The sequence below is a fragment of the Microbacterium sp. B35-30 genome (assembly GCF_010634855.1).
In the GTDB taxonomy this organism is placed as follows: domain Bacteria; phylum Actinomycetota; class Actinomycetes; order Actinomycetales; family Microbacteriaceae; genus Microbacterium.
Map to the genome: position 1 here is coordinate 1 of NZ_MWLQ01000004.1, position 48,940 is coordinate 48,940.

General features: G+C 71.2%; 49 protein-coding genes, 1 tRNA gene and 1 riboswitch. Of the genes, 31 read left to right on the plus strand and 19 right to left on the minus strand.

Annotation, left to right across the window (positions count from 1 at the left end; all coding sequences use genetic code 11):
* Positions 1-59 precede the first annotated feature (59 nt).
* Positions 60-1,124 (minus strand): NADH:flavin oxidoreductase/NADH oxidase, encoded by a 1,065-nt coding sequence (locus B2K11_RS02155; RefSeq protein WP_163616390.1) that lies wholly within the window; start codon positions 1,122-1,124, stop codon positions 60-62.
* A gap of 43 nt (positions 1,125-1,167) precedes the next feature.
* Here B2K11_RS02155 and B2K11_RS02160 point away from each other — a divergent pair, with 43 nt between their 5' ends.
* The 5 genes from B2K11_RS02160 to B2K11_RS02180 all read left to right on the plus strand — a co-directional run bounded on the left by B2K11_RS02160 (position 1,168) and on the right by B2K11_RS02180 (position 5,931).
* Complete coding sequence (locus tag B2K11_RS02160) at positions 1,168-2,031, plus strand: ADP/ATP-dependent (S)-NAD(P)H-hydrate dehydratase (RefSeq protein ID WP_163616392.1); 864 nt, start codon at positions 1,168-1,170, stop codon at positions 2,029-2,031.
* Positions 2,032-2,173: 142 nt separating this feature from the next.
* A complete protein-coding gene (locus B2K11_RS02165; protein ID WP_163616393.1) occupies positions 2,174-3,385 on the plus strand; it encodes a glycosyltransferase 87 family protein in 1,212 nt (403 codons plus the stop codon).
* A gap of 56 nt (positions 3,386-3,441) precedes the next feature.
* The gene (locus B2K11_RS02170; protein WP_163616395.1) at positions 3,442-3,783 is read left to right on the plus strand and encodes a thiamine-binding protein; all 342 of its coding nucleotides are present in this window, start codon (positions 3,442-3,444) and stop codon (positions 3,781-3,783) included.
* A gap of 131 nt (positions 3,784-3,914) precedes the next feature.
* Complete coding sequence (locus tag B2K11_RS02175) at positions 3,915-5,099, plus strand: MFS transporter (protein ID WP_163616468.1); 1,185 nt, start codon at positions 3,915-3,917, stop codon at positions 5,097-5,099.
* A 55-nt stretch (positions 5,100-5,154) separates the two neighbouring features.
* Positions 5,155-5,931, plus strand: coding sequence for an NUDIX hydrolase (locus tag B2K11_RS02180; RefSeq protein WP_163616396.1), 777 nt, complete (start codon positions 5,155-5,157; stop codon positions 5,929-5,931).
* On the opposite strand, the gene B2K11_RS02185 is transcribed toward B2K11_RS02180, so the two are convergent.
* Positions 5,918-7,573: a heme peroxidase family protein gene (locus tag B2K11_RS02185; RefSeq protein WP_163616398.1), complete on the minus strand. Its 1,656-nt coding sequence runs from the start codon at positions 7,571-7,573 to the stop codon at positions 5,918-5,920. The genes B2K11_RS02180 and B2K11_RS02185 overlap by 14 nt on opposite strands.
* Before the next feature lie 69 nt (positions 7,574-7,642).
* A complete protein-coding gene (locus B2K11_RS02190; RefSeq protein WP_163616399.1) occupies positions 7,643-8,848 on the minus strand; it encodes a homoserine O-acetyltransferase in 1,206 nt (401 codons plus the stop codon).
* A gap of 98 nt (positions 8,849-8,946) precedes the next feature.
* On the opposite strand from B2K11_RS02190, the gene B2K11_RS02195 reads away from it, so the two are divergent.
* Complete coding sequence (locus tag B2K11_RS02195; protein WP_163616401.1) at positions 8,947-9,192, plus strand: hypothetical protein; 246 nt, start codon at positions 8,947-8,949, stop codon at positions 9,190-9,192.
* A gap of 64 nt (positions 9,193-9,256) precedes the next feature.
* On the opposite strand, the gene B2K11_RS02200 is transcribed toward B2K11_RS02195, so the two are convergent.
* The gene (locus B2K11_RS02200; protein ID WP_163616403.1) at positions 9,257-10,579 is read right to left on the minus strand and encodes a bifunctional o-acetylhomoserine/o-acetylserine sulfhydrylase; all 1,323 of its coding nucleotides are present in this window, start codon (positions 10,577-10,579) and stop codon (positions 9,257-9,259) included.
* A gap of 249 nt (positions 10,580-10,828) precedes the next feature.
* Between B2K11_RS02200 and B2K11_RS02205 the strand changes: the two genes are divergently transcribed.
* From B2K11_RS02205 to B2K11_RS02215, 3 genes are all read left to right on the plus strand, one after another.
* Complete coding sequence (locus B2K11_RS02205) at positions 10,829-11,617, plus strand: SDR family oxidoreductase (RefSeq protein WP_204259977.1); 789 nt, start codon at positions 10,829-10,831, stop codon at positions 11,615-11,617.
* Positions 11,618-11,687: 70 nt separating this feature from the next.
* A complete protein-coding gene (locus tag B2K11_RS02210; RefSeq protein WP_163616405.1) occupies positions 11,688-12,380 on the plus strand; it encodes a uracil-DNA glycosylase in 693 nt (230 codons plus the stop codon).
* A gap of 30 nt (positions 12,381-12,410) precedes the next feature.
* On the plus strand, positions 12,411-13,022 hold the full coding sequence (locus tag B2K11_RS02215; RefSeq protein ID WP_163616407.1) for a GNAT family N-acetyltransferase: 612 nt from the start codon (positions 12,411-12,413) through the stop codon (positions 13,020-13,022).
* Between the two features lie 3 nt (positions 13,023-13,025).
* Here the strand turns inward: B2K11_RS02215 and B2K11_RS02220 are convergent, their stop codons facing one another.
* The 8 genes from B2K11_RS02220 to B2K11_RS02255 all read right to left on the minus strand — a co-directional run bounded on the left by B2K11_RS02220 (position 13,026) and on the right by B2K11_RS02255 (position 21,030).
* Entirely contained in the window at positions 13,026-13,520 is a 495-nt protein-coding gene (locus tag B2K11_RS02220) for a hypothetical protein (RefSeq protein ID WP_239525609.1), read from the minus strand.
* Positions 13,498-14,568, minus strand: coding sequence for a M4 family metallopeptidase (locus B2K11_RS02225; RefSeq protein WP_163616409.1), 1,071 nt, complete (start codon positions 14,566-14,568; stop codon positions 13,498-13,500). Before B2K11_RS02225 ends, B2K11_RS02220 begins: the two co-directional genes overlap by 23 nt.
* 73 nt (positions 14,569-14,641) lie before the next feature.
* Positions 14,642-15,445 (minus strand): ATP-binding cassette domain-containing protein, encoded by an 804-nt coding sequence (locus B2K11_RS02230; RefSeq protein ID WP_204259978.1) that lies wholly within the window; start codon positions 15,443-15,445, stop codon positions 14,642-14,644.
* Positions 15,442-16,272: an ABC transporter ATP-binding protein gene (locus B2K11_RS02235; RefSeq protein ID WP_163616418.1), complete on the minus strand. Its 831-nt coding sequence runs from the start codon at positions 16,270-16,272 to the stop codon at positions 15,442-15,444. Before B2K11_RS02235 ends, B2K11_RS02230 begins: the two co-directional genes overlap by 4 nt.
* Positions 16,269-17,096, minus strand: a complete 828-nt coding sequence (locus B2K11_RS02240) for an ABC transporter permease (RefSeq protein ID WP_163616474.1) — start codon at positions 17,094-17,096, stop codon at positions 16,269-16,271. Before B2K11_RS02240 ends, B2K11_RS02235 begins: the two co-directional genes overlap by 4 nt.
* 221 nt (positions 17,097-17,317) lie before the next feature.
* Positions 17,318-18,268 carry an ABC transporter permease gene (locus tag B2K11_RS02245; RefSeq protein ID WP_163616420.1) on the minus strand — a complete coding sequence of 317 codons (951 nt, stop codon included), beginning with the start codon at positions 18,266-18,268 and terminating at the stop codon, positions 17,318-17,320.
* Positions 18,265-19,776, minus strand: a complete 1,512-nt coding sequence (locus B2K11_RS02250) for an ABC transporter substrate-binding protein (protein ID WP_163616422.1) — start codon at positions 19,774-19,776, stop codon at positions 18,265-18,267. Before B2K11_RS02250 ends, B2K11_RS02245 begins: the two co-directional genes overlap by 4 nt.
* Positions 19,777-20,091: 315 nt before the next feature.
* A complete protein-coding gene (locus B2K11_RS02255) occupies positions 20,092-21,030 on the minus strand; it encodes an alpha/beta hydrolase (protein ID WP_239525611.1) in 939 nt (312 codons plus the stop codon).
* A gap of 67 nt (positions 21,031-21,097) precedes the next feature.
* On the opposite strand from B2K11_RS02255, the gene B2K11_RS02260 reads away from it, so the two are divergent.
* The 3 genes from B2K11_RS02260 to B2K11_RS02270 all read left to right on the plus strand — a co-directional run bounded on the left by B2K11_RS02260 (position 21,098) and on the right by B2K11_RS02270 (position 22,932).
* Positions 21,098-21,607, plus strand: a complete 510-nt coding sequence (locus B2K11_RS02260) for a carboxymuconolactone decarboxylase family protein (protein ID WP_163616426.1) — start codon at positions 21,098-21,100, stop codon at positions 21,605-21,607.
* Positions 21,604-22,362 carry a tyrosine-protein phosphatase gene (locus B2K11_RS02265; protein ID WP_239525613.1) on the plus strand — a complete coding sequence of 253 codons (759 nt, stop codon included), beginning with the start codon at positions 21,604-21,606 and terminating at the stop codon, positions 22,360-22,362. The genes B2K11_RS02260 and B2K11_RS02265 overlap by 4 nt, the downstream gene beginning before the upstream one ends.
* Positions 22,363-22,455: 93 nt before the next feature.
* The gene (locus tag B2K11_RS02270) at positions 22,456-22,932 is read left to right on the plus strand and encodes an SIP domain-containing protein (protein ID WP_163616428.1); all 477 of its coding nucleotides are present in this window, start codon (positions 22,456-22,458) and stop codon (positions 22,930-22,932) included.
* A gap of 88 nt (positions 22,933-23,020) precedes the next feature.
* Here B2K11_RS02270 and B2K11_RS02275 read toward each other — a convergent pair whose 3' ends face one another.
* From B2K11_RS02275 to B2K11_RS20740, 4 genes are all read right to left on the minus strand, one after another.
* A complete protein-coding gene (locus tag B2K11_RS02275) occupies positions 23,021-23,479 on the minus strand; it encodes a Fe-S oxidoreductase (protein ID WP_204259979.1) in 459 nt (152 codons plus the stop codon).
* Positions 23,476-24,309: an arginase family protein gene (locus B2K11_RS02280; protein WP_163616430.1), complete on the minus strand. Its 834-nt coding sequence runs from the start codon at positions 24,307-24,309 to the stop codon at positions 23,476-23,478. Before B2K11_RS02280 ends, B2K11_RS02275 begins: the two co-directional genes overlap by 4 nt.
* A 144-nt stretch (positions 24,310-24,453) precedes the next feature.
* On the minus strand, positions 24,454-25,194 hold the full coding sequence (locus tag B2K11_RS02285) for a PspA/IM30 family protein (RefSeq protein ID WP_163616432.1): 741 nt from the start codon (positions 25,192-25,194) through the stop codon (positions 24,454-24,456).
* A gap of 174 nt (positions 25,195-25,368) precedes the next feature.
* Positions 25,369-27,405: a TPM domain-containing protein gene (locus tag B2K11_RS20740; RefSeq protein ID WP_163616433.1), complete on the minus strand. Its 2,037-nt coding sequence runs from the start codon at positions 27,403-27,405 to the stop codon at positions 25,369-25,371.
* Between the two features lie 202 nt (positions 27,406-27,607).
* Here B2K11_RS20740 and B2K11_RS02295 point away from each other — a divergent pair, with 202 nt between their 5' ends.
* The 10 genes from B2K11_RS02295 (at position 27,608) to B2K11_RS02340 (ending at position 38,543) form a co-directional block, all read left to right on the plus strand.
* Positions 27,608-28,450 (plus strand): DUF3097 family protein, encoded by an 843-nt coding sequence (locus tag B2K11_RS02295; protein ID WP_163616435.1) that lies wholly within the window; start codon positions 27,608-27,610, stop codon positions 28,448-28,450.
* Positions 28,451-28,578: 128 nt separating this feature from the next.
* Positions 28,579-29,319 (plus strand): tRNA (guanosine(46)-N7)-methyltransferase TrmB, encoded by a 741-nt coding sequence (gene trmB, locus B2K11_RS02300; RefSeq protein ID WP_163616437.1) that lies wholly within the window; start codon positions 28,579-28,581, stop codon positions 29,317-29,319.
* Positions 29,316-30,644, plus strand: coding sequence for an MFS transporter (locus B2K11_RS02305; protein ID WP_204259980.1), 1,329 nt, complete (start codon positions 29,316-29,318; stop codon positions 30,642-30,644). The genes trmB and B2K11_RS02305 overlap by 4 nt, the downstream gene beginning before the upstream one ends.
* Before the next feature lie 28 nt (positions 30,645-30,672).
* Positions 30,673-31,665: a CPBP family intramembrane glutamic endopeptidase gene (locus tag B2K11_RS02310; protein ID WP_204259981.1), complete on the plus strand. Its 993-nt coding sequence runs from the start codon at positions 30,673-30,675 to the stop codon at positions 31,663-31,665.
* A 94-nt stretch (positions 31,666-31,759) separates the two neighbouring features.
* A riboswitch (guanidine-III (ykkC-III) riboswitch) is annotated at positions 31,760-31,825 on the plus strand.
* Positions 31,826-31,834: 9 nt separating this feature from the next.
* A complete protein-coding gene (locus tag B2K11_RS02315) occupies positions 31,835-32,155 on the plus strand; it encodes a multidrug efflux SMR transporter (protein WP_163616439.1) in 321 nt (106 codons plus the stop codon).
* 314 nt (positions 32,156-32,469) lie between these two features.
* Positions 32,470-33,303, plus strand: a complete 834-nt coding sequence (locus B2K11_RS02320) for a mechanosensitive ion channel domain-containing protein (protein WP_163616441.1) — start codon at positions 32,470-32,472, stop codon at positions 33,301-33,303.
* Positions 33,304-33,365: 62 nt separating this feature from the next.
* A complete protein-coding gene (locus B2K11_RS02325) occupies positions 33,366-35,018 on the plus strand; it encodes a SulP family inorganic anion transporter (protein WP_163616443.1) in 1,653 nt (550 codons plus the stop codon).
* Between the two features lie 45 nt (positions 35,019-35,063).
* Complete coding sequence (locus B2K11_RS02330) at positions 35,064-36,935, plus strand: alkyl sulfatase dimerization domain-containing protein (RefSeq protein WP_163616445.1); 1,872 nt, start codon at positions 35,064-35,066, stop codon at positions 36,933-36,935.
* A 151-nt stretch (positions 36,936-37,086) separates the two neighbouring features.
* A complete protein-coding gene (locus tag B2K11_RS02335; RefSeq protein ID WP_163616447.1) occupies positions 37,087-37,557 on the plus strand; it encodes a hypothetical protein in 471 nt (156 codons plus the stop codon).
* A gap of 5 nt (positions 37,558-37,562) precedes the next feature.
* Complete coding sequence (locus B2K11_RS02340) at positions 37,563-38,543, plus strand: cation diffusion facilitator family transporter (RefSeq protein ID WP_163616486.1); 981 nt, start codon at positions 37,563-37,565, stop codon at positions 38,541-38,543.
* A 38-nt stretch (positions 38,544-38,581) separates the two neighbouring features.
* Here the strand turns inward: B2K11_RS02340 and B2K11_RS02345 are convergent, their stop codons facing one another.
* Both B2K11_RS02345 and B2K11_RS02350 read right to left on the minus strand, forming a co-directional pair.
* Complete coding sequence (locus B2K11_RS02345) at positions 38,582-38,845, minus strand: hypothetical protein (protein ID WP_204259982.1); 264 nt, start codon at positions 38,843-38,845, stop codon at positions 38,582-38,584.
* Between the two features lie 88 nt (positions 38,846-38,933).
* The gene (locus B2K11_RS02350; protein WP_163616449.1) at positions 38,934-39,272 is read right to left on the minus strand and encodes an ATP-dependent DNA ligase; all 339 of its coding nucleotides are present in this window, start codon (positions 39,270-39,272) and stop codon (positions 38,934-38,936) included.
* A gap of 253 nt (positions 39,273-39,525) precedes the next feature.
* Between B2K11_RS02350 and B2K11_RS02355 the strand changes: the two genes are divergently transcribed.
* A tRNA-Arg gene (locus B2K11_RS02355) sits at positions 39,526-39,598 on the plus strand.
* 64 nt (positions 39,599-39,662) lie between these two features.
* Here B2K11_RS02355 and B2K11_RS02360 read toward each other — a convergent pair.
* Positions 39,663-40,544, minus strand: coding sequence for an SGNH/GDSL hydrolase family protein (locus B2K11_RS02360; protein ID WP_239525616.1), 882 nt, complete (start codon positions 40,542-40,544; stop codon positions 39,663-39,665).
* A 160-nt stretch (positions 40,545-40,704) separates the two neighbouring features.
* Between B2K11_RS02360 and B2K11_RS02365 the strand changes: the two genes are divergently transcribed.
* The 8 genes from B2K11_RS02365 to B2K11_RS02400 all read left to right on the plus strand — a co-directional run.
* Positions 40,705-41,568 (plus strand): transglutaminase family protein, encoded by an 864-nt coding sequence (locus B2K11_RS02365; RefSeq protein WP_163616453.1) that lies wholly within the window; start codon positions 40,705-40,707, stop codon positions 41,566-41,568.
* Between the two features lie 59 nt (positions 41,569-41,627).
* Positions 41,628-41,954 (plus strand): metalloregulator ArsR/SmtB family transcription factor, encoded by a 327-nt coding sequence (locus B2K11_RS02370; protein ID WP_163616455.1) that lies wholly within the window; start codon positions 41,628-41,630, stop codon positions 41,952-41,954.
* On the plus strand, positions 41,951-42,874 hold the full coding sequence (locus B2K11_RS02375; RefSeq protein WP_163616457.1) for an SRPBCC family protein: 924 nt from the start codon (positions 41,951-41,953) through the stop codon (positions 42,872-42,874). Before B2K11_RS02370 ends, B2K11_RS02375 begins: the two co-directional genes overlap by 4 nt.
* 52 nt (positions 42,875-42,926) lie before the next feature.
* Positions 42,927-44,594: an arginine--tRNA ligase gene (gene argS, locus B2K11_RS02380; protein ID WP_163616459.1), complete on the plus strand. Its 1,668-nt coding sequence runs from the start codon at positions 42,927-42,929 to the stop codon at positions 44,592-44,594.
* A 2-nt stretch (positions 44,595-44,596) separates the two neighbouring features.
* Positions 44,597-45,418 (plus strand): DUF2993 domain-containing protein, encoded by an 822-nt coding sequence (locus tag B2K11_RS02385; protein WP_163616460.1) that lies wholly within the window; start codon positions 44,597-44,599, stop codon positions 45,416-45,418.
* Between the two features lie 215 nt (positions 45,419-45,633).
* Positions 45,634-47,103, plus strand: a complete 1,470-nt coding sequence (lysA, locus tag B2K11_RS02390; protein WP_163616462.1) for a diaminopimelate decarboxylase — start codon at positions 45,634-45,636, stop codon at positions 47,101-47,103.
* Entirely contained in the window at positions 47,100-48,437 is a 1,338-nt protein-coding gene (locus B2K11_RS02395; protein WP_163616464.1) for a homoserine dehydrogenase, read from the plus strand. The genes lysA and B2K11_RS02395 overlap by 4 nt, the downstream gene beginning before the upstream one ends.
* Positions 48,438-48,473: 36 nt before the next feature.
* Positions 48,474-48,940 (plus strand): pyridoxal-phosphate dependent enzyme (locus B2K11_RS02400; RefSeq protein WP_163616466.1); only part of this gene is annotated, 467 nt, incomplete at its 3' end.

Genomic DNA, 48,940 nt, shown 5'->3' on the forward strand with positions numbered 1-48,940 from the left:
TCGTCTCGCTCGTCCCTCGCTCGCTCAACGACCGAGGTCCTGGTCGGCGGCGGACGCGGTCAGCGCCGGGCGCGGAGGTACTGCTTCGGCCAGTAGTCGATGTCGGCGCCGAGTTCCGTGGCGGCGCGCAGCGCATAGTGCGGGTCGCGCAGCCATTCGCGGCCGGCCATGACGGCGTCGGCGGCGTCCTCGGCGAGCACGCGCTCGGCGTGGGCGGCGTCGTCGATCATGCCGACGGCGTTCACCGGCACGCCGGCTTCGCGTCGCACCCGGGCGGCGAGGTCGACCTGGTAGCCCGGGCCGGTGGTGAGCTGCTGGTGGGCGACGAGGCCGCCGCTGGAGATGTCGAAGAAGTCGGCGCCCCGCTCGGCGGCCCAGCCCGCGACGGTGGCGGTCTCGTCGGCACCCCACCCGCCGTCTGCCCAGTCGGTGGCGGAGAACCGCACGATCACCGGAACGCCGGGAGCGGCATCCGTCACCGCATCCAGCACCCGCAGCACGAGCCGCGCGCGGTTCTCGAGCGAGCCGCCGTACTCGTCGTCGCGGAGGTTCGACAGGGGCGAGAGGAACTGGTGCAGCAGGTAGCCGTGTGCGGCGTGCAGTTCGAGCACCTGGAAACCCGCGGCCACAGCTCGCAGAGCGGCCGCCGCGAAGGCGGCGACCACGCGGTCGATGCCCGCGAGGTCGAGGGCGACCGGCTCGGCGAAGCCGTCGAAGGCGATCGCTGACGGAGCCACGGTGTTCCAACCGCCGTCCGCGGCAGCGACAGTCCCGCGCCGGTCCGAAAATGGCGGCCAGGTCGACGCCTTGCGGCCGGCGTGGGCGAGCTGCACGCCGGCCACGGCGCCGCGCCGGCGGATCGCGGCGACGATCGGCGCCCACGCGTCGCGCTGCTCGTCGTTCCACAGTCCGGTGTCGTCGGGGGAGATCCGGCCCTCCGGCGACACCGCCGTCGCCTCGGCCACGATCAGCCCTGCGCCGCCCGACGCGAACTGCGCGAGATGGGTGTGGTGCCACTCCTGCGGCACGCCCTCGATCGCGCTGTACTGGCACATCGGCGAGACCCACAGACGGTTGCGCACCGTCACGTCGCGCAGGCTGAGGGGGGTGAACAGGCGGCTCATGGGGGGTCTCCAGCTGGAATCGGGTGCGCGGTACTGTGACCACATGGTCAGGACGTGGACGCGGGCGGATAGCTCTCACGCCCTGCGCAGGCCTACGGCCGACGACGACAAGTATTCCCGAGGCGTGCTGGGGATGCGAACGGGCTCTCAGTCGTATCCGGGCGCAGCGGTGCTCGGCGTCGAGGCCGCGTGGCGCACCGGAATCGGCATGGTGCGGTATCTCGGCCCCGATCGTCCGCGCGATCTGGTGCTCGCCCGCCGGCCCGAGACCGTGACGGCGGACGGCCGTGTGCAGGCGTGGGTGATCGGTTCGGGAACAGATGCCGCGGCCCGGCCCCCCGGCGAAGCGGATGCGCTGCGGTCCCTGCTGTCCGACACCGACCCCGTCGTGGTCGACGCGGGCGCGCTGGATCTTGCCGCCGAGGCGACCGCGCCGCGCATCCTCACGCCGCACGACCGCGAGCACGCACGGCTGCGATCGGCCCTCGGGCTCGGGCACGCGCCCGCGGATCGCGCCGCTGCGGCGCGCGAGACGGCCGAAGCCACGGGTGCGGTCGTGCTGCTCAAGGGCGCGGTGACGGTCGTGGTCGCCCCCGACGGCTGGACGGCGACCATCGAGTCGGGCACGCCCTGGCTCGCAACGGCGGGCACGGGCGACGTCCTCGCCGGGGTCATCGGCGCGCTGGTCGCCGGGGCTGTCGCGCGCGGAGAATCGACGGATGCCGCGTCTCTCGCCGCGCTCGCCGCCTCCGGTGCCTGGCTGCACGGCCGAGCGGGGGCCGTCGCCGCCACGGGCGCGAGCATCGCGCGCGCGCCGAGCTCGCCGCCGTTCGGCGACGGCCCCATCACGGCGCTGGACGTCGCCGAGGCATTGCCGCGCGCCGTCGCCGAGACGCTCGCGCACTGAGCCGCCCGGCCACAGCGCGGAATCCCAGGGTCTGCGCCACGCGCCCGGGTCGCGGCATCCGGAATCGCGTGCCGCGTCCCATCAGAGTCGGTGTGCCGTGGGAGTGACGGGCGGAATGGGGTCGCGTCCCTAGGATGGTGGGGTGTCTCGGCGGGCGGTGGTGTGGATCGCGTTCGCCCTCGTGCACGCCGTGGTGATCTGGCTCGGCTTCGCGGGCGAGCACGCCGCCTCGTGGGACGTCGGCCAGCTGTACCGGTGGTGGGCGGGACGCGCGCTCACGGGCGAGGCGGTTCTCGGCATCACCGAGGACTGGATCTACCCGGCACTCGCGCTCGTGCCGATCGTCACGGTCGGCGCGCTGTACCCCCTGCTCGACTACACGCTCGGCTGGGGCCTGCTCGTCGCCGCCATAGACGCCGCCGCGTTCGCGGTGCTCGTCGGTCGGGGGCGCTCTCGCGGACGGGTGCTCGCCGCGTGGTTCTGGCTCGCCGCGATCCTGGCACTCGGCGGTGTGGGCATGTTCCGCCTCGACGCCGTGACCGTGCCGCTCGCCGTTGCGGGCTCGCTCTGGCTTGTGGGTCGTCCGTGGCTCGGATCGGCGCTGCTGGCGGTGGCGACCTGGATCAAAGTATGGCCGGCGGCCCTCCTGGTGGCTGCGGTGATCGCCGTACGCCGGCGGCTCGTGATCGTCGGCGGCGCGGCGATCGTGTCAGCCGTCGTCGCTGTCGCGGTCGTCATCGCCGGCGGCGGCGCCCACCTGCTCAGCTTCGTCGGCGACCAGACCTCCCGCGGACTTCAGATCGAGGCGCCCGTCAGCACGGTGTACATGCTGCTGGCAGCCGCCGGACTGCCGGGCGCGGCGGTCGTGTACGACGAGGATCTGATCACGTTCCAGGTGGCCGGCCCCGGCACGGAAGCGGTGATCGCGGTGATGACACCGCTGCTCATCGCCGGGATGCTGGCGATCGCCGCCGTCGGAGCCGTCAAGGCCTGGCTCGGAGCCACGTTCGTCGCGCTGTTCCCCCCGCTCGCCGCCGCGCTCGTGCTCGGCTTCATCGTGCTCAACAAGGTCGGCTCGCCCCAGTACATGACCTGGCTGATCGCCCCCGTCGTGGTGGGTCTCGTCCTCGATCGGCGGCGCTGGCTGCGCCCGGCGGTCCTCACGGTCGTGATCCTCGCGCTCACGCAGCTGATCTTCCCGTTCTGGTACGACGCCATCCTCGTGCTGCTGCCCGGTGCGGTCGCCCTCCTCGTCGTCCGCAACCTGCTCCTCGTCGGGCTGTTCGTCTGGGTCGTGGTGCGTCTCGCGCGCGTCGGCGTGCACCGGGCGGCGCGATCGCGCGTGCCAGAGTAGACGTCGGTGGCGGCATCCGTCGGCGCCCTGAAAGCTCCTCGAACCGGAGGTTCGCCATGCTCGTCGCCTTCTCCGTCGCACCCAGCGGACAACCACAGGGTGGGACCGGCAACGCCGACGGCTCGGTGCACGACGCCGTGGCCGCCGCGGTGCGGGTGGTCCGCGACAGCGGTCTGCCGCACCGCACGACGTCGATGTTCACCGAGATCGAGGGGGAGTGGGACGAGGTCTTCGACGTCGTCAAGCGCGCCACCGACGCGGTGGCGCCCTACGGCTCGCGGGTGTCGCTCGTGCTCAAGGCCGACATCCGTCTCGGGTACTCCGGCGAGCTCGACGGCAAGATCGAGCGTCTCGAGGCGGCCGTGGACCGGCAGAAGGCCGAAGGCGGGCTCGGCTGACCGCCGGCAGCGCCACGCAATACCGGTGACGTCCCGTTCCGAATCGATTCGACAGTGGGCGATGCCGCCGCTAACGTGACGGGGTGCCCTCCTCGAATCTGACGACTCCCTCGCTGTCGAAGAAGGCGGCGATGTGGGCGCTCCTCTCCCTCGCCGTCGGCAGCTTCGGCATCGGAATGACGGAGTTCGTCGTCATGGGGCTGCTGCCGAACATCGCGGAGGACCTGCTGCCGTCGCTGTGGGCGACGCGCTCCGAAGACGCGATCGCGCAGGCCGGCTGGCTCATCTCGCTGTACGCGCTCGGGGTCGTGGTCGGTGCGCCGACGATCGCCGGTGCGGTGGCGAAGTATCCGCGTCATCGCGTCATGATCGGGCTCGCGCTGGCGCTCACGGTGTTCAACGCGCTGACCTTCCTCGCCCCGACGTTCGAATGGGTCGCGGCGTCCCGGTTCCTCGCCGGACTGCCGCACGGCGCGTACTTCGGCATCGGCGCGCTCGTCGCCGCGGAGGTGCTCGGCCCCGGCATGCGGGCGAAGGGCGTGGCGTTCGTGCTGACCGGCCTCACCGTCGCCAACGTGGTGGGGGTCCCGCTCGGCACCTACCTCGGACAGCAGGTCGGCTGGCGCGCCGCGTTCATGGTGGTCGCGGCGATCTTCGCCGCGGCGACGATCCTCATCGCGTTCTTCGTGCCGGAGCACCCCGGCGACCCGAGCCGCACCATGCGCGCCGAGCTCAAGGTCTTCCGGATCGGGCAGGTGTGGCTCGCGCTGGGTGTCGGAGCGATCGGCTTCGGAGGCTTCTTCGCGGTCTACAGCTACGTCGCCCCGCTGGTGACCGAGGTCGCGGGCTCGCCCGAATGGGTGGTGCCCATCGTGCTGGTGGTCATGGGCCTCGGGATGACCGTCGGAAACCTCGTCGGCGGACACCTGGCCGACGTCGACCTCAAGCGCACCCTCGTCGGCGGCCTGATCGGGCTCGCCGTCGTGCTGGCCCTCCTGGCCCTGACGGCGCAGTGGATCTGGGCCCTCGCGTTCTTCGTCTTCGCCACCGGTTTCGTCGCGTCGGCGCTCAGCCCCACGATCCAGACCCGTCTGATGGACGTCGCGCAGGACAACCAGTCGATCGCGGCGGCGCTCAACCACTCCGCGCTCAACATCGGCAACAGCCTGGGCGCGTTCCTCGGCGGCGTCGTGATCGCGGCGGGCTGGGGCTTCATCGCGCCCGCGTGGGTCGGTGTGGCGCTCGCCGGCGCCGGTCTCGTGCTCGCCGTGGCGAGCATCGCAGCCGAGCGGCGTCGCGCCCTCGTCGCGGTCTGATCGCCGCGCGCCGGCCGGACGCCAGCGCGGCGAGAGTGCTGGGTAGAGTGAGCGGATGCCGCAGCCGACGCCCGCCGACCGCGCGCTGCAGGCGCTGAACGACTCGATCGGCGGCGCCCGCACGCGTCGTCCCGAGGACGCGACCGACCCCGCGATCCCCGTCGCCGCGACGGTGGTCCTGCTCCGCGACAGCAGCCACGGTCTCGAGGTGCTCATGATCGAGCGGCCCGACCGCGGGTCTTTCGCCGGAGCGTGGGTGTTTCCGGGCGGCAAGCTCGAGGTCGACGACCGCGGCGCCGCCGAAGAACCGGAAGAGTCGACCGCGCGAGCGGCGGCTGTGCGCGAGACGCACGAAGAGACCGGCCTCGCCGTCGACCCGGAAGCGCTCGTGACGCTGTCGTGCTGGGACCCGCCGCCGGGACTGGCGCTGCGGATCCGCACCTGGTTCTTCGTCGCCCCGGTCGCGACAGGCGTGCTCGCGCTGTCGCCTCACGAGGCGGTCGCTTCCGAGTGGGTGCGGCCGACCGACGCTCTCGCACGGCACGGCCGCGGTGAGTTCACGCTGTACCCGCCGACGTGGGTGACGCTGCACGGCCTGGCCGGTCACGCCGACACGGCTTCCGTGCTCGGTGCCGCGCGGCTGGGCGGCGTCCAGCGCTTCGAGACGGTCGCGCACCGCGGCGGCGACGGACCCGTGCTGCTGTGGCAGGGCGACGACGAATGGGATCCGGATGCCGCAGCCGCGGCATCCGGATCCCGTCATCGCCTCGAGATCGGCGCCCTTCCGTGGCGCTACGAGCGCACGGACGGAGCCGGCCTCACGCGCCGATGATGTCCGCGACCCGGACGAGGTCGGCGAACGTGAACGCTCCGGGCGCGGCGCCCCGGGTCGGGATGAACGAGACGTTCAGCATCGAGAGCGCGTCGCGGCGCAGCAGGGTGACGAACGTGTCGGCAACGATCTTCGCCCCGAGCGGTCCCAGATGCTCGCCACCCGTGGTGACCATCGCCTCGCGCAGCACGTAGTACCAGAGCGGCGTCTTCTCGAGGAGAAGGCCGTTCTGCTGCTGCAGTACCGCGATCTCGTCGGCAGGAAGCCCGTCGGTGAGCTGGGCCGTGGTGAGCACCGGCACCCCGAGAGCCGCCGCCGTGGCCTGTCCGCTGGGCAGACCCAGCACGAGGCCGCGCAGCAGGTTGCGCGTCGCGAGGATGCTCATGAGCGCGTTGGTGCCGCTGCCGTCGAGGTCCTCGAGCGCGCTGGCGAGCACACTGTCGATCTTGCGCGCGCTGTTGAACACGGGAACGCTGAACCCGGTCTCGAAGAACGCGTTGAAGTCGACGACCCAGTTCGAGCGGACCGGCAGGTGCGGTTCGTGGATGAACGCGAAGACGTCCGACATCGGCTTGTTGCGCAGCTCGAAGTTCAGCCAGTACTCGTCGCGGATCATGCTGTGCCCGAACCGGTACGCGGCGACCGAGAACTCCACGGGCATCTGGAACCCGCTGTTCGCCTTCGCCTTGACGTTCGCCAGGGCGTCGTCGACGGCCGCCTGACCGCAGATGCGCGGCAGGAAGTCGTGCAGCACGGCCCACTGATAGTGCAGCGTCGCCTCCCGCTTCGCCTCTACGAAGATGTCGCCGGTGAACCCGTCAGCGATCAGCGCGTCGACGATCGCGTTGTGGAAGCGCAGCATCGCGTGGTGCAGCTGCGACACGATGAGGTTCTCGTTGTTGCGCGGGTCGCCGATGATCGCCGTGAGCGCCGAGGTGCGCGGCACGTCGAAGTCGGTGTGCGCGATGATGCCGTTGCCACCCGACGCGCCGCCTGCGCCGCCCGGGCCGCTGGGCAGATTCGTGCCGAGCAGCATCCGGAACGCGGATGCCGGTTCTCCCGGCGCGGGCGCGGCGTAGAGGAACGCGTCGACCGCGGGGCCTCTGCCGTACACGCTGTCGAGATCGAGCATCGGCGAGCGCATGTTGTTGATGACGGTCGCGTCGACGAGCGCCGGCGCGTCCAGCGCCGATGACACGTCGAGGGTGATGTCGTGATCGACGAACTGCCCGACGTAGGTGTAGCCCGACGGCGTGGCCGAGTCGGCCGCGGTCTCGCGACCGCTGTTCGCCATGAGGTCGCCGAGCTGAGCGAGCAGGGCGCGCGTCGCGTCGTCCAGTGGCAGCCGGCTGGCGGCGCGCACCTTCGCCTTCGTCATGTACCCGAACTTGTCGGCCGCCGACGAGAACACCTCGTGCGCGGGGAAGTACCCGAGCGAGAACTTCGCGCCGTGGAACCTCCCATGCTCCGGTCGTACCGCCTCCAGCGAGGAGCGAATGTCGACGGGAAGTCGCGGCGCCTGCCGTTTCTCTCCCGGCGACCTCTCGCGGGTTCGGTTCAGGCCCAGCTGCTCTCGCAGGAAGGGCTGCGCGGCGAACGCGTCTTCGGGTGTCTCGGCACCCGATCTGGTATCAGTGCTCATGATTCCCTCCTTGGGACATTGCCCAGTGGGAGGATCGCGCCCCGGATGCTGATACCGCCGCTGCGGAATTCAGGACTCGAGCAGGCGCCGCAGGTGCGCGCCCACGGCGTGCGTCTCGATCAGGAAGCCGTCGTGGCCGAAGTCGCTGGAGAGCACGACGGCGCGATCGCCGTCGAGCGTGTGACGGATGCCCCGCGCGATCCGGTGCTGCCCGTCGATGGGGAACAGCCGGTCGCTGTCGATGCCGAGCACGAGCGTCGTCGCCGTCACGCGGGCGAGGGCGTCTTCGACGCCGCCACGGTCGCGGCCGACGTCGTGCGAGTTCATCGCTTCGACGAGCGTGATGTACGAGTTCGCGTCGAAGCGGCGCGTGAACTTGTTGCCGTGGAAGTCCAAGTACGACTCCACGGCGAAGCGACCGCCGTGGCCGAGCGGGCTCACGCCGGACTGCCAGCTGCGCTGGAACCGCTGGTTGAGCTCTGTGGGGGAGCGGTAGTTCAGCAGAGCCATGCGGCGGGCGAGTGCCAGACCGCGGTTCGGGCCGTCGCCGTCGCCCGCGTCGTAGTACTCGCCGTTCTGGAAGCGGGGGTCGATCCGGATGGCCTCGAGCTGCACCGAGTTGAGCGCGACCTGGTCGGCGGTGTTGACCGGAGGCGACGACAGGATGCCGACACGCGCCACGCGATCCGGATCCGAGACCCCCCACTCGAGCGCGTGCATGCCGCCCATGGACCCGCCCACGACGGCAGCCCAGACGTCGATGCCGAGCGCGTCGGCCAGACGCCGCTGGGCCGAGACCTGGTCGCGGATCGTGAGATAGGGGAAACGCGAGGCCCACTCGTACCCGTCGGGACCGATGGATGCCGGACCCGTCGATCCCTGGCATCCGCCGAGCATGTTCGGGGCGACGACGAACCAGCGATCCGTGTCGATGGGGGCGCCCGGGCCGACGATGTCGTCCCACCAGCCCGACGTCGGATGCCCCGCTCCCGCCGGCCCGCGAAGGTGGCTGTCGCCGGTGAGTGCGTGGAGCACGAGCACGGCGTTGTCACGCGCGGCGTTGAGCTCGCCCCACGTCTCGTACGCGAGTCGATATGCGGGAAGCTCGCGACCGCCCTCGGTGCGGAACGAGCCGAACGCGGCGAAATGCCGCTCGCCGACCGGATCGCCGTCGCGCCAGGCGCCGGTAGCCGGCGGCCGGCCGAGCAGCAGCCGGGCATCGGCCTCCGTCACGGGTGCGCTCGGCACCGTGTCTTCGGAGGTCTGCCAGTCCATTCGTCCATTCTCGCCTGCCGGTGTGGCGGCACGCGGTCTGTTACGGGTGCGCGCAGTGTGGACATCGACCGTGCACCCGAGCATGCCAGAATGCGCGCATGTCCAGCGCTGAGCCCTTCATGCCCGCCCACGAGCCTCGGGCGCCGCTTCCCCCGCAGGAGCACGACATCGACCACGACGTCGACGTCGTCTTCGATCCGGCTGAGCCTGGGGCCGGTGGCGGCGAGCCGGCGCAGCCGTGGCACACCGACGCCGCGGCGCCGCCGCTGCCCCGTCCGGTGCCGGGCGAGCACCTCACCGCCGAGCAGCTGGCCGCCGACTTCGCGTCCGACCAGACGGAATGACGAATGCCGTGTCCCGACGCACGGCGTCGGGACACGGCATCCGCTCACCCGAGGAGGAGGGCTGTCAGGCGCGAGCGGCCTCCGACACGCGCCGGGCCGCCGCGAGCGCCTGCGCGAGGTCGGCCTTGAGGTCGTCGATGTTCTCGAGGCCGACCGAGAGGCGCACGAGGCCCGGCGTGACACCGGTCGTGAGCTGCTGCTCGGGCGTGAGCTGCGAGTGCGTCGTCGACGCGGGGTGGATCACGAGCGAGCGGACATCGCCGATGTTGGCCAGGTGGCTGAAGAGCGACAGCGAGTTGACGAACTCGCGTCCCGCCTCGACACCGCCCTTGAGCTCGAACGACAGCACCGCGCCGACGCCCTTGGGCGCGTAGTTGTTCGCGGCGGCGTACCACGGCGAGGTCGGCAGGCCGGAGTAGTTGACCGACGCGACATCCGAGTGGTTCTCGAGCCACTCCGCGATCTCCTGCGCGTTCTGCACGTGGCGCTCGACGCGCAGCGACAGCGTCTCGATGCCCTGGATGAGCAGCCACGCGCTGTTCGGCGAGATCGCGGCACCGAGGTCGCGCAGCAGCTGGACGCGCGCCTTGATGATGTAGGCGAGGCCGTCGCCGACCGCCGCAGTGTACGACGCGCCGTGGTACGACGGGTCGGGAACCGTGAGGCCGGGGAACTTCTCGACGTTCTTCGACCACTCGAACGTGCCGCCGTCGACGATCACGCCGCCGATGGTGGTGCCGTGGCCGCCGAGGAACTTCGTCGCGGAGTGGACGATGATGTCGGCGCCGTGCTCGAACGGCTTGATGAGGTACGGGGTGGCGATCGTGTTGTCGACGATGAGCGGCACGCCGTTCACGTGCGCGACGTCGGCGACGGCGCGGATGTCGAGCACGTTGATCTTCGGGTTGCCGATGGTCTCGGCGAAGAAGAGCTTGGTGTTCGGCCGGACGGCGCGGCTCCACTCCTCGGGGTCGTCCTGGTTCTCGACGAATGTCGTCTCGATGCCGAGCTTCGCCAGCGTGTACTTGAAGAGGTTGTACGTGCCGCCGTAGATCGAGCTCGACGACACGATGTGATCGCCGGACTCCGCGATGTTGAGGACGGCGGAGGTGGCGGCGGCCTGGCCGCTCGCAAGGAGCAGCGCACCGGTGCCGCCTTCGAGTGCGGCGAGGCGCTCCTCGACGACGGCCTGCGTCGGGTTCTGGATGCGCGTGTAGATGTTGCCGAACTCCGCGAGCGCGAAGAGGTTCGCCGCGTGATCGGCGTTGTCGAAGACGTACGACGTCGTCTGGTAGATCGGGGTCGCGCGAGCCTTCGTCACCGGGTCGGGCTGGGCGCCCGAGTGGATCTGCTTGGTCTCGAAACGCCAGTTCTCGGGTGCGGACATGGCTTGCTCCTGCGGGTTCGGATGCCGGGAGCAGACGCCCCCAGCCGCGTTCGACAGTACGGACCGTGCCGCGTTGTCAACAACACCCGGGAAATGTGACGTAACGCGCCCTCGCACGTCGCGCAGCGCGCCCCCGCCCGTCGCCCCTTCGTTGACTTGTCTCAGATGTACGCCCCGCCCGGCGTGTCGTGCGCATCTGTGACAAGTGAGCGAGTGGGTGACCGGCACGCGGGTGGGTAGCGTGGAGGCATGGCGAACAGACGCGCAGTGGTGACCGGGGCGAGCTCGGGGATCGGCGAGGCGGCGGTGCGCGCGCTGCGCGACACCGGGTGGGACGTGGTCGGGGTCGCGCGACGCGCCGACCGGCTCGCCGCGCTCGAGGCCGAGACCGGCGCCGTGGCCTTCGCGGCCGATCTCACGGCGGACGCCGACGTCGAGGCGCTCACCGGCTTCCTCGCCGAGACCGGCCCGGTCCACGCGCTCGTCCACATCGCGGGCGGCGCACGCGGTACGGATCGCGTCGAGGACGGCCGCGTCGAGGACTGGCAGTGGATGTTCGAGGTGAACGTCCTCTCTGCCCAGCGTCTCGTCTCGGCGCTGCTGCCGCAGCTGCGGCGGGCCGCGGCATCCGACGGCCACGCCGACACCCTCTTCGTGACCTCGACCGCCGCGCAGACGGCGTACGCCGGCGGCGCCGGCTACAACGCGGCGAAGGCGGGGGAGGCGATGCTCGCGCACGCACTGCGCCTCGAGCTCAACGGCGAGCCGATCCGCGTCATGGAGGTCGCGCCCGGCATGGTGCACACGCCGGAGTTCACGCTGAACCGGCTCGGCGGCGACAGTGCGGCCGCGGAGCGCGTGTACGACGGCGTGGAGAATCCCCTGACGGCGGGCGACGTGGCCGACGTCATCGCCTTCGCGCTGAACGCGCCCGGCCACGTCAACCTCGACCTCGTCACGATGCGGCCCGTCGCGCAGTCGGCCCAGTTCCTGCTGGCGCGCGGTCCGCTCCGTTCGCGCAGCACGGAGGAGCTCTGATGCCCACCGGCACGGCGCGCGTCCGCAGCACCGGGCTCGGCACGATGACGGCGACCCGGGCTCGGGTGTGATGGCCCTGACGCTGCCCGAGCTCGCCGATGCCGGCCTGATCGACCCGGACTGGTCGACGGCACTCGAACCCGTCGGTCCTGACATCGCCGCCCTCGGCGACCGGCTGCGTGCCGAGGTCGCCGAGGGGCGCCCGTACCTGCCGGCCGGCGACCGGGTGCTGCGGGCGTTCCAGCGCCCGCTGCCGGAGGTCAAGGTCCTCATCGTCGGACAGGACCCGTACCCGACCCCGGGGCATCCCATCGGACTCTCGTTCGCCGTCGACGCCGACGTGCGGCCGCTGCCGCGGAGCCTCGCCAACATCTACCGGGAGCTCGAGACCGACCTGGGCATCCCGCGCGCGGCCCACGGCGACCTGTCGGTGTGGAGCGACCAGGGCGTCATGCTGCTGAACCGCGTGCTGACCGTGGCGCCCGGGGTGCCGGCGTCTCATCGTGGGTGGGGGTGGGAGAAGGTGACCGAGCACGCCATCCGCACGCTCGTTGCGCGTGGCCGGCCGCTCGTGGCGATCCTGTGGGGGCGGGATGCCGCAAATCTGCGGCCGCTCCTCGGCACGACGCCGATCATCGAGTCGGCGCACCCGTCGCCGCTGTCGGCCAGCCGGGGATTCTTCGGATCACGGCCGTTCTCGCGCGCCAACGAGCTGCTCGCGGAGCAGGGCGCCCCGCCCGTCGACTGGCGGCTGCCCGACTAGGGTGCGACGCACACAACCCAGGAGGAGTGCATGCTCGAGGAGGAATACGAGAAGGATCGGCGCCGGCTTCCGCGCCATCTGCAGCGGCAGCCCGAGCCCGAGCGCCCCTTCACGTTCACGATCCGGCCCGTCGAAGACCGTGACATGCCCGACATCCGTGAGATCTACAACTACTACGTCACCAACTCGGTGGTGACGTTCGACGAAGAGATCTGGTCGGTCGGCCAGTGGCGCAAGAAGCGGGACGGCCTTGCCGCGCAGGGACTGCCGTTCCTCGTGGCAGAGTCGCCGTCCGGTCAGATCCTCGGGTATGCGCTGGTGCAGCCGATGTCGAGCAAGTCGGCCTACCGGTTCTCGGTCGAGAACTCGATCTACCTGGGGCAGGCGGCCACCGGCAAAGGCCTCGGCAAAGCCCTGCTGGAGGCGCTCATCGAGGCGAGCGAGGCGGTCGGCATCCGTCAGATGGTCGCGGTGATCAGCGACAAAGGCGCCGAGGGCTCCATTGCACTCCACGAGAAGCTCGGGTTCGTCGAGGTCGGGCGGATGGGTCGTGTCGGGTTCAAGTTCGGGCGGTGGCTCGGAACGATCTACATGCAGAAGGCTCTCAAACCGGTCAAGAAGAAGGGCGTCTTCACCCGCTGAGAGTCAGCGACCGGCGCGTCCGGATCCAGAGGACCCGCCCTGGCGGTTCCAGTCGCGCACCGCGTCGACCAGCTCGCGCCACGCGCCGACGACTGCGTCGTCGGGCAGTTCCGCCTCGTGGGGATCCGCCCCCGACCACGTCGCGCGGATGAACCACACGAAGCCGTCGGGCATCGGCGCGCGCGGCGGCGCGGGCGGCGCTGACGGCGTGCCCTCGGAGGAGGCCGGTGCGTCGGCTGTGCTCCGAGGTGGATCCGTCGCCGGCGCGGCCTGATCCTCCGCGGCGGCGCCGTCCGCCTCGGCGCCGACGGGGGAGGGCGCCTCGCTCCAGGGGCAGCGGTCGATGAGCGAGATCCACTCGGATGCCTCGGACTCCGGCGGCTGCGCCGACCACCGGCGTGTGATGCCGGCGATGCCCCCGGTCCGCGCGACATCGACCTCGACGGCGGGCGTCGGGTCGGTCGCGCGGGGCGGGTCAGGGCTGGGTAACTGTGTCATCCGGGATCACGCCGACGCACGCCCACCCGGCGCGGACGGCGTCGACCTCCTCCGAGTTCTCACCGTACTCCGCGGCCGCCGCCGTCAGGGTGGCGCGGGCGAACGTCGTGAAGTCCGCCGTGGACGGCAGCGTGCCGGCCGTCAGCGTGCGGTACCAGACCAGGCCGGCACGCTCCCACGCGCGGCCGCCCAGCGCGGTGGCCGTGAGGTAGAACGCGTGGTTCGGGATGCCGGAGTTGATGTGCACGCCGCCGTTGTCGTCGCGCGTCTGGACGAAGTCGCGCATGTGCGCCGGCTGCGGATCCTTGCCGAGCACGTCGTCGTCGTACGCCGTGCCGGGCGCGGCGAGGGATCGCAGCGCGCGCCCCTGCACGGCATCCGTGAAGATGCCCTCGCCGATGAGCCAGCTCGCCGCGTCTGCGGTCTGCCCATCGCGGTGCTGCTCGGCGAGGGCGCCGAACACGTCGGCGATCGACTCGTTGAGAGCGCCCGACTGCCCGCGGTACAGCAGCCCGCCCTCGTCCTCGACGACGCCGTGGGCGAGCTCGTGGGCGATGACACTGAGCGACCCGGTGAAACCCCGGAACACCTCGCCGTCGCCGTCGCCGAACACCATGCGCTCGCCGTTCCAGAACGCGTTGTCGTAGTCGCGGCCGTAGTGCACGGTGGCCAGGAGCGAGCTGCCCGACCCGTCGATGCTGTCGCGGGCGAAAGCGTCCCACCAGAGGTCGTAGGTGGCTCCGAGCCCGTCGAACGCCTGGTCGACGGCAGCGTCGCCGGTCGCCGGATCGTCTTCGCCGCGCACCCGCACGCCGGGCACGACCTCGCGCTGCTGCGCGTCGGAGATCTCACGGTCGGGAGCAGGCGTGGTCTCGGCGACGAGCGTGCCCGGCTCCTGGATCGACAGGCGCAGCCGCGACCGCACCGGGCGGTAGTCGCGGGGAGCGGCGAGGGTCGTGCGCGCCGCCTCGGCGGCGCGCGCCCAGCCCTCTTCCTGCGCGGCGGCGATACGGGCGAGCAGGTACGGCGGAACGATTCCGGGGGCCATGCTCCGAACCTATCGGCGACCGCCGACGCACACCGTGAAGGGGAGGTCTCCGCGTGCCGCCGCGTGCGGAAAGCTACCCTTTCGCGGTTCCGGCGTCGATGACGGGGATGGATGCCAGCAGCCGGCGGGTGTACGCCACCTGGGGCTGCAGCAGCACCTTCTCGGTCGGTCCCTCCTCGACGATGCGGCCGTCCTTCATGACGACGACCTCGTCGCACAGGTTCTGCACGACGCCGATGTCGTGCGAGACCAGGAGCAGTGTGAGCCCGTCGCGCCGGCGCAGTTCGCCCAGCAGGTCGAGGATCTGCGCGCGCACCGTGACGTCGAGCGCCGACAGCGGCTCGTCGCCCACGAGCAGGCGGGGGCGGTGCACGATCGCGCGCGCGAGCGCGACGCGCTGCCGCTGACCGCCCGAGAACTCGTGGGGGAAGCGGTCGGCCATCCCCGCCTCGAGTCCGACGTCCTCCAGCACTTCGCGCACGCGGGCGCGCCGGTCGCCCTCGATCCCCAGGGCCCACAGCGGCTCGCCGACGATGCGCCCGACGTTCATGCGGGGGTCGAGTGAGGCGTAGGGATCCTGGAACACGATCCCCGTCTGCCGGCGCAGCCAGTGCAGCGACCGCGCCGAGGCGCTCGCGTCCACCGGGCGTCCGTCGAACTCGACCGTCCCGGCCGAGGGCGTGTCGAGACCGAGCAGCAGGCGCACAAGGGTGGACTTGCCCGAGCCCGATTCGCCGATCAGCCCCACCGACGAGCCCTCCCGGACGTCGATGTCGGCATCCTCCAGCCCCGTCGTGAAGGCGCGTCTGCCGAACAGCTGCGTCTTGGGGGCGGGGTAGCGGCGCGTCAGCGCGCGGCCGCGGATCAGCACCGTCATGCTGTGCCCTCCGTGGTCTCGCCCCGGGCCACCGGCTCGTCGGCGCGGCCATCCGGGCGCCACAGCGTGGCGGTCGCGTCGCGCAGCAGCTCCTGCGTGACGACGGATGCCGGTGCCGAGAGCAGCTGCGCCACCGGCGCCTGCTCGACCACGCGTCCGTGCTCGAGCACCACGCCGTGCGTGGCGATCTGCGACAGCACGGCGAGGTCGTGCGTGATGAAGACGAGGGACATGCCGTCGTCGCGTGCGAGCGACAGCAGGAGGTCGAGGATCTCGGCCTGGATGGTGACGTCGAGCGCCGTCGTCGGCTCGTCGGCGATGAGCAGCCGGGGGCGGCAGGCGAGGGCCATCGCGATCGCGACGCGCTGCCGCTGGCCGCCCGACAGCTGATGCGGGTAGCGGGCCACGAGGCGGTCGGGGTCGGGCAGGGAGACACGGGATGCCTCGGCGACGGCGCGGGCGGCGGCATCCCGTTTCGACAGGCCCTGGTGGATGCGGATCGACTCGGCGATCTGACGGCCGACGGTGCGGATGGGGTTGAGCGCCGTGCGCGGCTCCTGAAAGACGATGCCGATCTCGTCGCCGCGGAGCTGTGCGAGCTCGGCATCGGCGAGGCCGAGGATCTCGCGGCCGTTCCAGCGCACGCTGCCTCCGGCCGTGGCCCCGTCGGGGAGCAGTCCCAAGACGGCCAGAGCTGTCAGCGACTTGCCCGACCCCGACTCGCCGATGAGGCCGACCCTCGCGCCGTCGGGCACCTCGAAGGAGACGCCGTCGACGACACGGCGCCCGCCGATGTCGATCGTGAGGTCGTGCACCTCGAGGCTCATGACACCACCTCGGGGATGTGCAGGCGTGCGCGGCGCGTGGCGAAGGGGCTGCGCGAGAGCGTCGGGTCGGTCGCCTCGCGGAGCCCGTCGCCGAGCAGGTTGAGGCCGAGGACGGTGAGCGTGATGGCGAGACCTGGCCAGACCACCGACAGCGGGTGCACCGCGATGAACTGCTGCAGCTGCGCCAGCAGCAGTCCCCAGGACGGCTCGGTCACCGGCGCGCCGAAGCCCAGGTACGACAGCCCCGCCTCGGCGAGCACGGCGACCGCCATGCCCCACGACAGCTGGACGATGAACACGGGGGCGACGTTGGGGAGAAGGTGCCGCCAGAGATTCTGCGTCGGGGTGAGACCCGATGCCCGGCCCGCGAGCACGAAGTCGCTCTGAAGCACCCGTCGAAGCTCCGGCCGGGTCACCCGCGCGATGTTCACGCCGAAGCCGATGCCCACCGCCCAGATCACCACCCAGAGCGACCCGCCCCACACCGCCGAGATCATCATCGCGATGATGAGCACCGGGAAGGCGATGAGGATGTCGACGAACACCGCCACCGACTCGCGCACCCACCGCACGGTCAGGGCGCCGAGCGCGGCGAGGGAGATGCCGATCGCCGTCGCGACGATGCCGGCGCCGACCGCGACCAGCACCGTGGTGCGGGCACCGGCCATCAGCAGGCTCAGGATGTCGCGGCCCGATCCGTCGGTGCCGAGGAGGTGCGGCCAGCCCGGCGGTTCCCAGCGGTTCGAGATCTCCACCTGCTGCGGATCGAACGGCGTCCAGAACCGGGCGACCACGGCGGTGAGGACGACCACCGCGACGACGATGAGGCCGAACCGGCCCGTCGAGAGCGCCCAGAGGCGCCCGAGCCACGCCCAGCGCGACCGACGCCGCGATGGGGGCGGCGCCGGGGCCGCGGCATCCGTGCTCCCTCCCTGTCCCGAATCCCTCACTGCATGTCCCGAAATCGATCGTTCCGCATCACCGGGAGCGACCGAAACTGGGACATGGTCCTCGTGATCACCGGTCCCTGAGCTTGTCGAAGGGCTCACGACGCCTCCCGCTGACGCGGGTCGATCACGCGGTGCAGCAGGTCGACGACGAAGCCGACGATCAGCACGAACCCGGTGAGCGCGAGCAGCTCGCCCTGCACCTTCGGCAGGTCGCGGGCGGCGACGTCGGCGACCAGCATGCGGCCGATGCCGGGGAGCGAGAACAGCTGCTCGATGACGACGGCGCCCACGATGATCCCGGCGACCTGCAGCCCGAGCACGGTGATCACCGAGAGGCCGACCACGGGCAGGCCGTGGCGGATGAGGGCCCGGTCGCGGGTGAGCCCCTTCGCCGCGGCGGTGCGCACGAAGTCCTGCCCGACCGCCTGCAGCGTCGCGCTGCGCACGAACCGCAGCAGCATCGCACCCTCGACGATGCCGATCGTGAGCGCCGGCAGGATCAGGGAGCGCAGCGCCGCCCACGGATCGTTCCAGCCGGCGCGGGGAAAGCCCTGTGCGGGCAGCCACCCGAGCCAGACGGCGAACACCACGACCAGCATCATGCCGGCCCAGACGACGGGGACGGCGGCCAGCGCCTGCGCGCCGACGCTGAGCGCCGTGCCGTCGGCGCGTCCGCGGCGCATCGCCGAGAGCACCCCGAGCGGCACGCTGATCACGACAGCGATCAGGAGCGACAGGATGCCGAGGGGCACCGTCACCTCCGCCTTCTGGGCGAGCTCGTCGACGACGCTGGTGCCGGTGAGGAGCGACGTTCCGAGGTCTCCCCGGAACAGGCCGCCGATCCAGTCCAGGTACTGCGCCGGAAGCGGCCGGTCAAGGCCCAGCCGCTCCCGGATCGCGTCCTGCTGCTCGGCGCTGGAGCCGACGCCCGCGATGAGCGACGCGATGTCACCGGGGAGCACGCGGAGGGTGACGAAGATCAGCACGCTGGCGACGAGAAGCCCGAGCAGGAGCAGGGCGAGTCGGGTCAGCGTGTACCGGATCACCCGTTGCTCTTGGCGATCTCGACGATGTTGAGGCGCTCGTTCACGTTGATCGAGGGCATACCGGTGATGTTAGTGCCGACGGCGATCACGGACGCGCCGTTGTACAGCCAGTCGGCGGCGTGGTCCTCGGCGACGAGGCGGCCCGCCTGCTGCAGCAGGTCGGCGGCCTCCGCCTCGTCGGTGGCCGCGAGCGACTGGGCGTACAGCTCCTGCACCTCGGGGTTGTCGTAGGTGAAGTAGTAGTCCGGGTCGGCCCAGTTCTCGAAGTCGCGGGCCTCGGTGTGGAGCACGAAGCTCAGCTCGTAGTCCTTGTTCGTGTAGACGTCGGTGAGCCAGGTCGTGAAGTCGACGGAGTTCACGTCGAGCGTGATGCCGACCTCGTCGAGGTCCGACACCAGGATCTGCGGAATGGTCGTCGAGTAGAAGCTCGGGATCGTGAGCGTGAGCTCGAGGTCCTCGACGTCCGCCTCGGCGAGCAGCTCCCTGGCGGCCTCGGGATCGTAGGGGGCGACATCCGACAGGTCCTCGTAGCCGGGGTCCAGCTCGGGGATCGGCCCGTACTGGGTCTGTCCCGACGCCAGCGCCTCGATGATGGCGTCGTGGTCGATCGCCTGGCGGATGGCCTGTCGCACGCGCTTGTCGGCGAGTGGGCCGGAGGTCTGGTTGAACGCCAGCGTGCCCTTGTCGGTGGACTGGCCGAGTTCGAGCGCGAAGTCGCCGTTCGCCTCGACCTGCTCCTGCAGGTTCGCGTCGAATCCGGTGAGCACGTCGATCTCGCCCCCCAGCGCCGCGTTGAGGGCCGCCTGGTTGTCGGGGATGTAGTCGAACACCACCTCGGCGGCGGCCGCCGCGTCGCCCCAGTAGGCGTCGTTGCGGGTGAACGTGATGCTGTCGCCCTGGCGCCAGTTCGCGAGGACGAACGGGCCGGTGCCGTTTGCCTTGGTCTTGTAGTCGACGGTGTCGCCCTCCTTGAGGACGATGCCGGCGCGACCGGTGAGGTTCCACAGCAGTGTCGAGTCCGGTGCGCTCAGCGTGAGGCTGACGTCCTGCCCTTCGGCCGCGATCGAGGTCACGTTCGCGAGCCGCGCCGAGTCGCGCCATCCGGGGGTGTCGCGGCGGGTGGTGAGCGACCAGACGACATCCTGCGGCGTCAGCGGCTGCCCGTCGTGGAAGGTGACGCCCTCACGCAGCGTGAAAGTGTAGGTCAGGCCGTCGGGCGAGACGGTCCAGTCACTCGCGAGCGCGGGCACGATGTCCTGCTCGGGGGTGCGGGCGACGAGTCCCTGGTAGATGTTGTCGACCAGGATCTGATCCAGCGCCGAGCCCGCCGTCTCGCGGATGTCGAGGTTTCCGGGCTCCAGCACCAGCCGGATCGCGACCGACGCATCGGGGTCGGGCTCGCCCGTCGACGTGGGCGCGGTCTCGCCGCCGCCGCCGGCGCAGGCGGTGAGGGCGAGGAGGCCGGCGGCCAGGAACGCGGCGGTGGCGAGAGTGGTGCGGCGGAGCATGAGGTCCTTTCGGGAGGGTCCCGGTGCTGTGCGGCGACTGCTGGTGTGCGGTGACGGCGCCGATCGGGGCGGCAACGTGCGGGTAACAGCCTAGGGATATCGCAGGGTGAGGCGGCAACCCGCTTCCCGCAACGCAACAGAAGCGTTAGAGCTTCCCGCAGGCCGTGCAGCGGCTCCTGCGTCCCCGGTCGTTGAGCGAGCGAGGAACGACCGAGACGAAACGCCTGCACCCGGCGCAGACCGTCAGTCGTTCGGGGCGTTTCGTCTCGGTCGCCGGCGCTCCCTCGCTCAACGACCGGAGAGAGACGGCCCCGGTCAGTTCACGCCGGCCAGCGTCCGCAGGCGCCCGCCGAGCTCGAGGGGGATCTCCTCCTGCACGTTGTGGCCCGACGGGACGGTGACGACGGATGCCTCGGGCACGCGTCGCAGGAACTCCGCGGCATCCACTTCCGTCACGTAGCCGCGGTCGCCGCGGATGAGCGTCGTCCGCGCCGCGACGGTGGCGAGATCCTCCCAGCCGGCCTCGCCGAGCACCGACGCGACGGCATCCTGCCGAGGCACGGGAGAGGCCGATGCGGCATTCGCGAGGTGCGCGAAGTGGTGCTTCCACTCGACGCGCCCGTCGGGGCGTACACGGGAGTTGAAGTACACACCGCGCTCGGCCTTGCGTCGGGTGCCGCCGCCGAGTCCGAACGACAGCGCGCGGTCGACGAGCTCGTCGCGCGACGCCCAGTCGACCGGTCCGGCGAAGAAGTCGCGGATCTGGGTCGGGCCCGCGTTCGGGTCGACGCCCGGCGTGATGTCGATGACGACCAGCTCGCGGACGAGATCCGGACGGGATGCCGCCACCGCGGCGGCGGTCAGCCCTCCGAGCGACTGACCGACGAGCAGCTGCGGCGCGTCGGTCCACGCCGCGATGCCGTCGGCCACATCCGGGGCGAGCACGCGCGCGACATAGGCGGCGTCGTCGCGCCACGACGAGTCGCCGTGACCAGGCAGGTCGATCGCGAGCGCGGGCAGCCCGAGCGCGAGGATCGTCGTGTCCCAGGTGTGCGCGTTGAGGCCGGCGCCGTGGAGGAAGGTCACGACGGGTGCGGCGTCCGGTGCGTCGGCGGGGGAGTAGCGCAGGGCGCTGAGCCGGCGGCCGCTCGCGAGGGGGAGGGTGAGGCGCTCGCCGCGGGGAGGGGGAGCGTCGATGCCGGCCTCGGCCGCCTGCTCGGAAAGGAACGAGAACTCGTCGATGGGGTCGCTCACCCGCTCATCATGCCGCACCGGGAAGGTGTTCGACCCGGTGCCGCCTGCCCGTCGGTAGTCTGGCGTCATGACGGCAGAACACCGCGTGCACCTCTCGCGAGCGGCGCGACCCGCCTACCAGGCGCTCTCCGCGTTCTCGAAGACCGTGGGCGGCATCGCCGCCGAGAACGGCATCGACGACCGGCTCAAGGAGCTCGTGCAGATCCACGCCTCGCAGCTCAACGGCTGCGCCTACTGCGTGCGCGTGCACGTCGAGCGTGCCGGCGCCGCCGGGATCACGGCAGACGACATCGCGCAGCTCCCGGTGTGGCGCGAGTCCGGTGTGTTCTCCGACCGGGAGCGGGCGGGGCTGGAGCTCGCCGAGGCCTACGTGTACATCCACGAGGAGGGCATCCCCGACGAGGTCTACGACAGCGTCGGCGGCGTGCTGAGCGAGAAGGAGTACGTCGCGCTCAGCTGGATCCTCGTGTCGATCAACGCGTTCAACCGCATCGCGATCGCGGGCCGCTACAGCACTCCGCCGCGCGACGACCTCGTCGGCGAAGACAAGGACGCCGCCGCGGGCGCCGCGTGGTGACAGAGCCCGCACCGGCGCCGGGCGACGCTCTGCCGCCGGATCCGTTCGTCTCCGGCGCGATGAACCTCCGCGACGTGGGTGGCCTGCGCGCGGGGTCCGGGTCGACGCGTCACGGTGTGCTGTTCCGGTCGGGCAACCTCGCTCGGCTGGATGCCGACGGCACCCGTGCGCTCGCGGAGCTGCGGCTGCGCCGCATCATCGACCTCCGGGCCGACGACGAGGTCGCGCGCGAGCCCAGCCGCATCTCCGGGCTCGACGTCGTCACCCAGCGCGTGCCCCTCTTCCTCGGCTCGGTCGAGTCGTTCTTCCGCGACGACCTCAGCCTCGATGAGATGTACCGGCGCCTCGTCGACGACTCGTCGGCGGGTGTGGTCGCGGTCGTGCGCGGCATCCTCGCCGATCAGCCGGTGCTCGTGCACTGCACCGTCGGCAAGGACCGCACCGGCGTGACGATCGCGCTGACGCTCGCCGCGGCCGGCGTCGACGCCGAGGCCGTCGTCGGGGACTACGCGCGCACCGAGGGGCTGCTCCCGCCGCGGCGCAATCGCCGCATCGTCGAGATGCTGCGAACGATGCATCCCGAGGCGGTGCACCTCGAGGACCTCGCGACGCGTTCCCCGGCACCGGTCATGCGCGCGCTGCTCGACGATGTGACCCACCGCTACGGCTCGGCCGAGGAGTACCTGCGCGCCCACGGCCTGGCCGACGACGAGATCGTGGAGCTCCGCCGCGTGCTGCTGAAGCCCGGCGCCTGAGCTGCGGCATCCGTCGCCGTGTGTCGCGGTGTATCAGGAACGGTGTATCAGTGAGGTAAGGCAACCCTTCATAGTGGGTATACTGGAGGAGCCATGCCCCACACCACTCAGACTCAGGCCGTCGCGCACAACGCGTCGGCGTGCCGCGCGTCGCGTCATACGCGCGTGCAGCACCTGATCACCGCTGACGAGTCCTCGCTGGCCGAGCTCGAAGCCGTGCTGGCGACCCTGCCGATCTGCTCGACGGGCCGGGTCTTCATCGAGATCCCGGATGACTCGTGGCAAGCGGATATCACCGCGCCGAGCCGCATGGTCGTGACGTGGCTCGATCGCTCGCAGCGCTCCGGCGCCCCCGGCACGGGTCGTGGGTGCGGATCGGGCGAGGCGCTCGCGCGCGCCGTCACCGCCTGGGCCGACGAGATGCTCTGCGCCGAGGACGACCAGACCCGCATCCACCTGCTCGGCGGCTACCTGGGCACAGCCGACATCGTCGACCACCTCGTCGATCTCGGCATCCGTGCGGACTCGATCCACGCGCCCGAGCAGTACGGTCTGACGACCGCCCGCTGACCGCAGCGCCCCGGCGATGTGCCGCCGGCCCCCGGCGCGCGCCGTCGCGACGTGATCTTCATCCGGGCGACGTCGCTGGACGATTTCGTCAGGCGGCGCCGCGGGGCACGTAGTTGCCGTCGGCCAGCCCGGCCTCGATCTCGAACCGGTTGCGGAGCGGGTTGCGGCCCGCCAGCAGGTACAGCAGCGGCATCAGCAGCCCGTAGCGCTGCCATTGACGCTTGTGCACGGCCTCGTGGCGCAGCAGTGCATCGCTGGGGCGGCCGTCGCCGGTGAGGAAGCATCCGCCGACGCATGAGCCGCCCCGCGGGAACGTCCACCGTGGCATCCCACGGAACACCCACAGCCCCTCGCGCTTCTCGATGGGGCCGGTGCTCCAGAGCGTCCCCCAGATCCACCCGACCGCACACCCGTACCAGTAGCCGACGCGGCTGATGGGCGAGTCCAGCAGGAACGAGGGGATGAGCTCGTCCAGGCGCCGGCCGCGGAGCACGGCGCGCTCGGCGGCAGCGTGCCAGCCCGGCGGCGGCGTGGGGATCGGACTCACGCGAGCGCTCCGATCACGCGGAGGATCGCGCCGAGGTCGTCGGTGGCCGCCGCGGCGGACGCGGGGGAGTAGCCGGCCAGGGATGCCCCCACCATGGGCACCCGGGCGCGCAGGCGTGCGATCGCCGAGGTCAGCTCGACGACGGTGACGCCGAACGGCTCGGGGTGGGCGTTGCCGGCGATCTCGGCCGGATCCAGGGCGTCGATGTCGACGTGGATGTAGACCGCGTCGGCGCCGGTGGCGAGCACCGCGTCCGCGAGGGCGTCGGGATCGCGCAGCGCCTCCACGGTCAGTGCCGTGATGCCGAACTCCTCGACGGCGGCCAGTTCGGGGTCGTCGTACGAGCGCGCCCCGCCGACGACGACCCGGTCGCCTCGGACCGCCCCGTCCAGTGAGAGCTCCGGCACACCATCGCCGATCACGGCGCGCAGCACCATGCCCGCGAACGCGCCGGACGCCGACGTGTCGGGCGAGTTGAGATCGGGGTGCGCGTCGATCCACACCACCGCGAGGCCGGGGGACCGGCGTGCCGCGTGCGCGATCGGCGCGAGGGCGATGCCGCAGTCGCCGCCGATCGTGAGGACGTGCTCTTCGGGCGCGTCGACGTCATGCGCCTCCAGCGCGTCGGCCACCAGCCCCCGCACGCGCTGCAGGGCGCTGAGGCGGTGGATGCCGGTGCCCAGAGCCTCTCCGGCCTCCATGGGCACATCCAGCACGGTGGTCGAGGATCGGGGCAGGTCTCCTGCGATCGCGTGGGCGCCGTCGATGAGCTGCATCGCACGGGAGGACGGGCTTCCCTGCCACTGCGGAACCACGAGATATCGCGTCATCCCCTCATCTTCGCGCACCGCGCCGGCCCGCGGCATTCGTGCCGCGCAGTGGCCGCACGCTGCCGGCGAACGGGCGCCGGCCCCGCGCACGGAGAAGGGCGCCGGATCCGTGCGGACCCGGCGCCCTTCTCGTCGAAATGGGAGTCAGTTCTCGATGGCAGCCTGCACCGGCGCACCGCCGGTCTTGAGCGCCGCGAGGCGTGCCTCGACCTCGGTCAGCTCGCCGACGTCCTCGAGGGCGTTGAACTGCTGGTCGAGGCTCGACGCGGCCAGCTCCTGCTTGCCGGCGGCCAGGGCCTCCTGGCGACGCACCTTGTCTTCGAACCGGCCGAGCTCGCTCGTCGGGTCGAGCACGTCGATCGACTTGACCGCGTCGTGCACCTTGTTCTGCGCCTCGGCGGTCTTGGCACGCGCGAGCAGCTCGGAGCGCTTGGACCTCAGCTGCTCGAGCTTCTGCTTCATGCCGTTGAGGCCCTCTTTGAGCTTCTCGACGACCTCGTTCTGCGTCGCGATGGTGGGCGCGATCGCCCGCGCCTCGTTCTCCTCGCTGATCTGGCGCTGCAGCGCGATCTTGGCGAGGTTGTCGAACTTGTCGGCGTCGGTGGTGTTGCCCGCCTTGCGCAGTTCGTCGGCCTTGCGGCTGGCGGCGAGGGCCTTGTTGCCCCACTCGGCGGCCGCCTGGACGTCCTCCTGGTGGTCGCGCTCGAGCAGGCGCAGGTTGCCGATCGTCTCGGCGATGGCCGACTCGGCGTCGGCGATCGAGTTCGTGTAGTCGCGCACGAGCTGATCGAGCATCTTCTGCGGGTCCTCGGCAGAGTCGAGGAGCGCGTTGATGTTCGCCTTCATGAGGGTCGAGATGCGACCGAAGATGGACTGCTTCGCCATCGGATTTCCTTCCTATCGGACTTCAGTTCCGGGTGTGGTGAGTCTGGGTGTGGTGAATCTGAGTGTGGTGAGTCTGAGTGTGGTGAGTCGGACAGTGGTCAGTCTGACTGCGGTGAGTCTGGTCTGGAGATGGATGCCGCGCGCCACGCGTGCGGTCGGCTCCGCGCGGAGGGGTCAGAAGCGGCCACCTCCTCGACGGGCGCGTGTGCCGCCGCCTCCGAAGCTACCGGGTCGCATACCGCCGCCGGAGGATCGGCCGCCGCCGCCCAGCATGCCGCCCAGGCCGCCGAGCCCGCCGCCGGAGGAGCGGCCGCCGCTCAGCACGGAGTTGAGCACGATGCCGCCCAGTACCGCGCCGAGCATGCCGCCGCCGGACTGACCGCCGCCCTGCGGGCCGCCGAACATGCCGCCCATTCCTCCGCCGTCGAACGCGCCGACGTCGTTCTGTGCGAGCTGGATCGCCTGCCCTGCGAGCTGATCGGCGCGTTGCGCCTGCAGCAGCGCCTGCTGCGGGTCGCCCGCCTGCAGCGCGTGCGCCCGGGCGAGCGAGGCGCCGGCCTCGGCGAGGCGCGTGCGAGCCTGTGCTCCGACCGCACCGCGGCGCGCGGTGATGTAGTCCTCGGCGGCCGACACCTGAGCCTGCGCCTGCATCATGACCTGGCCGACCATCTGGCGCGCGCGCTCGGCCTGGGCGGCGGCATCCCGCACGCCCTGCACGAGCGAGTCGATCTGCGCGTTGGCCGCCTCGAGGCTCTGCAGCGCGGCGAGCGGTCGCCGTGCGGTGCCGGTGAGCTGCGTGCGTGCGGCGTCGAGCTGCTGCCGCGTGCCGGCGATGACGCTCGCGATGCGCCCGTCGGTGTCGGGGAGGGCCGCCGCCGCGGCGATGTCGCTTTCGAGTTCGGCGACCAGGGCCGTCGCGTTGCGCTCACCGGCGGAGAGATCGGCCGCCAGTTTCTCGATGGCGTCCTCGAGGAGCGTGGCCTGACCCACAGCCTCTTCGGCGGCTCGGATGCCGACTGCCGCCTCCCCGCCGTCGCCGGCGCCGATGGCGGTCTGCGCGGCGGCGAGCTGCTCGTCGGCGAACGCCAGGCGCTGACGTGCCTGCGCGGGGTTGTCGACGACGGTGGCGAGCGCCTCCGGCGCATAGGTCGACTGCAGCTGCTGCAGCTGCGCGGCGGCCTGATCGAGGGATGCCGCGGCCTTCGCCCGCTCCTCCTGCACACGTGCGAGCGCCTCGGGAGCGTTCTGCTCGAGCTTGCGCAGCTCGTCGAAGGCGGCCGCCTTCTCGTCGAGCAGGGTGTTGGACGCCTCGCAGAGGGCGATGATGCGCTCGTTCCACGCGCGGGCGTCGGCCTCGGAATCGGGATCGACGTCGTCGAGCTTCTGCTTGAGCCCGAACGCCTCGTCGAGGTTCTGCTGCGCGGTCGCGAGCGCCGCCTCGAACTCCTCGGTGGCGGCATCGCCGAACTGCGCCTTGGCGAAGCCGAGCTCCTGGCCGCTGGTCTTGAGCGCGTCGTCGGTCTCGACGAGGAGCGTCGCCGCGCGCCTTTCGAGCTCTTCGATACTCGGCTGCGGCGGGCCGCTCGGTGCACCCGGCACCGCGCCGCGTGTGCGCCGGCGCCGCAGGAACATCACGAGCAGCACGATGCCGACTCCGACGACCCCGATCAGGAGGAGCCAGGTGAGCCACGATCCGCCGCCGGAGGCGCCGGAGTCGACCCCGCCCGAACCGCCGCCGGCAGCGTCGGTGAGGCCGTCGGCCGCGGCATCGACGGCGCCGAGCCAGTCGTCCTGCGCGAGCGCGGGCTGGATCCGCTGCTGCTCGATCGCGGCGACCTGGTCCTGGGTGAGCGGGCCGGCCGGGTCGGCCGAGAGGTAGTACTGGCGCCCCTCGGTGGCGACCGCGAGAAGGTACTGCGTGACCCCGAGTCCGTTGTCGTCGGCGGTCTGGTTCGCCCAGTCCGCAGCGTCGGCGGGGTCGGTGAAGTCGTCGACGTAGACGACCCAGAGGTCGAGTCCGGTGTCGGACTTCAGCTGCTCGAGGCGGCTCTGCGCCTCGGCCTCCTCTGTCGCCGACAGCACGTCCACGTCATCGACCACGAAGACCGAGGGGAGCGACACCGGGGGAGTCGCCTGCGCGATCCCGCCGCCGATCGCCGTGATCGCGACCACCGCAACGGACGCCAGCGCTGCAGCCCATCGCAGTCGCATCGATCCCCCCTCTGGGACTCGGGTTCCCCTCCGGCGAGTCTATTCAGCCGCGGGGATACGACGATAGCCCACGGCTCCCTTCCCGCATGTGTGTTCGCCGTGAACGTACCCGTGCTCCCGGCGCCACACGGCGCAGCGGTGCGGGTCGCTGAAGGGCGGTGCAGCGGCCGGCCGGTAATCTTGCCGATTCGGAAGGAGCACCATGGACGATCGCTACGGCGGGGATGTGCTGGCCACGGGCTGGAAGGGCCACGGGGTGCGCGAAGTGCCGCGGGTGCCGGCATCCCGCGATCTCGTCGTCGAGGTGGCGGACGACGGATTCTGCGGGGCCGTCGTCGGCGTCTCGGGCGGGCTGGTCGAGCTCGAGGACCGCACCGGTCGCCGGCGCCTGTTTCCGCTGGGCCCCGGGTTCCTCATCGAGGGCAGGGACGTCGTGCTCGGGCCGCCCGTCGCCGCACCGGCGCGCACCGGCCCGCAGCGGACGGCGTCGGGGTCGTTCGCCGCCGCCGACGCCCGAGCGCGCACGGCGCGCGCCAGCCGCATCCTGGTGGAGGGCCGGCACGACGCCGAGCTCGTGGAGCGGGTGTGGGGCGACGACCTGCGCGCCGAGGGCGTCGTCGTGGAGTACCTCCAGGGCATCGATCTGCTCGATGCCGCACTCGACGAGGAGCCGCCCTCTGCGCAGCGCCGCTACGGCGTGCTCGTCGACCACCTGGTGCCGGGCTCGAAGGAATCGCGCATCGCCGACACCATCGCCCGCGGCCGCCACGGTGCGCACGTGCTGATCGTGGGGCACCCGTGGGTCGACGTGTGGCAGTGCGTCACACCCCGCGCCATGGGCATCGAGCGCTGGCCCGAGGTGCCTCGCGGCACCGAGTTCAAGGTGGGGGTGTGCCGCGCGCTCGGCTGGCCCGCGCGCGACCAGGCCGACATCGCGCGCGCCTGGCAGCGCATCCTGGCCTCGGTGAAGACCTACCGCGACCTCGAGCCGGCTTTCCTGGGCCGCGTCGAGGAGCTCATCGACTTCGTCACCGTCGCGCATTGAGGCGGCGCGGGCTTCCCGTCCGTGACCGCTTTCGTTTCCTGCGGCCGCTGCGTCGGGTAGCCGCGCTCGCCGGGGACTGCCGCCCTCGCCGGAGCGGCGGCGTCGGGCGGGCTGGGTAGCCTGGTGGGGTGACGAACCCTGCCGCGCCCGAGCCCCGTACCTTCCGCGAGAAGCCGGTGTCGTTCGTGCGCCGGAGCGGACGGATGTCGGAGGCGCAGGATCGCGCCTGGAGCGAGCTCGCCCCGCATTACGTGATCGACGTGCCGCGCGATCTCGCGGCGACCAGCATCCTGCCCGGATCGTCGATCGACCCGGCCGCGGTGTGGGGGCGCGAGGCGCCGCTCATCGTCGAGATCGGATCGGGTCAAGGGCACGCGATCGTGCACGCCGCGACCTCGCGGCCCCACGACGACTTCCTCGCGATCGAGGTCTTCCGGGCGGGGCTCGCCCGCACCATGCTCGATGCCGACCGCGCCGGCGCGCGCAACCTGCGGCTGGTCGAGGCGAACGCGCCCGAGGTGCTGCAGCACCTGCTGCCGGCGGCATCCGTCGACGAACTGTGGGTCTTCTTCCCCGACCCGTGGCACAAGAAGAAGCACACCAAGCGACGCCTCGTGGCCGAGGGTTTCGCCGAGATCGCGGCGACCGCCCTGCGGGACGGCGGCATCCTGCGCCTGGCCACCGACTGGGAGGACTACGCCCTGCAGATGCGCGCCGTCCTGGCCGCGGCGCCGGAGTTCGAGCCGACCTTCGAGGGGGACTGGGCGCCGCGCTTCGAGGGCCGGGTGCTCACGGCGTTCGAGCGCAAGGGCGCGCGCGTGGGACGCGACATCCGCGATCTGTCGTACCGCCGCGCCGCGAGGTCATGAGCGCGAGCCCGGGGCCGGTCCCAGGGCCAGATCCGATTCCCGGCGTCGCCCCGGCCACACGCCGCGACCACTGGCGATTCGTGCGCCCGCTCGCTCACCGCGACTTCCGCATGCTGTTCGGCGCGGTCGTGCTCTCGATCTTCGGCGCCGGCATGTGGGCCGTCGTCATGGTCTACACCGTGATCGGCGCGGGAGGCGGTCCGGTGGACCTCTCGCTGGTCGCCGCTGCGAACGCCGTCGGGCTGCTGGTGTGCGCGATCCCGGGCGGCATCGCCGCCGATCGCGTACCGCGACGTCTGCTGCTGCGCGTCGTCGAGCTGCTGAACCTCGTCGCGATCACATCCGTCGCGGTGGCCGGCGTGCTGGGGGCCGTGTCGATCCCGCACCTCGCGATCGTCGCCTTCGTGCTCGGAGCGGGCGCCGGCTTCTTCTTCCCCGCCTACAGCGCGATCCTGCCTCGCATCCTGCCGCCTGCCCAGCTGCTCGCGGCGAACGGACTCGAGGGTGCGATCCGCCCGGCGCTGCAGCAGGCCGCCGGCCCCGCAGCGGCGGGCATGATCGTCGCCGCCGTCCTCGCACCTGCCCACGCGGCGTGGGGCGTGGTCGCCGCGCACGCGCTCGCGCTGGTGCTGCTGCTGTTCGTGCGGCCGGAGCCGCCCGTCGCGGAGGGCGAGGAGCACGAGCCGGCAGCCGGCGTGCGGGGAGTGCTGCACGACCTGCGCGAGGCCGTCGCGTTCACCGTGCGGACGCCCTGGCTGCTCTGGACCCTGCTGTTCGCGACCGGCTGGGTGCTCGTTTTCCTCGGACCGGAGGAGGTGCTGCTGCCGTTCCTCACCCGCGAGCGGATCGGCGAGGATCCGCGGCTGTTCGGGTTCCTCCTCGCGATCTACGGCATCGGCGGCGTGCTCGGCTCGATCGTGGTGTCGTCGATGCGGCTGCCTCGGCGCTACCTGACGGTGATGATCGGCGTCTGGTCGGTCAGCACGCTGCCCTTCGCCGTCGTGGGCGTCACGCACGAGTACTGGGTGATGGCGCTGTGCCTGTTCCTCGTGGGGTTCGGGTTCAGCTACGGCAACGTGATCTGGGGCACGCTGCTGCAGCGGCGCGTGCCCCGCCGCATGCTCGGACGCATCTCGAGCCTCGACTTCTTCGTGTCGCTCGCGCTGATGCCCCTGTCGATGGCGCTCGCCGGCCCGCTCGCCGAGGTGGTGCCCATCGAGGCGATCTTCATCGCCGCGGGCGTGATCCCGCTCGCGCTCGGCGTGCTGGCGTACCTCGTGGCCCGGATGCCCGAGGATGAGATCGCGCACCCGCTCGACCGCTGACGCCCACCGACCCCCGGAGCCGCCCCGCATGCCTGCACACCCCGACGCCCCGCCCGCGCCGGTCGTGGCCGCGTGGTCATGGCGGCTGGTGCCCGCCCTCCTCGTGTGCCTGGCCGCCCCGGCCTTCTTCGTCGCGCGGGTGCCCTGGCTCGGCTGGCTGCTGCTGGCAGCCGGGCTCGCGACCGCCCTGCTGGTCGAGCGGACGCTCCCCACGAGCTCTCCGGGCGACGCCGTGGCACCGCGCGGAGCCTCTGAGCGCCGGGGCCCGCCCGCAGCCGCCGCGCCGGGCGACGCCGTGCGTGCGGGCTCGAGCATCGAGACGGCGACGGCCACCGGCATCCGTCCGCCGTCGCTGCTGCGCGACCTCTCGCTCATCGCCGTGGGGCTGCTCATCGTGAGCGCCATCCCGCTGAAGGCCGAGCTCGACAACCTCGCGATCCTGCGGTTCGCGCTCGCTCTGGGCGGCGCCGTGGCAGTCCCTTACGTGATCTCGCGGTGGGTGTATCGCGACGGAGCCGGGCAGCGGGGGGCGATCCGCTTCCCCTGGCGCGGCGGCGGGCGGTGGACCCGGTTCCAGTGGACCTGGCTGGTCGCGGTCCTGCTCCTCGGGTGGCTGATCCTGCCGTTCTACTTCATCACCTCCGGGGTGTACCTCAACTGGCCCGTCGTGAACACCCCCGAGCTCATCGCGCGGCTCTTCGTCGGCGTGGGCGCGGTGGGCATCTGGGACGAGCTGTTCTTCATCTGCACCTGCTTCGCGCTGCTGCGGCGCCATTTCCCGTTCTGGCAGGCCAACGTGCTGCAGTCGGTGGTGTTCGTCTCGTTCCTGTGGGAGCTCGGGTACCAGGCGTGGGGCCCGCTGCTCACGATCCCGTTCGCCCTGCTGCAGGGCTTCATCTTCATGAAGACGCGCTCGCTCGCCTACGTCGTGACCGTGCACCTGCTTTTCGACGCCGTCGTGTTCCTCGTGCTCGTGCACGCGCACAACCCGGGGATGCTCGACGGGCTCTTCCTCGTGTGACCGGAATCGCGAAGGGTATACATGCGCCGGCGCATGTATACCCTTTCGCGATTCCACTGCCCAGGGCGTGCCCAGGGGGAGTGGCTAGGGTGGGCCGTGGATCCTCGACCGGATCCCCGGACGACGGATCAGTACCCGGTGAGCGACAAGACTGGCCAGGAGCACAGTCATGTCGTGGGTCGTTCTCATTGTGTCCGGAGTCCTCGAGGCCGTCTGGGCCACCGCGCTCGGCAAGAGCGAGGGCTTCACCAAGCTCTGGCCGACCGTCGTCTTCGGCGTCTCTCTGCTGCTGAGCATGGGCGGTCTCGCCTGGGCGATGCGCGACATCTCCACCGGCACCGCCTACGCGGTATGGGTGGGGATCGGCGCGTCGCTCACCGTCGCGTACGCCATGATCACGGGCGACGAGGCGTTCTCCATCGTCAAGATGCTGCTGATCCTCGGGCTGGTGGGCTGCGTCGTCGGCCTCAAGCTCGTGGGACACGAGTGAGGCGGAGGGGCGGATGCCGCGGCATCCGCCCCTCGGCTTCTCTCACTTTCAACCTGACGTCGAGATGACTTCCGGGTGAACCCTTGACGACGCCCGTGCGGGGGAGGACATTCGATAGTGCGAAGTGAACACAGAGACGAGGAACCCGAAAGGGAGCCGGATACGGAAACCATACTTCGTGCAGACGATCCCCCCGGCGCTTAGGCATCGAGGGGATCATCGCTGTGCGCCGGGCATCGCCGGGGCTCGTGCACGAAGCCGGAGCCCCGGCGAGGCTCGCTCGGCGGCGCGCCCCGCGCCCCTATCCTGACGAGGTGGATTTCAGCACCTTCCTGAGCACGCCGATCACGTGGTGGCAGGTGCTCTGGGCGGTGCTGTCCCTGGTGGCGGGCTGGGTCGCCTCGCGGTTCGCCAAGCGCGGCGTCGTCGATCTGATGGGCCATGTGCCGACGGCGACGCCTGCGGCCACACGGTTCGCCGCGCGCCTCGCGCAGTACACGCTGCTGCTGCTGGGCGTCGGCGTCGCTCTGGCGTTCCTCGGCGCCAACGTGCAGCCGGTGCTGGCCGTCGTGCTGGTGCTGGCGGTCGTCGCGGCGCTCGTGCTGCGGGGCGTGGCCGACAACTTCGCCGCGAGCGTGCTCATCGCCACCCGCAAGCCCGTCACTCTGGGCGAGGAGATCACCGTCGAAGGACCGGACGGCGAGCCCCTGACCGGCACCGTCATCGAGCTGAACTCTCGCGCCGTGGTCTTCACGACGCCCGACGGACGCACCGCCCACGTGCCGAACGCGAAGCTGCTCGCCGAGACGCTCGTCAACAACTCCCGGCACGGTGGCCGGCGCAGCGAGGTGCAGGTGCGCGTCGAACGTGCCGACGCGAGCATCGCCGACATCACCGTGGCGATGACGGATGCCACAGCCGCCGTCGACGGCGTGCACCCCGAGCCCGCGGTCGGCGTGCTCGTGTCGGCCGTCTCCGACGCGCGCGTCACCGCGCGGGTCCAGTTCTGGCATACTTCGTCGACCGGGCTCGGCGTGACGTCGGCGGTGGTGGCGGCGCTGACCGCGGGCCTCGCGGAGCGGGGGTGGGCGGCGACCGTCACGAGCGAGGCCGTCGGTCCGCCGCTCGTGCCGGGCGATCGGGTGTGATGCTGCCCGGCCGTGCCAAGGTGGACGAGTTCGTTTCCTCCCCACGCCCCTCAGGAGCCGGCATGCAACGACCTCTTGCGGGGTTGACCAGGCACAATCTCGTCACGGAGCTGACGGCCGGCGTCACCCTGCTCGCGATCGCGATCCCCCTGAACATCGGATACGCCCAGATCGCGGGGCTCCCGCCGACGGCGGGCCTTTACGCGCTCATCGTGCCGACGCTCATCTATGCGCTCATGGTGTCGTCGCGGCAGCTGGTGGTGTCGCCGGATGCCGCGGCCGCGGCGCTCGTCGCCTCGTCGATCGGCGGGCTGGCGGCCGCGGGCAGCGCGGACTACGCGACCCTCGCCCTGGCGCAGGCCATCATCAGCGGCATCCTGTTCCTGCTCATGGCCGTGTTCAAGCTCGGGTTCCTCGCCAGCTTCCTCTCCAAGCCGATCCTCGTCGGGTTCGTCGGCGGTCTCGCGCTCGACATCATGGTGAGCCAGATCGCAAAGATGCTCGGCGTGAAGATCGATTCCGGCGGCGAGTTCGTCGAGAAGGTGTCGGGGCTCATCCTGGGGCTGAACACGTTCAACGCGTGGTCGCTCGGCGTCGCCGCCGCCTCGGTCGCGGTGCTGCTGCTCGGTCGACGCTTCCTGCCGCGGATCCCGTGGGCGCTGGTCGTGCTGATCGCGTCGACGATCTTGGTCGTCGTGGCGGATCTCGACGACCGGGGCGTGGACGTGCTCGGCGCGGTGCCCGCGGGCCCTCCCGCGCTCACGTGGCCCGTCCTCGACTGGACCATGTGGTTCGCCCTCGTGCCGTCCGCGATCGCGCTCACCCTGGTGACCACCGCCGAGGGCCTTCTGGTGTCGCGCTCGTATGCCGAGAAGCGCGGCTATCCGTTCCACGCGAACCGCGACCTGCTCGCGCTCGGCCTCGGCAACGTGGCCGCGGGCGCGCAGGGCAGTTTCGCGATGGGCGCCTCGACATCGCGCACCGCCGCGATGGACCAGGCCGGCTCCCGCACCCAGCTGCCGTCGCTCGTGCTCGCGGTGGGGACGCTGCTGCTGCTGATGTTCGGGACGGCGCTGCTCGCGGACATCCCGTCGCCCGCCATCGGCGCCGTGGTCGGGGTCGCGATCCTGCCGCTGCTGGGCATCCGCGAGTTCCGTCAGCTGTGGCGTCAGGACCGCTTCGAGTTCGCCGTCGCGGCGACATGCTTCCTCGTCACCCTCTTCGTCGGCGCGATTCCCGGCATCCTGGTCGCGTTCGTGCTCGCGCTCATCAACCTCGCCCAGCGCGCGGCGAATCCGACGATCGACGTGCTCGAGGCGAACGACGATGCCAAGCAGTCCCTGCTGGAGGATGCCCCCACCGGGGCGACGACCGCGCCCGGCCTGGTCGTCGTGCGCATGGCCGCCCCGCTCTTCTTCGCCAACGGCGCCGTCTTCACCGAGGCGGTCAAGCGCGCGGTCACCGGCGCGGACCAGCCGGTTCGCCACGTGGTCATCGACATGGAGGCGGTCACCGACATCGACGTCACCGGCGCCGAGGCATTCGAATCCCTCGAGCACTGGCTCCGCGACAACGACGTGACGCTCGCATTCAGCCGTGTCCGGCCGCCTACCAGGGCCCGCCTCGAGGAGCTCGGACTGGTGTCGGGTCAGGCGTTCTTCGCCACCAATCGCGCGGCGGTCGCGGCGCTTGCCGGTCGCGACGGTGCTCCGTAAGACTGAGGATCCGGCCGTCCGGCCGGCACGAAAGGGAGAAAGCACATGCAGCAGCGCGAACCGGAAGCGTCGATCAGGGAGGCTCAGGCCCAGGCCCTGGCATCTCTGCCGTTCGACGACGTCGACGATTTCGCCGCGGCGGAGCGCGGGTATCTCGGAACCCTCGACGACCCGAAGATCCGCAACGCCGAGGGCGATGTGGTGTGGGATGCCTCCACCTACGACTTCATCCAGGGCGATGCGCCCGACACCGTCCACCCGAGCCTCTGGCGTCAGTCCACCCTGGTCGCCAAGCACGGCCTCTTCGAGGTCGTCGAGGGGCTCTACCAGGTGCGGGGACTCGACCTGTCGGTGATGTCGTTCATCGAGGGCGACACCGGCGTGGTCATCGTCGACCCCTTGATCTCGAAAGAGACCGGGGCCGCCGCGCTCGAGCTGTACCGCCGGCACCGCGGCGACCGGCCGGTGACCGCGGTCATCTTCACCCACAGCCACATCGATCACTTCGGCGGTGTGCTCGGTTTCGTGAGCGAAGACGACGTGACCTCGGGGCGGGTGCAGATCCTCGCGCCCGAGGGCTTCCTCGAGCACTCGGTGGCCGAGAACGTGTATGCGGGTGTCGCCATGGGCCGCCGCGCCGGCTACATGTTCGGCGCTGCGCTCGCGCGGGGCCCTCGGGGGGCGGTCGGCGCCGGCCTCGGCCAGACGACGTCCACCGGTGAGGCGACGATCCTGACGCCGTCGCTGGACGTGACGACGACCGGCGAGAAGCACACCATCGACGGCGTCGAGTTCGAGTTCCAGATGGCCCCGGGCACAGAGGCGCCGTCCGAGATGCACTTCTACATCCCGCGCTACCGTGCACTGTGCATGGCGGAGAACGCGACGCACACGCTGCACAACCTGCTGACCTTGCGCGGCGCCGTCGTCCGCGACCCGCACGTGTGGTCGCAGTACCTGACCGAGGCGATCGAGCGCTTCGGCGGTGAGGCCGAGGTCGTCTTCGCGTCCCACCACTGGCCGACGTGGGGAAACGCCGAGATCAACCGGTTCCTCCGCATCCAGCGCGATCTGTACGGCTACCTGCACGATCAGACGCTGCGCCTGCTGAACCAGGGTTACAACGGCGCGGAGATCGCCGAGATGATCCAGCTGCCGCCGGCCCTGGAGGCGTCGTGGAGCACGCACGGCTATTACGGGTCGGTGAGCCACGACGTCAAGGCGATCTATCAGCGCTACATGGGCTGGTTCGACGGCAACCCGGCTCGCCTGTGGCCGCACCCGCCGAAGCCGCTCGCTGAGCGCTACGTCGCCGCGATCGGCGGACTGGACCGTGTCGTGGAGATCGCGCAGGAGGCGTTCGACGGCGGTGACTTCCGCTGGGCGGCGACCCTGCTCGATCACGCGGTGTTCACCGATGCCGACCACGCCGCGGCCCGTGCGCTGTATGCCGACACGCTCGAGCAGCTCGCCTACGGCGCCGAGAACGGCACGTGGCGCAACTTCTACCTGTCAGGCGCCACGGAGCTGCGAGAGGGCAACTTCGGCACGCCGACGGCGACGAACGCGCCGCTGATCGTCGCGCAGCTCACGCCCGAGCAGTTGTTCGACGCGGTCGCGATCCGCGTCGACGGACCCAAGGCATGGGACCTGTCGCTCGCGATCGACGTCACCGTCTCCGACCTCGGGCGCAGTTTCCACCTGTCGCTGGACAACGGCGTGCTGATCTACGTCGAGCGGGAGCCCGATGCGTCGACGCCGCTCGGACTCACGCTGACCAAGCTCCGCCTGATCCGGCTCGCGGGCGGCGACACCGAGTCCGAGGGCATCGAGGTGCGCGGCGACATCGGGGTGCTGGAGCAGCTCCTGGGCGTCCTCGACCAGGGCGATCCCGCGTTCGAGATCGTCCTTCCATAACCCGGCCTCCGATCGCCGGCATCGCCACCGCGATGCCGGCGATCGGCGTCTGCGGCGGCGGGAGCTTTCCGCCCATCCCGCCGTGGTACCAGGCCGGCGGGAGAGGGTCAAGGCGCTCCCCGCCTCCCGCGCCACCCGCAAGAATCGGAGCATGAACCGGTGGCGACGCGTGTGCGGCGTGCCCCTGCTGGTGATCGCATTGGGCGTCGCGGGATGCGGCGTCACGGTGCCGACCGACCCCCAGGGCACTCTCGAGCGCGTCAGGGAAGGAGTGCTCCACGCGGGGGCCTCGGCGTCGGGCGAACTCGTCACCATCGACGGGTCGGAGGTGGGCGGCACGCTCGCCGAGATCGTCGAGGAGTTCGCCGAGTCCGTCGATGCGAGGGTCGAGTGGACGGTCGGCAGTGAGGAGGACCTCGTCGACGGGCTCGAGAGCGGAGACCTCGATGTGGCGATCGGTGGGATGACCGACGCCACCCCGTGGTCGGACCGCGTGGCGGTGACGCGTGCCTATGACACCGTCCCGGGTTCCCGCGGACCCGTCGTGCTGCTCGTGCCGCTGGGCGAGAACGCCTGGCAGGCGCAGCTCGAGGGCTATCTCGACCGGGAGGTGGCCCGGTGAAGTCGATGGGACGGACGGATCTGCCGCCGGAACAGCACAAGGCGCTGCGCAGCGCCATCCGCTGGGAGTGGTTCACGATCGGCTACACGGTGGTGACGATCGGCGTCATCGCCCTCGTCGTGGGCGGGTCGCAGGCCATGAAGACCGCGTGGATCGAAGACATGCTGTCGCTGATCCCGCAGATCTCGTTTCTGATCGCGCTGATCTTCATCCGTCGCCGCCCGAGCCGTGCGTTCCCGTTCGGCTTCCACCGCATGATGGGCGTCGGGCATCTGGTCGCCGGCGTCGCGCTGCTCGCGGTCGGCGGCAACCTCGCCTACGAGGCGATCAGCGGTCTCATCCGAGCCGAGCATCCCTCGATCGGCACGGTGTTCCTGTTCGGCCAGACGATCTGGCTCGGCTGGTTCATGGTGGGCGTGATGAGCGTCATCGTCATCGGCCCGTTCTTCTACGGGCACGCGAAGGCGAGACTTGCCCCGAAGCTGCACAACAAGGTGCTGTACGCGGATGCCGACATGGCCAAGGCCGACTGGACCTCCACTGTCGCCTCGATCGTCGGCGTGCTCGGTGTCGGCATCGGCCTGTGGTGGCTCGACGGCGCCGCCGCGCTGTTCATCTCGCTCGGAATCGTGTGGGACGGCTGGCGCAACTCGCGCGCGGCCGTGCGCGATCTGATCGACCAGCGCGCGCGCACCGAGGACGACGCCCGACCGCATCCCCTCATCGCGCGCATCGGGAACCGTGTGCAGGAGTTCGGATGGGTGCGTGAGAGCGGCGTGCGCATGCGCGACATGGGTCAGGTGTTCCACGTCGAGGTCTTCGTGGTGCCGACTCGCGACGAAGTCCGCCTCGAGGAGATCGAGGACGTGCGCGAGGCGGTGGCGCAGCTCGACTGGAAGGTGCAGGACGTCGTGGTCATCGTGACCGCCGGCGTGCCGGACGAAGCCGAGCCGGCCACGCGACAGGAATCGCACAGCGACGCCTGAGCCCGGCGTCACCGGGGCGGCGGCATCCGGCTCATCGTTCACCCGGTCACCTGGGGAAGGCCGTCCGACCACTCTCCGTCCGGCGGAGGTGCGGGATCCTCGTCAGGGACCGGAACGACCGCCAGCGCGACGCCGGGCGACAGCAGCAGGAGAGCCCTGCGCATCTCGCCCTCGCCGTCGTTCACCTCGAGCCAGTACGTACCCGCCTGGAGCCCCGCCTCGACCTCCGCGCGGAGGTCTTCGAGGCGGCGCCCGCCGACGCTGTAGTGCTCCCCGCCGTAATAGATGTCGATCCGTTTCATGATCGCTCCTGTCCGCGGCGTCCACCGTCGCACGGCGTTCGGCGCGACGGCCAATGCCTTGACACCGCCTCCGGGTCGGCGTATCCGGTCAGCCGAGCAGTTCCTGCTCCGGCTCGGCTACAGGCGCCGGCTGCGCGGGTTCGGGCACCAGGTACAGTCCGGACGGCGAGTTCGCCGTGTGGGCGAGCGCGTCGATCCAGGCGGGGTTGAGCTGGGGCGTGCGGCTCCCATAGAACTTGTAGACGAGGGCGCAGCGGGGGTGCACCCAGATGGTGGTGCGGCCGTCGCCGATGCTGACGTCGTCGCGCCACGTGAAGTGGAAGGGTTCCCCGCGTCGGAGCTTGGTGCCGATCACCAACTGCAGGTGTGCGAGGGTGCGATCGTCGAAATCGACCTTCACCGTCCCCTCGTAAGTGAGTTTGCCCATCGTGCGCCTCCGCTCTGGGAATGCCGGCGAACGTATTTCTGGGGTGCTCTGGGGCGGACGCCGATCAGGAACAGCTTCGATCCTCGCGTGTGATCGGCGTCGCGGGCCAGGCCTTGACAGCCGTCGCCGGATGCACCATGGGGGCCCCCTGCGGATGCGCCGGCGATGGGGCGCTCGACCGGGTGGGGACGCTGTGCGCGGCGGAGACAGCCGTGAAGGAGTGCGCCGCCGGGATGATAGTCTCGATCGGCACGCCTCCGTAGCTCAGGGGATAGAGCGTTGGTTTCCGGTACCAAAGGTCGCAGGTTCGATTCCTGTCGGGGGCACGAAAAAGAATCCCAGGTTCGCCTGGGATTCTTCGTTTCCGGTCCAGAGCCCGAGCGGTGCGGGTCAGGGCGCGACGGCGTCCTCGTCGCGCGGGGCATCCGCCACGATGGCGGGCTGGAGCTCCATCGCCTCGACCGCATCGGCGACCCGGGCAGCGAGGTAGGCGTGGCCGTCCGTCGAGGGGTGGTCGCGACCGATCGGGCCGGTGTCGATGACGTCGAGGTAGTTGGCCGTGGTGATCCACTCGTCGGCGATCGGTGAGATGTACCACCAGCCGCGCGCGGCGGCCAGCTCGCTCAGGTCCCTGTCGATGCTGCTGGTCGGATCCTCGACCGGCAGCACCTGCGGCGAAGGACCGAGGATGACGATCGCGGCGTCGGGGTAGCGGGCTTCGAGCGCGTCCCACGCGGCGGTGACGGCATCCCGGTATCCCGCCGGGTACAGCCTGCGGTCGTTGATGGACCCCTCGACGATGACGAGGTCCGGGTCGAGCGCCGGGTCGAGGGCGGCGATGCGCTCGCCGTATGCCGGGCCGTCGAGCCCGGGCTTGAGATAGCCGCTGCCGCGAACCCCCGCCACGACGGTCTCGACGCCGAGCTCGTCGGCGAGCCGGTACGCGAAGCCGAGCGTCGGCACGGTCGCGGCGGAGCCGTAGACCCACGAGTCGCCGAACACCAGCACGCGCGCGCCCTCCTCGAGGACCAGGGGCGCGGGTGGAACGGATGCCGCCACCGCCGCATCGCCTTCCGCGACGGCGACCGGGACCACCGGTTCGGGTGCGCCCCAGGGGCGGAGGACGGCCACAGCGCACACCGCGGCCACGGCGAGCGCTGCACCCAGGAGGGAGAACCATCCCCACCCTGCCACCCGCCGCTGGCGCGGCGAGCGGGGCGGCAGGGCGTCTGGCCCCAGCCGCCGTGCGCGGAAGCGGCCGGGCGCGTGCATGAGAAGAGGGTAAGTCATCGATCGGCGAACACCGAACACGGGTCCTGAACTGGGCAATATGCGCGGCGGATCCCGAGGTTCGGACCCGCTTCGCGGTGCCCGCGGGCGACGCTGTGGACGTCCACACGGCGCAGTCATCGCGGCATGCGAGGATACTTCGGTGCAACGCATCGTGACCGCTGAGATGGACCTCGAGCTCGGGGCTTCCGTCGACCTCATCTTCCAGATCGCGGCCGCTCAGGCGGTGCCGATCTCGAACGAGCAGCTGACGTTCACGCAGGGCGATCGCGTGTACACCCCGACCGAGATCGTCGACCAGGCGGGAAGCCGGCTGCACCGCCTGACGGGCGAGCCCGGGCCGCTCGAGATCCGGTACGAGGCGACGGTGGACGGCCAGGCCGCCACCAGCCGTACGAGCGACCTGGAGGCGATCACGTACCTCCGCCCGAGCAGGTACGCGCAGTCCGACGAGGTGTTCCAGCAGGCGCGCCGCCAGTTCAAGGGGCTGTCAGGTCACGACCTCATCGCCGCGGTTTCGGAGTTCGTCTCGACGAGCACGACGTACACACCGGGGCTCAGCCAGGGCACGGACAGTGCCGTCACCACCCTCATGACCGGCCAGGGCGTCTGCCGCGATTACGCGCACGTCGTGATCGCGCTGCTGCGCGCGATGGACATGCCGGCCCGGTACGCCGCGTGCTTCGCGCCGGGGCTGCAGCCGATGGACTTCCACGCGGTCGCGGAGGCCTACCTCGACGGCTCGTGGTACGTCATCGACGCGACGCGTCTGGCGCACCGCCGCTCGCTGGTGCGCATCGCGACCGGACGGGATGCCGCCGACTGCGCGTTCCTCAGCTACCACGGCGGCTACGTCGGGCTGAACCGGCTGCGCGTGGACGCCTGGGTGGTTCCGGATGCCGCCACCGGCGAGGGGCTCGAAGCGGCCGCGGACGGCCCGTTTCCGCGTCAGGATCCCTTCGACCCGTCGCTCGATGACTTCACGGCACTGGTGCAGCTCGCCTGACGTTTCCGGCGAACGTATCAGGCCTTGTTTATATCAGCAGAGGCTGATATAAACAAGGCATGCATGCACTCGATGTCCTGGGAGACCCGGTCCGGCGACGTCTCGTCGAGCTGCTCGCCCGGGGCGATCGCGCGTCGGGGGACCTCACCGAGGTGATCCGCGCCGAGTTCGGCATCAGCCAGCCGGCGGTGTCGAACCATCTGAGGGTGCTCAGGGAAGCGGGCTTCGCGCACAGCAGCGCCGAGGGATCGCGCCGCATCTACTCCCTCGACGGGGAGCGGATGACCGAAGTGCAGGACTGGGTCGCGGAGCACCTGGGCTTCTGGACGAATCGACTCGACGCGCTCGGCACCGAGCTGCGCCGCAACCGCACGGAGGAACGATGAACACCGCAGACCCCTTCATCCGAGCACTGACCGGCGACGAGAGCGAGCAGACCGTCTCCCTGGTGCGCAGCTACCCCGCTGCCGCCGCCGAGGTCTGGAACGCGCTGACCACCCCGGAGCGGATCGCGAGGTGGTACGGCACGATCGTCGGCTCGCCCCCGCGCGTGGTCGGCGACGAGTTCGAGGTCGAGATCGGCGAGGGGATGGTCCGGAAGGCGCTCCTCGAGAGCTGCGCGGCGCCGTCCCGGCTCTCGTACACATGGTGGTCGGGCGACGGCGATCCGGGTCTCGTGACCATCCGGCTCGACGCGATCGCCGACGACGAGACCCGCCTGACGGTCCAGCACGACCGACTGCGACCGCACCGCATGACCCAGTACGGCGGCGGGTGGGAGCAGAACCTGGTCGCCCTCGCCGGCGTGCTCGGGGCGGCGGGCGAGAGCGAGGCCGGGGACGACGACGGCGACGGCGACGTGCGCGTCGGTCGGTGGGAGCTGCTCGGCGGTCGTCCGCTCGATGTCCGGCTGGCGATCGACGCGCCGGTGGAGCGGGTGTGGCGGGCCTGGTCGAGTGCGGATGCGCTGTCGTCCTGGTGGTGGGCGCACTGGGGCGACGTCGCCGTCGAGGCCGATGTCCGCGTCGGCGGCGCCTACCGCATCGAGGCGCCGGGGCACGGGGTCGCTGTGGCGGGGGAGTACCTCGTCGTCGAGCCCGAGCGCCGGCTCGCGTTCACCTGGACGTGGACGGACGACGAAGGTCAGACACGTGACGAAGCCGTCGAGGTGCGGTTCACCGCAGCCGATGCCGGCACCGTCGTCTCGGTGCGCCACACCGGTCCGTGGGAGGACGACGCGCCCGTGGAGGCGTACCGGCAGGGGTGGGAGTTCGTGCTGGCCCAGCTCGCGAGCTCCGCGACCTGAGCGCAGGCCGCCGCCGCGGGCGTGCGACCCGGCCGTCTAGAATGAGGCGGTTATGAATCCCGAAGCCCTCTCCGCCGCCCTGCTCGCCGTCGTCGCCCCCCTCGCCGAGGCGCGACGCCCAGGTGCGACGGACGGGCTCAGCCCCGCGGACCTGCCGCTCGAGCGGCCCAAGAACCGCGATCACGGCGACTGGGCATCGAATGCGGCGCTCAAGCTCGCGAAGGCCGTCGGTGCGAACCCGCGCGAGTTCGCCGCCGAGATCGCCGCCGGGCTCGCCGAGGTGGACGGTGTCGCGGGTGTCGAGGTGGCCGGTCCCGGCTTCATCAACATCCGACTGGATGCCGCCGCCGCGGGTGTGCTGGCCAAGACCATCGTCGACGCCGGCGCCGCATTCGGCACCAACGAGTCGCAGCGCGGCAACACGATCAACCTGGAGTTCGTCAGCGCGAACCCCACAGGTCCGATGCACATCGGCCACACTCGGTGGGCCGCGCTCGGCGACTCCATGGCGCGCCTGCTGCTGGCCAGCGGTGCGACGCTCGTCCGCGAGTTCTACGTCAACGATGCCGGCGCGCAGATGGATCGGTTCGGCCTTTCCGTGCTGGCCGCCGCCAAGGGCGAGCCCACCCCCGAGGACGGCTACCCGGGCTCCTACATCGACGACCTCGCTCAGCGCGTCCTCTCCGCGGTGCCGGACCTGCTGTCGCTTCCGGCGGACGAGCAGCTCGTCGTCGCGCGTGACCGGGCCTACGAGTTGCAGCTGGGTGACCTGCAAGCGTCGCTGGAGAAGTTCAACGTCCACTTCGACGTCTTCTTCAGCGAGCGGACGCTCCACGCGAAGGGATCGGACGGCGAGCCGAGCCTCGTCGACGAGGCGGTCGACCGCCTGCGCGAGCAGGGCCACGTCTTCGACGAGGACGGCGCCGTCTGGGTGCGCACGACCGACTTCGGCGACGACAAGGATCGCGTCATCCGTCGTTCCAACGGCGAGTACACCTACTTCGCCGCCGACGCCGCGTACTACCTGAACAAGGGCGACCGCGGCTTCGCGCACAAGATCTATCTGCTCGGCGCCGACCACCACGGCTACGTGCACCGCCTCAAGGCGCTCGCCGGCGCGGCCGGGGACGACCCCGACAAGGACATCGAGGTGCTCATCGGGCAGCTCGTCTCGGTCAACGGCGCGCGCCTGTCGAAGCGCGCGGGCAACATCATCGAGCTCGATGACCTCCGCGAGTGGATCGGCACCGATGCGCTGCGGTACTCGCTCGCGCGGTATCCCGCCGACTCGCCGCTGACGCTCGACCCCGAGATCCTCCGCAAGCGCACGAACGACAACCCCGTCTTCTACGTGCAGTACGCGCACGCGCGCACGCACAACGTCGGGCGGAACGCCGCGGCATCCGGCGTCGACCGTTCCGCGTTCGCCCCCGAGCTGCTCACGCACGAGACGGAGTCGGCGCTCCTCGGCGCGCTCCAGGAGTTCCCGCGCATCGTCGGCTTCGCCGCCGAGGTGCGCGAGCCGCACCGCGTCGCCCGCTACCTCGAGGAACTCGCCGGGCTCTACCACCGCTGGTACGACAACTGCCGCGTCATCCCGCTCGGCGACGAGCCCGTCGAGCCCGTTCATCGCACCCGCCTGTGGCTGAATGACGCCACCGGGCAGGTGCTGCGCAACGGCCTCGATCTGCTCGGCGTCACCGCACCGGAACGGATGTAGACATGGCTTACGGCGACACGCAGGCGACCGAGCCGCTCCCCGACGACATGCTGCCTGCGGCGTCGCCACCGCCGCGTCGCCGCGCGTGGCCGTGGATCGTGTCCTTCGCGATCGTCGCGGTGCTGGCGGTCGCCGCGTGGTTCGCCGCGGACGCGATCGCCCGTCAGGTGGTGACCGGCGTGGTGCGCGACCAGGTGCGCACTCAGCTCGCTCTGCCCGCCGACCAGCAGATCGACGTCGAGGTCGCCGGTGCCGTGATCCCGCAGCTCATCGGCGGCAGCCTCGACGAGCTCACCATCGCGTCCGATGACGTGACGTTCAGCGGCGTCACCGGCGACGTCAGCGTGACCGCCCAGGACGTGGCGGTGCGGGGGACCGGAGAGATGAGCGGCGCGACGGCGACGGTGTCGCTCGACCAGTCCCAGCTGCAGACGCTGCTGGCGACGGTCGAGGGCTTTCCCTCCGACACCGTCGGGCTCGCCGCGCCGAACGTCACGATGTCGATGGATCTGCAGCTCTTCGGCGTCGCGATCCCCGTCGGCGTCGCGCTCACGCCCACGGCGTCGGAGGGGCAGATCGTCCTCTCGCCCGCGTCGCTGCAGCTGGGCGGGACGGAGGTCACCGCCGATGCGCTGCGGGATCAGTTCGGGCGCCTCGCCGACGCCGTGCTGCGCGACTGGAATGTCTGCGTCGCGCAGTACCTCCCGGCCGGGGTCGCGCTCACCGGCGTCGAGGTCGAAGGCGACGTCCTCGTGGCCGACTTCGACGTCGACGGCGCGATCGCCACGGATCCTGCCCTCCAGCAGAACGGCAGCTGCGCCTGAGCCGGTGCTGTGTCACACGGCGATGGGCGTCCCATGGCACAGGGCGTCGCGCGGCACAGAGCGTCACACGGCACAGGGCGTCACACGGCACAGGGGCCGCGAGCGGCGTGCCCTAGACTTCTAGCACCGCCTGGCGCGTGACCCCTCCGGCCAGGCAGAGCCGTACCAGCCTTCCCGGACGGCCAAGCGTCGCAGCTCCCACCGATTGGTCCACCGTGTCCGCCGACCCGCATCTCCGTTCCGTCGCTCCCGCGTGGCTCGAACGACCCGCCGACGCGAACGGGCTCGCTCCTGCGGTCTGGCCGATCTCGGCGAGCCGTGACGACGCCGGGGTGCTCACGCTCGGCGGCATCCCGGCGACCGCGCTGCGCAGCCGGTTCGGCACGCCGCTCTATGTGGTCGACGAGGACGAGGTGCGCGCCACGGCACGGCGCACGCTCGACGCCTTCCGTGCGGCTGCCGCGCTGCACGGTGTGCAGGCGCGGGTGTATTACGCCGGCAAGGCCCTGCTGACCACCGAGATCGTGCGCTGGGTGACCGAGGAGGGTCTCGCGGTCGACGTCTGCACCGGCGGCGAGCTGGCCGTCGCGCTCGCGGCGGGCGCGGATCCCGCACGGCTCGGCTTCCACGGAAACAACAAGTCGGTGCCCGAGCTCGAACGCGCCGTCGACGCGGGCGTCGGGTCCATCGTCATCGACAGTCTCATCGAGATCGAGCGGCTCGCGGCCATCGTCGGGCGCCGTGGGGTGTCGCAGGCGGTGCTGCTGCGGGTCAACAGCGGCGTGCACGCCGAGACGCACGACTTCCTCGCGACGGCCCACGAAGACCAGAAGTTCGGCTTCACCCTCACGGATGCCTCCGCCGCGGTCGCCCGCATCCGCGAGCTCGAGGGCCTCGAGCTCGTGGGTCTGCACTGCCACATCGGCTCGCAGATCTTCGGCACCGCCGGCTTCGAGGAGTCCGCGGCGCGGATCGTCGAGCTGCATGCAGAGCTCCGCCGGGGCGGCGAGCTGCCGGTGCTGAACCTCGGCGGCGGATTCGGCATCGCCTACACGTCGGTCGACGACCCCACCCCCATCGAGGAGTTGGCACAGGGCATCGCCGAGGCCGTGGCGCGCCAATGCGAGGTGCGCGGCATCCCGGTCCCGAATCTCGCCTTCGAGCCCGGCCGAGCCATCGTCGGCCGTGCGGGCGTGACCCTGTACGAGGTCGGAACGACCAAGCCGGTCGCGCTCGGCAGCGCCGACGACACCACAGGCGACACCCGCCTGTACGTCAGCGTGGACGGCGGCATGAGCGACAACGCCCGGCCCGCCCTGTACGGGGCGCAGTTCTCGGCGCGGATCGCGTCGCGCACGAGCGACGCCGAGCCGACGCTCGCGCGAGTCGTCGGCAAGCACTGCGAGTCGGGTGACATCGTGGTCGACGCCGAGTACCTGCCGGGCGATGTGTCGCCCGGCGATCTGCTCGCCGTCCCGGCGACGGGCGCCTACTGCTTCTCGCTCGCGAGCAACTACAACTACGTCCCCCGCCCGCCCGTCGTGGCGCTGCGTGGGGGAGAGGCGCGCGTCATCGTGCGCGGCGAGACGATCCACGATCTGCTCGCCCGCGATGCCGGCCTCGATACCGCTGTGTTCGAAGCTGGGCGCTCCTCCGGGGGCGCACCGATGGAAGGGACCGTATGACCGACTACCGCCGCCTCCGCGTCGCGCTGCTGGGAGCCGGAGCCGTGGGCTCGCAGGTCGCGGCGCTGCTGCGCCAGCACGCCGACGAGCTCGCCGACCGGGCGGGAGCGCGACTGGAGCTGGTCGGCATCGCGGTGCGCGACGTCGACGCCAAGCGCGACGTCGAACTGCCTCAGGAGCTCTTCACGACCGACGCCGACGCGCTCATCGTCGGCTCCGACATCGTCATCGAGCTGATGGGCGGCATCGAGCCGGCACGCACCTACCTCCTGCACGCGATCAACTCGGGCGCCGACGTCGTGACCGCCAACAAGGCGCTCCTGGCGACGCACGGCCCCGAGATCTTCGACGCGGCCGACCAGGTGGGCGCCGAGGTCTACTACGAGGCCGCCGCGGCAGGCGCCATCCCGATCATCCGCCCGCTGCGCGACTCGCTCGCCGGCGACCGCGTGCAGCGCATCATGGGCATCGTCAACGGCACCACCAACTACATCCTCGACCGCATGGACACCGAGGGCGCCGAGTTCTCGGACGTGCTCGCCGACGCGCAGCGCCTGGGGTACGCCGAAGCCGACCCCACGGCGGACGTCGAGGGCTACGACGCCGCCCAGAAGGCCGCGATCCTCGCGAGCCTCGCGTTCCACACGACGGTGCCCCTCGAGGCGGTGCACCGGGAGGGCATCACCGCGATCGACGCGTCGATGATGGATGCCGCGCGCCACGCCGGCTACGTCATCAAGCTGCTGGCCGTCTGCGAGCGACTGACCGAGGAATCCGGCGAGTCCATCTCGGTGCGGGTCTATCCGGCGCTCATCGACCGGGCGCATCCGCTCGCCAGCGTGCACGGCGCCAACAACGCGGTGTTCGTGCAGGCCGAGGCCGCCGGCAACCTGATGTTCTACGGCGCGGGCGCCGGCGGCGTGCAGACCGCATCCGCGGTGCTCGGTGACGTCGTGTCGGCGGCCCGCCGCCATATCGCGGGCGGTGTCGGCGTCGGCGAGTCGACGCTGGCCAACCTCCCCATCGTGCCCGTAGGCCGTGTCACGACGCGCTACCAGATCACGCTCGAGGTCGACGACCAGCCGGGCGTGCTCGCGACGGTCGCCGGCATCCTCAGCGACGGTCGCGTCTCGATCGCCACCGTCGAGCAGACCGTCGAGCAGACGGTGGAGCAGGCGGTCGGGGACGCGGGCGACAGCGAGGGCGGCGTCGCGCGACTGGTGATCGGCACGCACAAGGCGTTGGAGCAGGACCTCAGCGAGACGGTGGACCGACTGGCCGCCAGCGGCGTCGTGGAGCGCGTCGTCTCGGTCCTGCGGGTCGAAGGCAACTGAGTCGATGGAATTCATCGGGATCTGAAGGAGACTGACATGGCACATGTTTGGCGCGGAGTCCTCCGCGAGTACGCAGATCGTCTGGGCGTGACGGATGCCTCGACCGTGGTCACTCTGGGTGAGGGCGGTACGCCGCTCCTGCCCGCCCCGGCGCTGTCGCGTCGCACCGGCACGGACGTGTGGGTGAAGTTCGAGGGCATGAACCCCACCGGCTCGTTCAAGGACCGCGGCATGACCGTCGCGGTGTCGCGTGCGATCGACCACGGCGCCAAGGCGGTGATCTGCGCGTCGACCGGCAACACGTCGGCCTCGGCCGCCGCCTACGCGGCGCACGCCGGCATTACGGCGGCGGTCCTCGTTCCCGAGGGCAAGATCGCGATGGGCAAGCTCAGCCAGGCCGTCGCGCACAACGGCCGCCTCATCCAGATCCGCGGCAACTTCGACGACTGCCTCGAGATCGCGCGCGAGCTCGCCGACAACTACCCGGTGCACCTCGTGAACTC

Excerpts from the sequence above, each read along its gene's own strand:
- B2K11_RS02325 (WP_163616443.1), top strand. The coding sequence starts at position 33,366 with ATGCAACGACCTCTTGCGGGGTTGACCAGGCACAATCTCGTCACGGAG.
- B2K11_RS02370 (WP_163616455.1), top strand. The coding sequence starts at position 41,628 with ATGCATGCACTCGATGTCCTGGGAGACCCGGTCCGGCGACGTCTCGTC.
- B2K11_RS02340 (WP_163616486.1), top strand. The coding sequence starts at position 37,563 with ATGGGACGGACGGATCTGCCGCCGGAACAGCACAAGGCGCTGCGCAGC.
- B2K11_RS02315 (WP_163616439.1), top strand. The coding sequence starts at position 31,835 with ATGTCGTGGGTCGTTCTCATTGTGTCCGGAGTCCTCGAGGCCGTCTGG.
- B2K11_RS02160 (WP_163616392.1), top strand. The coding sequence starts at position 1,168 with ATGGTCAGGACGTGGACGCGGGCGGATAGCTCTCACGCCCTGCGCAGG.
- B2K11_RS02305 (WP_204259980.1), top strand. The coding sequence starts at position 29,316 with ATGAGCGCGAGCCCGGGGCCGGTCCCAGGGCCAGATCCGATTCCCGGC.
- B2K11_RS02175 (WP_163616468.1), top strand. The coding sequence starts at position 3,915 with ATGTGGGCGCTCCTCTCCCTCGCCGTCGGCAGCTTCGGCATCGGAATG.
- B2K11_RS02335 (WP_163616447.1), top strand. The coding sequence starts at position 37,087 with ATGAACCGGTGGCGACGCGTGTGCGGCGTGCCCCTGCTGGTGATCGCA.
- B2K11_RS02235 (WP_163616418.1), bottom strand. The coding sequence starts at position 16,272 with ATGAGCCTCGAGGTGCACGACCTCACGATCGACATCGGCGGGCGCCGT.
- B2K11_RS02220 (WP_239525609.1), bottom strand. The coding sequence starts at position 13,520 with ATGACACAGTTACCCAGCCCTGACCCGCCCCGCGCGACCGACCCGACG.
- B2K11_RS02360 (WP_239525616.1), bottom strand. The coding sequence starts at position 40,544 with ATGCACGCGCCCGGCCGCTTCCGCGCACGGCGGCTGGGGCCAGACGCC.
- B2K11_RS02210 (WP_163616405.1), top strand. The coding sequence starts at position 11,688 with ATGGCCCTGACGCTGCCCGAGCTCGCCGATGCCGGCCTGATCGACCCG.
- B2K11_RS02170 (WP_163616395.1), top strand. The coding sequence starts at position 3,442 with ATGCTCGTCGCCTTCTCCGTCGCACCCAGCGGACAACCACAGGGTGGG.
- B2K11_RS02200 (WP_163616403.1), bottom strand. The coding sequence starts at position 10,579 with ATGTCCGCACCCGAGAACTGGCGTTTCGAGACCAAGCAGATCCACTCG.
- B2K11_RS02225 (WP_163616409.1), bottom strand. The coding sequence starts at position 14,568 with ATGGCCCCCGGAATCGTTCCGCCGTACCTGCTCGCCCGTATCGCCGCC.
- B2K11_RS02330 (WP_163616445.1), top strand. The coding sequence starts at position 35,064 with ATGCAGCAGCGCGAACCGGAAGCGTCGATCAGGGAGGCTCAGGCCCAG.
- B2K11_RS02185 (WP_163616398.1), bottom strand. The coding sequence starts at position 7,573 with ATGAGCACTGATACCAGATCGGGTGCCGAGACACCCGAAGACGCGTTC.
- B2K11_RS02205 (WP_204259977.1), top strand. The coding sequence starts at position 10,829 with ATGGCGAACAGACGCGCAGTGGTGACCGGGGCGAGCTCGGGGATCGGC.
- B2K11_RS20740 (WP_163616433.1), bottom strand. The coding sequence starts at position 27,405 with ATGCGACTGCGATGGGCTGCAGCGCTGGCGTCCGTTGCGGTGGTCGCG.
- B2K11_RS02190 (WP_163616399.1), bottom strand. The coding sequence starts at position 8,848 with ATGGACTGGCAGACCTCCGAAGACACGGTGCCGAGCGCACCCGTGACG.
- B2K11_RS02310 (WP_204259981.1), top strand. The coding sequence starts at position 30,673 with ATGCCTGCACACCCCGACGCCCCGCCCGCGCCGGTCGTGGCCGCGTGG.
- B2K11_RS02395 (WP_163616464.1), top strand. The coding sequence starts at position 47,100 with ATGACCGACTACCGCCGCCTCCGCGTCGCGCTGCTGGGAGCCGGAGCC.
- B2K11_RS02285 (WP_163616432.1), bottom strand. The coding sequence starts at position 25,194 with ATGGCGAAGCAGTCCATCTTCGGTCGCATCTCGACCCTCATGAAGGCG.
- B2K11_RS02250 (WP_163616422.1), bottom strand. The coding sequence starts at position 19,776 with ATGCTCCGCCGCACCACTCTCGCCACCGCCGCGTTCCTGGCCGCCGGC.
- B2K11_RS02385 (WP_163616460.1), top strand. The coding sequence starts at position 44,597 with ATGGCTTACGGCGACACGCAGGCGACCGAGCCGCTCCCCGACGACATG.
- B2K11_RS02155 (WP_163616390.1), bottom strand. The coding sequence starts at position 1,124 with ATGAGCCGCCTGTTCACCCCCCTCAGCCTGCGCGACGTGACGGTGCGC.
- B2K11_RS02270 (WP_163616428.1), top strand. The coding sequence starts at position 22,456 with ATGCCCCACACCACTCAGACTCAGGCCGTCGCGCACAACGCGTCGGCG.
- B2K11_RS02375 (WP_163616457.1), top strand. The coding sequence starts at position 41,951 with ATGAACACCGCAGACCCCTTCATCCGAGCACTGACCGGCGACGAGAGC.
- B2K11_RS02260 (WP_163616426.1), top strand. The coding sequence starts at position 21,098 with ATGACGGCAGAACACCGCGTGCACCTCTCGCGAGCGGCGCGACCCGCC.
- B2K11_RS02180 (WP_163616396.1), top strand. The coding sequence starts at position 5,155 with ATGCCGCAGCCGACGCCCGCCGACCGCGCGCTGCAGGCGCTGAACGAC.
- argS (WP_163616459.1), top strand. The coding sequence starts at position 42,927 with ATGAATCCCGAAGCCCTCTCCGCCGCCCTGCTCGCCGTCGTCGCCCCC.
- B2K11_RS02195 (WP_163616401.1), top strand. The coding sequence starts at position 8,947 with ATGTCCAGCGCTGAGCCCTTCATGCCCGCCCACGAGCCTCGGGCGCCG.
- B2K11_RS02280 (WP_163616430.1), bottom strand. The coding sequence starts at position 24,309 with ATGACGCGATATCTCGTGGTTCCGCAGTGGCAGGGAAGCCCGTCCTCC.
- B2K11_RS02295 (WP_163616435.1), top strand. The coding sequence starts at position 27,608 with ATGGACGATCGCTACGGCGGGGATGTGCTGGCCACGGGCTGGAAGGGC.
- B2K11_RS02350 (WP_163616449.1), bottom strand. The coding sequence starts at position 39,272 with ATGGGCAAACTCACTTACGAGGGGACGGTGAAGGTCGATTTCGACGAT.
- B2K11_RS02230 (WP_204259978.1), bottom strand. The coding sequence starts at position 15,445 with ATGACGGTGCTGATCCGCGGCCGCGCGCTGACGCGCCGCTACCCCGCC.
- B2K11_RS02215 (WP_163616407.1), top strand. The coding sequence starts at position 12,411 with ATGCTCGAGGAGGAATACGAGAAGGATCGGCGCCGGCTTCCGCGCCAT.
- B2K11_RS02345 (WP_204259982.1), bottom strand. The coding sequence starts at position 38,845 with ATGAAACGGATCGACATCTATTACGGCGGGGAGCACTACAGCGTCGGC.